The 57,671-nt window shown below is 69.7% G+C and carries 50 protein-coding genes and 2 pseudogenes (1 of these 52 running past the window's edge); 34 read left to right on the forward strand and 18 right to left on the reverse strand.

The window, feature by feature from the left end:
• The first annotated feature begins 633 nt into the window (after positions 1-633).
• Complete coding sequence (locus ACWD35_RS12190; RefSeq protein ID WP_451351107.1) at positions 634-1,434, forward strand: GntR family transcriptional regulator; 801 nt, start codon at positions 634-636, stop codon at positions 1,432-1,434.
• On the forward strand, positions 1,431-2,102 hold the full coding sequence (locus ACWD35_RS12195; RefSeq protein ID WP_451351108.1) for a YdcF family protein: 672 nt from the start codon (positions 1,431-1,433) through the stop codon (positions 2,100-2,102). Before ACWD35_RS12190 ends, ACWD35_RS12195 begins: the two co-directional genes overlap by 4 nt.
• A gap of 75 nt (positions 2,103-2,177) precedes the next feature.
• On the opposite strand, the gene ACWD35_RS12200 is transcribed toward ACWD35_RS12195, so the two are convergent.
• Positions 2,178-3,404, reverse strand: coding sequence for an ISAs1 family transposase (locus ACWD35_RS12200; protein WP_451351109.1), 1,227 nt, complete (start codon positions 3,402-3,404; stop codon positions 2,178-2,180).
• 153 nt (positions 3,405-3,557) lie between these two features.
• Positions 3,558-4,439, reverse strand: coding sequence for an NmrA/HSCARG family protein (locus ACWD35_RS12205; RefSeq protein ID WP_451351110.1), 882 nt, complete (start codon positions 4,437-4,439; stop codon positions 3,558-3,560).
• A gap of 405 nt (positions 4,440-4,844) precedes the next feature.
• Between ACWD35_RS12205 and ACWD35_RS12210 the strand changes: the two genes are divergently transcribed.
• Positions 4,845-5,090, forward strand: a complete 246-nt coding sequence (locus ACWD35_RS12210) for a hypothetical protein (protein WP_451351111.1) — start codon at positions 4,845-4,847, stop codon at positions 5,088-5,090.
• Between the two features lie 209 nt (positions 5,091-5,299).
• Here the strand turns inward: ACWD35_RS12210 and mauJ are convergent, their stop codons facing one another.
• Together mauJ and ACWD35_RS12220 are read right to left on the reverse strand one after the other, a co-directional pair.
• On the reverse strand, positions 5,300-6,178 hold the full coding sequence (mauJ, locus tag ACWD35_RS12215; protein ID WP_451351112.1) for a methylamine utilization protein MauJ: 879 nt from the start codon (positions 6,176-6,178) through the stop codon (positions 5,300-5,302).
• Between the two features lie 519 nt (positions 6,179-6,697).
• Positions 6,698-6,988 carry a hypothetical protein gene (locus ACWD35_RS12220; RefSeq protein ID WP_451351113.1) on the reverse strand — a complete coding sequence of 97 codons (291 nt, stop codon included), beginning with the start codon at positions 6,986-6,988 and terminating at the stop codon, positions 6,698-6,700.
• A gap of 242 nt (positions 6,989-7,230) precedes the next feature.
• Between ACWD35_RS12220 and ACWD35_RS12225 the strand changes: the two genes are divergently transcribed.
• The 7 genes from ACWD35_RS12225 (at position 7,231) to ACWD35_RS12255 (ending at position 14,595) form a co-directional block, all read left to right on the forward strand.
• On the forward strand, positions 7,231-7,485 hold the full coding sequence (locus ACWD35_RS12225) for an SCO2583/SCO2584 N-terminal domain-containing protein (RefSeq protein ID WP_451351114.1): 255 nt from the start codon (positions 7,231-7,233) through the stop codon (positions 7,483-7,485).
• A 17-nt stretch (positions 7,486-7,502) separates the two neighbouring features.
• Positions 7,503-8,831 carry a hypothetical protein gene (locus ACWD35_RS12230; RefSeq protein ID WP_451351115.1) on the forward strand — a complete coding sequence of 443 codons (1,329 nt, stop codon included), beginning with the start codon at positions 7,503-7,505 and terminating at the stop codon, positions 8,829-8,831.
• Positions 8,832-8,957: 126 nt separating this feature from the next.
• Entirely contained in the window at positions 8,958-9,875 is a 918-nt protein-coding gene (gene htpX, locus ACWD35_RS12235) for a zinc metalloprotease HtpX (protein WP_451351116.1), read from the forward strand.
• Positions 9,876-9,877: 2 nt separating this feature from the next.
• A complete protein-coding gene (gene pspAB, locus ACWD35_RS12240) occupies positions 9,878-10,468 on the forward strand; it encodes a PspA-associated protein PspAB (protein WP_451351117.1) in 591 nt (196 codons plus the stop codon).
• A gap of 72 nt (positions 10,469-10,540) precedes the next feature.
• Positions 10,541-12,121 (forward strand): recombinase family protein, encoded by a 1,581-nt coding sequence (locus ACWD35_RS12245; RefSeq protein WP_451351118.1) that lies wholly within the window; start codon positions 10,541-10,543, stop codon positions 12,119-12,121.
• Between the two features lie 454 nt (positions 12,122-12,575).
• Entirely contained in the window at positions 12,576-13,328 is a 753-nt protein-coding gene (locus tag ACWD35_RS12250; protein ID WP_451351119.1) for an alpha/beta hydrolase, read from the forward strand.
• Positions 13,329-13,410: 82 nt separating this feature from the next.
• Complete coding sequence (locus ACWD35_RS12255) at positions 13,411-14,595, forward strand: winged helix DNA-binding domain-containing protein (RefSeq protein ID WP_451351120.1); 1,185 nt, start codon at positions 13,411-13,413, stop codon at positions 14,593-14,595.
• A gap of 121 nt (positions 14,596-14,716) precedes the next feature.
• Here the strand turns inward: ACWD35_RS12255 and ACWD35_RS12260 are convergent, their stop codons facing one another.
• Positions 14,717-15,031, reverse strand: coding sequence for a hypothetical protein (locus ACWD35_RS12260; RefSeq protein WP_451351121.1), 315 nt, complete (start codon positions 15,029-15,031; stop codon positions 14,717-14,719).
• Between the two features lie 232 nt (positions 15,032-15,263).
• Between ACWD35_RS12260 and ACWD35_RS12265 the strand changes: the two genes are divergently transcribed.
• From ACWD35_RS12265 to glnII, 3 genes are all read left to right on the forward strand, one after another.
• Positions 15,264-15,632: an arsenate reductase family protein gene (locus ACWD35_RS12265; protein WP_451351122.1), complete on the forward strand. Its 369-nt coding sequence runs from the start codon at positions 15,264-15,266 to the stop codon at positions 15,630-15,632.
• 97 nt (positions 15,633-15,729) lie between these two features.
• On the forward strand, positions 15,730-16,440 hold the full coding sequence (locus tag ACWD35_RS12270; protein WP_451351123.1) for a hypothetical protein: 711 nt from the start codon (positions 15,730-15,732) through the stop codon (positions 16,438-16,440).
• Positions 16,441-16,755: 315 nt separating this feature from the next.
• The gene (glnII, locus tag ACWD35_RS12275) at positions 16,756-17,787 is read left to right on the forward strand and encodes a glutamine synthetase (protein ID WP_451351124.1); all 1,032 of its coding nucleotides are present in this window, start codon (positions 16,756-16,758) and stop codon (positions 17,785-17,787) included.
• Between the two features lie 79 nt (positions 17,788-17,866).
• Here glnII and ACWD35_RS12280 read toward each other — a convergent pair whose 3' ends face one another.
• The 6 genes and pseudogenes from ACWD35_RS12280 to ACWD35_RS12305 form a co-directional block, all read right to left on the reverse strand.
• Positions 17,867-18,970: a methyltransferase domain-containing protein gene (locus ACWD35_RS12280; RefSeq protein WP_451351125.1), complete on the reverse strand. Its 1,104-nt coding sequence runs from the start codon at positions 18,968-18,970 to the stop codon at positions 17,867-17,869.
• 235 nt (positions 18,971-19,205) lie between these two features.
• Entirely contained in the window at positions 19,206-19,400 is a 195-nt protein-coding gene (locus ACWD35_RS12285; RefSeq protein WP_451351126.1) for a hypothetical protein, read from the reverse strand.
• Between the two features lie 5 nt (positions 19,401-19,405).
• Complete coding sequence (locus ACWD35_RS12290; protein WP_451351127.1) at positions 19,406-19,645, reverse strand: hypothetical protein; 240 nt, start codon at positions 19,643-19,645, stop codon at positions 19,406-19,408.
• On the reverse strand, positions 19,642-19,872 hold the full coding sequence (locus ACWD35_RS12295) for a hypothetical protein (RefSeq protein ID WP_451351128.1): 231 nt from the start codon (positions 19,870-19,872) through the stop codon (positions 19,642-19,644). Before ACWD35_RS12295 ends, ACWD35_RS12290 begins: the two co-directional genes overlap by 4 nt.
• A 406-nt stretch (positions 19,873-20,278) precedes the next feature.
• A pseudogene (locus ACWD35_RS12300) lies at positions 20,279-20,547 on the reverse strand (PIN domain-containing protein); the annotation flags it as partial.
• A gap of 95 nt (positions 20,548-20,642) precedes the next feature.
• Positions 20,643-22,565: a PA14 domain-containing protein gene (locus ACWD35_RS12305; RefSeq protein ID WP_451351129.1), complete on the reverse strand. Its 1,923-nt coding sequence runs from the start codon at positions 22,563-22,565 to the stop codon at positions 20,643-20,645.
• 694 nt (positions 22,566-23,259) lie between these two features.
• On the opposite strand from ACWD35_RS12305, the gene ACWD35_RS12310 reads away from it, so the two are divergent.
• From ACWD35_RS12310 to ACWD35_RS12345, 8 genes and pseudogenes are all read left to right on the forward strand, one after another.
• On the forward strand, positions 23,260-23,463 hold the full coding sequence (locus ACWD35_RS12310) for a hypothetical protein (RefSeq protein ID WP_451351130.1): 204 nt from the start codon (positions 23,260-23,262) through the stop codon (positions 23,461-23,463).
• A gap of 132 nt (positions 23,464-23,595) precedes the next feature.
• On the forward strand, positions 23,596-23,838 hold the full coding sequence (locus tag ACWD35_RS12315; RefSeq protein WP_451351131.1) for a hypothetical protein: 243 nt from the start codon (positions 23,596-23,598) through the stop codon (positions 23,836-23,838).
• Between the two features lie 10 nt (positions 23,839-23,848).
• Positions 23,849-24,320: pseudogene (locus ACWD35_RS12320) on the forward strand (hypothetical protein).
• A 329-nt stretch (positions 24,321-24,649) separates the two neighbouring features.
• Entirely contained in the window at positions 24,650-25,231 is a 582-nt protein-coding gene (locus ACWD35_RS12325; protein WP_451351132.1) for a winged helix-turn-helix domain-containing protein, read from the forward strand.
• An 88-nt stretch (positions 25,232-25,319) separates the two neighbouring features.
• Positions 25,320-26,357, forward strand: a complete 1,038-nt coding sequence (locus ACWD35_RS12330) for an NAD-dependent epimerase/dehydratase family protein (RefSeq protein ID WP_451351133.1) — start codon at positions 25,320-25,322, stop codon at positions 26,355-26,357.
• Between the two features lie 51 nt (positions 26,358-26,408).
• Positions 26,409-27,680, forward strand: a complete 1,272-nt coding sequence (locus ACWD35_RS12335; protein WP_451351134.1) for a histidine kinase — start codon at positions 26,409-26,411, stop codon at positions 27,678-27,680.
• Entirely contained in the window at positions 27,665-28,318 is a 654-nt protein-coding gene (locus tag ACWD35_RS12340; protein ID WP_451351135.1) for a LuxR C-terminal-related transcriptional regulator, read from the forward strand. The genes ACWD35_RS12335 and ACWD35_RS12340 overlap by 16 nt, the downstream gene beginning before the upstream one ends.
• A gap of 136 nt (positions 28,319-28,454) precedes the next feature.
• The gene (locus ACWD35_RS12345) at positions 28,455-30,014 is read left to right on the forward strand and encodes a DUF1996 domain-containing protein (RefSeq protein WP_451351136.1); all 1,560 of its coding nucleotides are present in this window, start codon (positions 28,455-28,457) and stop codon (positions 30,012-30,014) included.
• Positions 30,015-30,077: 63 nt separating this feature from the next.
• Here ACWD35_RS12345 and ACWD35_RS12350 read toward each other — a convergent pair whose 3' ends face one another.
• Positions 30,078-30,470 carry a hypothetical protein gene (locus ACWD35_RS12350; protein WP_451351137.1) on the reverse strand — a complete coding sequence of 131 codons (393 nt, stop codon included), beginning with the start codon at positions 30,468-30,470 and terminating at the stop codon, positions 30,078-30,080.
• A gap of 97 nt (positions 30,471-30,567) precedes the next feature.
• Between ACWD35_RS12350 and ACWD35_RS12355 the strand changes: the two genes are divergently transcribed.
• Positions 30,568-31,095: a tetratricopeptide repeat protein gene (locus ACWD35_RS12355; RefSeq protein ID WP_451351138.1), complete on the forward strand. Its 528-nt coding sequence runs from the start codon at positions 30,568-30,570 to the stop codon at positions 31,093-31,095.
• Between the two features lie 50 nt (positions 31,096-31,145).
• Positions 31,146-33,071 (forward strand): hypothetical protein, encoded by a 1,926-nt coding sequence (locus ACWD35_RS12360; RefSeq protein ID WP_451351139.1) that lies wholly within the window; start codon positions 31,146-31,148, stop codon positions 33,069-33,071.
• Positions 33,072-33,096: 25 nt separating this feature from the next.
• On the opposite strand, the gene ACWD35_RS12365 is transcribed toward ACWD35_RS12360, so the two are convergent.
• Positions 33,097-34,608: an FG-GAP-like repeat-containing protein gene (locus ACWD35_RS12365; RefSeq protein WP_451351140.1), complete on the reverse strand. Its 1,512-nt coding sequence runs from the start codon at positions 34,606-34,608 to the stop codon at positions 33,097-33,099.
• Positions 34,609-34,755: 147 nt separating this feature from the next.
• On the opposite strand from ACWD35_RS12365, the gene ACWD35_RS12370 reads away from it, so the two are divergent.
• The 3 genes from ACWD35_RS12370 to ACWD35_RS12380 all read left to right on the forward strand — a co-directional run bounded on the left by ACWD35_RS12370 (position 34,756) and on the right by ACWD35_RS12380 (position 37,488).
• Positions 34,756-35,682, forward strand: coding sequence for a metal-dependent hydrolase (locus ACWD35_RS12370; protein WP_451351141.1), 927 nt, complete (start codon positions 34,756-34,758; stop codon positions 35,680-35,682).
• A complete protein-coding gene (locus tag ACWD35_RS12375; RefSeq protein ID WP_451351142.1) occupies positions 35,682-36,731 on the forward strand; it encodes a PDR/VanB family oxidoreductase in 1,050 nt (349 codons plus the stop codon). Before ACWD35_RS12370 ends, ACWD35_RS12375 begins: the two co-directional genes overlap by 1 nt.
• 67 nt (positions 36,732-36,798) lie before the next feature.
• Positions 36,799-37,488, forward strand: a complete 690-nt coding sequence (locus ACWD35_RS12380; protein ID WP_451351143.1) for a TetR/AcrR family transcriptional regulator — start codon at positions 36,799-36,801, stop codon at positions 37,486-37,488.
• Between the two features lie 7 nt (positions 37,489-37,495).
• Here the strand turns inward: ACWD35_RS12380 and ACWD35_RS12385 are convergent, their stop codons facing one another.
• The 4 genes from ACWD35_RS12385 to ACWD35_RS12400 form a co-directional block, all read right to left on the reverse strand.
• Positions 37,496-37,861, reverse strand: a complete 366-nt coding sequence (locus tag ACWD35_RS12385; RefSeq protein WP_451351144.1) for a 5-carboxymethyl-2-hydroxymuconate Delta-isomerase — start codon at positions 37,859-37,861, stop codon at positions 37,496-37,498.
• Positions 37,862-37,893: 32 nt separating this feature from the next.
• Complete coding sequence (gene pulA / locus ACWD35_RS12390) at positions 37,894-43,329, reverse strand: pullulanase-type alpha-1,6-glucosidase (RefSeq protein WP_451351145.1); 5,436 nt, start codon at positions 43,327-43,329, stop codon at positions 37,894-37,896.
• Between the two features lie 220 nt (positions 43,330-43,549).
• A complete protein-coding gene (locus tag ACWD35_RS12395) occupies positions 43,550-44,932 on the reverse strand; it encodes an alpha-amylase (RefSeq protein ID WP_451351146.1) in 1,383 nt (460 codons plus the stop codon).
• Positions 44,933-45,067: 135 nt separating this feature from the next.
• On the reverse strand, positions 45,068-45,610 hold the full coding sequence (locus ACWD35_RS12400) for a HEAT repeat domain-containing protein (RefSeq protein ID WP_451351147.1): 543 nt from the start codon (positions 45,608-45,610) through the stop codon (positions 45,068-45,070).
• Between the two features lie 315 nt (positions 45,611-45,925).
• Here ACWD35_RS12400 and ACWD35_RS12405 point away from each other — a divergent pair, with 315 nt between their 5' ends.
• The 6 genes from ACWD35_RS12405 (at position 45,926) to ACWD35_RS12430 (ending at position 53,007) form a co-directional block, all read left to right on the forward strand.
• The gene (locus ACWD35_RS12405) at positions 45,926-47,215 is read left to right on the forward strand and encodes an extracellular solute-binding protein (RefSeq protein WP_451351148.1); all 1,290 of its coding nucleotides are present in this window, start codon (positions 45,926-45,928) and stop codon (positions 47,213-47,215) included.
• A 147-nt stretch (positions 47,216-47,362) separates the two neighbouring features.
• A complete protein-coding gene (locus tag ACWD35_RS12410) occupies positions 47,363-48,361 on the forward strand; it encodes a carbohydrate ABC transporter permease (RefSeq protein ID WP_451351149.1) in 999 nt (332 codons plus the stop codon).
• Between the two features lie 12 nt (positions 48,362-48,373).
• On the forward strand, positions 48,374-49,285 hold the full coding sequence (locus ACWD35_RS12415) for a sugar ABC transporter permease (RefSeq protein WP_451351150.1): 912 nt from the start codon (positions 48,374-48,376) through the stop codon (positions 49,283-49,285).
• A 65-nt stretch (positions 49,286-49,350) separates the two neighbouring features.
• Complete coding sequence (locus ACWD35_RS12420) at positions 49,351-51,000, forward strand: glycoside hydrolase family 13 protein (RefSeq protein WP_451351151.1); 1,650 nt, start codon at positions 49,351-49,353, stop codon at positions 50,998-51,000.
• Positions 51,001-51,025: 25 nt separating this feature from the next.
• Entirely contained in the window at positions 51,026-52,060 is a 1,035-nt protein-coding gene (locus ACWD35_RS12425) for a LacI family DNA-binding transcriptional regulator (RefSeq protein WP_451351152.1), read from the forward strand.
• Between the two features lie 68 nt (positions 52,061-52,128).
• Positions 52,129-53,007: a phosphatase PAP2 family protein gene (locus tag ACWD35_RS12430; RefSeq protein WP_451351153.1), complete on the forward strand. Its 879-nt coding sequence runs from the start codon at positions 52,129-52,131 to the stop codon at positions 53,005-53,007.
• Here the strand turns inward: ACWD35_RS12430 and ACWD35_RS12435 are convergent.
• Complete coding sequence (locus ACWD35_RS12435; protein WP_451351154.1) at positions 52,989-56,003, reverse strand: bifunctional [glutamine synthetase] adenylyltransferase/[glutamine synthetase]-adenylyl-L-tyrosine phosphorylase; 3,015 nt, start codon at positions 56,001-56,003, stop codon at positions 52,989-52,991. The genes ACWD35_RS12430 and ACWD35_RS12435 overlap by 19 nt on opposite strands.
• Positions 56,004-56,166: 163 nt before the next feature.
• On the opposite strand from ACWD35_RS12435, the gene ACWD35_RS12440 reads away from it, so the two are divergent.
• On the forward strand, positions 56,167-57,054 hold the full coding sequence (locus ACWD35_RS12440) for an alkaline phosphatase family protein (protein ID WP_451351155.1): 888 nt from the start codon (positions 56,167-56,169) through the stop codon (positions 57,052-57,054).
• A gap of 1 nt (position 57,055) precedes the next feature.
• Positions 57,056-57,671, forward strand: partial view of an MFS transporter gene (locus tag ACWD35_RS12445; protein WP_451351156.1) — the 5' end (the start) only. 662 nt of this gene lie beyond the right edge of the window; only the first 616 of its 1,278 coding nucleotides appear in the window; it begins with the start codon at positions 57,056-57,058; its stop codon lies beyond the right edge, outside the window.

The raw sequence follows: 57,671 nt of genomic DNA on the forward strand, positions 1-57,671 counted from the left end.
TGACCTTGATCACCAAGGCCAGGATCAGATGAAGATCACCAAGTGGGTCAGATTTGATACGCCGTCAGTGAGCCCATTTTGGGCCGTCGCCGAGAGCTGTGCTTGTTGCCGAACATGCGGTGTCCTCTCCAGGTGAAGCGCTGGTGGAGTCGGTAGATCCGCGGCTCCCCGCACTCCCGCCCATCCAGCGCCACCGCAGCGGGCCGTGCGGGCGGGAGAGGCAGCCGGCCGCAGCGTGAGGCGCTGCGAAGCCAGGAAGCGGACCAGAGGACTGCATCGGCGCCGCCGGCCGGTCCATCACGGCGACACCCAAGTTCTTCGTTGGCTGTGGACGGTGCCCCCTACATGGAAGTAGGGGTGGACAGGTCTCCTTCGGGAGCGCGCTCCCGTTTCAGGCGTATGGAGACGTGACCTTTCGGTCTAAGCCCTCGGGTTAATGACCAGGACCCCGGTGCCCTCGGCCCGCTCTGTCCCGGGCCCCTAGCCGCAGCGTGGAAGGCAACCCAAAGAAGGCCCTTCCAACCCGCTGTCCTAGGACTGCGAGCGGCCTGAGATGAAGATGGCACGCAGTCCCAGGACTGTCAACAGTCCTGGGACTGTGCTTCACTGGGACGCATCGAAAGGAGTTCGGCTGTGGCACCCAAGTGGCGCGAGCTGGCGGATCGACTCGCTGAACAGATCAGAAACGGCGAGTACGCACCCGGGGCCCAGTTGCCCCAGATCAGAGACCTTGTCGAGGCTGGGGAAGGCTCCAAGTCCACGGTCCATCAGGCGTACAAAGCGCTTGAGTCTGAGGGGCTGGTGACGTCGTCACGCGGGCACGGCACCGTCGTGCGCCCGCGCGCCCCACTCAAGAGGCTCGGCATTGCTCGGTATGACAAGGCCAAGTGGCGTGACGGTGATGAGGTCGCGTTCATCGCTGACCGTGTGGCGTCGGGGCGCGCGTACAAGCGCAACGAGCAGACGCAGACCGTGAGCAGTGTCGAAGCGAGCGGTCTCGTCGCCGAGGGGCTTGGTGTCCCAGTTGGCTCCGAGGTGTACGCGCGCGCCCGCCTCGTGAAGGAAGGCACCCAGCCAACCCACACCCTGACCAGCTACTACCGGCCCGAACACGTCGAGGGGACACGCATCGTCGACCCCACCCCGGGCCCGGCCGGCCGTGGCGGCGGATACCGCGTGCTGTACGACGCGGGGTACGAGATCGACCACATGAAAGAGGGGCTGTTCGCCCGCGTCCCCACAGCCGACGAAGTGAAGCTCCTACAGCTCCCTGTCGGTGAACCCGTGGTAGAGCTTCACCGAACCACCTACACGGCAGACGGCACGGTGGTTGAGTTCGCAGTCGGCATCCACGCAGCCTCCCGGTTCGCCTGGGAGTACGAGTTCAAGGTCCCCGATTCCTCCCGCGACCAGGACAAGGAAGGTTCACCGTGATCTCCGTACAGGACTGGGAGGACACTCAGCTTCTGTGGGACTACCAGCAGATGCACCACGAACCGCGCCCCTGCTCGGTCGGCATCGGTCTGGGCAGTCACGATCTCGGAGTGGCCGACACCACAGTCGACCTGTACCGGCGCGGCATGATGCCGCTGATCGTCTTCACGGGGGCGACCAGCCGGACGACCCAGGACCGCATGCCGCGCGGTGAAGCCGAGCACTACCGGGACCGTGCCCTTGAGCTGGGCGTGCCGACGGACGCCATCCTTGTCGAGCCGCACGCCCGGAACACCGGGCAGAACATCACCCTGTCCCGCGCCCTTCTCGAAGACCGCGGGGTCGACGTGTTCTCCGTGCTTCTCGTCAGCAAGCCGTACGAGGAACGTCGGGCCTACGCCACAGCCCGGAAGCTGTGGCCGGAGGTCACATTCGTCAGCACGTCGACACCCATGACGCTCCCCGAATACGTCGACTCGATCCGGGATGCACGCCTGGTCATCGACATGCTTGTCGGATCGCTGCAACGCTTGCTGATCTATCCATCTCAGGGCTTTATGATCTCGCAGGACGTACCCGCCGAGGTGATCCGAGCGTACGAGCGGCTCGCATCGCGAGGGTTCACAAGCCGACTTGTCCTTGAAAGTGCGGCGGGCCCCCACGCGTGAGTGGGCCACCGTGCCTGTAGATAGTTCATCGCTGCATGATCCCGTGCCTGCCCTTGGGGCAGGCGTGAAGCGTGCTCACGATGTGAGACCCAGTTCGCGTAGGGCGTCGGCGGGGTGGTTGCGGTAGTGGTCGTGGGCGGCGGCGTTGTTTTTCCAGCCGGCAAGGTGGGCGAGGCTGATGGCCAGGCTGCGGAGGGTCGCCAGGGCTCGTGGCAGGCTGCCGGTGCGGGCCCGGCTGGCGTCCTCTCCGAAGGTCACGTCTCTGATGAAGTGCTGGGCCTCGATGGCCCACTGGCCGCGAACGCAGCGGGCCAGGACGGTGGCGTCGGCGATCCGTGCGGGTGCGGTGGTGATGCCGAGTTCGGCGACGGCGTGGGTCTTTCCGTCGCCGCGTCCGGTGGTGATCCGCTCGACGAGCAGGGCCTGAGCGGCATGAGGGAAGGCGACCTGCCCAGAAGCCAGTGGCTGGACGCGCACGGTGCGGATCTCCTTGCGGCCGCTGTTGGTCTCTTCGGTGCGGACCACGCTGAGGTGTTCGTTGGTGGTCTCGTCCCAGTCGAGGGCGTCGAGCTGCGCGAACAGGACGGCACGGTTCTCCTTGACCGGGAAGAGGCCAAAGGCGCCACGAGAGTGCAGATAGGCCGCGTGGCCGGCGACGGTATGCAGGGCATCGGCGGTGACGATCCTGCCGGTGATGTCGGCGATTGCGTCCAGGGCGGCGGTGAAGTGCAGGGTCTCGTGCGGCTTGTGGCGCATCTCGCGCTGGGCGAGCATCACTCCGGGGTCCACCTGGTAGACGCCCAGCAGATGCACCTGCAGGCCGTCGGCGTCGGTGGCGCCGCGCACCGTCTTGCCGTCCGCGGCCAGCTGCAGCACCGGCACCTCGCCGGCGAGACCGGCCAGCTCATCGGCCGTGTGCGCCTGCACGAAAGCGCCGATGGCGACATCCAGCGCATCTCCGTCGACCCGGGCAAGCGCCCGCGTCAGAGTGGTGGCCACCGGCAGCCGGCCCGCGTCGCCGTCGGGCACTTCGAGGGCGGCCAGAAGACCAGCGCCCTGCCCGCGCGCCCAGCGGATCACCCCGCGTACCGAGCGCACCCCGCATAGCATGGCGCAGGCCACCAGACCCAGCAGCATCGGCCAGGCGTGCGTGACCAGCTGCGACGCCCGCGGATCGGGCACCGCCCGAACCGCGTCCAGCAGCGACGGCAGCCGCTCCGGCGTACACAACTCCTCACCCGAACAGGGAAGTTCCACCCCATCGAGGTGGCCGGGCAGCAGGCAGGTGGGGCACGATGACATCAGGGCACGGCTCCTTGCCGATCGACAGGCTCACTCAACCTGCGACCAACGACGGCCGCGCCCTTCCCCATACCCCGCTTTGACTGGGCGCTTTCAGTTGGCCCGATCGGCCAACTGAAGCGCCCAGTCCGTACAACCTCGGTTACACGGGCATCAGGCCACGAAGGCCGGTGCTGTAGGCGTAGACCAGTGCTCGCTCACCCACGCTTCCAGGGACGTCAGGCCGGGGTGCTGCGCGCGCAGCGTCGCCAGGTCAGCCTTGAAGCCGACCGTGTTGAACCAGTCGAACATGGCGGCCAGTTCTTCGCTGTAGGCGCGTACCTGCTCGATCGGCTGGGAGGTGAAACGCACCGGACGGGCCGCGGCTCGAGCGAAGGTGTCGGCCAGCTGCGGGCCGGTCAGCTCGTCCGCAGCGATCTCGACGGTGCGCCCCAAGGAGCCGGCCGGGTCGTTGAAGGCGGCGGAGGCGATGCCTCCGATGTCGTCCGGGGTGATCATCTGCAGCTTCGTGTCCGGGGCCAGCGCCATCGTCAGCGTGAGCTCGCCGTCCACCCACTGAGGGCCCAGATGCTCGAAGTTGGTGATGAAGAAGGTAGGCCGCAGGATCGTCGCGGGCAGACCGAGCGCCGTGATGTGCCGCTCCACTTCGCCCTTGCTGGCGAAGTGCTGCACCTGGCCGGGGCGGTCGGCGCCGTCGACGGAGCTGTAGACAAAGTGCGCGACGCCCGCGCGGGCGGCGGCCTCCGCGACGGCCTTGCCCTGGCGGATCTCGCCGGCGAAGCCGTCCGGGCCGGTGAAGGTCTGCACGCTGAACACGCCGTAAGCGTCGAGCAGAGCCGCATCCAGCGATGCCGCATCGTCCAGGTCGCCGCGGACCAGGGCGGCGCCAGCCTCCTTCAGCGCCTGCGCCTCGGGCTTGTCCGGGTCACGGACCAGTGCGCGCACCGTCCAGCCGTGAGACAGCAGGGCGCGGGCGGTGGCGCCGCCCTGCCGTCCGGTTGCACCAGTCACCACAATGACGCGGTTGTCAGACATCTAAGGCCCCTCGATAGCACAGGTCCCGGGCGCCGTAAGCGGCTTCCCCTCAGTACCTAGAACCCTGATACCTCAATCAAAGTTGAGGTCAAGTGCATGTGATCCACATCATGGCCACCAGGCCGCCCATTGTCTGCCCCGCCCCACCGGCCAACCATCACGCTCGGCGGGCCAACTCGGGCGCTAGAGGCCAACTGAAGCGCTCAGCCACAACCCGCCCCAGCCCTCCAGCCATCTCACGATGCGAGCACGCATCACGCCTGGCCCTTGGGGACCTGGTCTCCAACTGGATTAACCTGGGGCACGCATCGCAGCGTAGATGCGTGTCGTCTACTTCTAAGCGATCTTCTGTCCACGATTATTGACTCCCGCATCGAGTCCGCCGACCGGGAGGCAGGGGCGATCGTGAACGGTTCCAGTTCAAGCAGTTTCAAAACCTACGTTCTCACACACGCCAAGGCTGTGGTTTCAGCACTCGTGAGCGGCTTCATCGCCTTTCTTTCATCACTGATCACCGCACTGCAGGGCGGAAGCACGGGAATCGAAACGATCACTGACGGGCAATGGCTCACCGCCTGTCTGGCCTTCTTCGTCGGGCTGGGGTTGACGCACGGGGTGACCGCCGCGACCCCAAATAAACCCAGCACGTGATCAGCATGGCGTACGCCAACAGCGGCGCACAACCACGCCCCACCGAGATATCGACCTACCTCGTTTCTACCTCCACTACCCGCGACTCCGCGGATGAGCAAAGAAAGCCCTGCCTCTACGCTCCCAAGTCACACCTCTGCTATCCCCTGATTCGAGGCGTCTCCGCTCAATTACTCCGCCCCCTCTTCTGAGCTGGAAACAAGCGGAATTCACCCTGTCTCAACGGCGATGCGTGCAAGTAGCTTAAGGAGAGGGAAGTCGGCCTCGACGGTTGCTGCCTGAGTGGCATAGTCCTGTATGACGATGGTCGAGCGTCCTGGGTGCCCATGGGCAAGCCCGTTGCGGTGCTTGTACAAATGTTCAGCGATATCTGTGTCGCTCATGGCGGCGCGCAGGTGAGATAGGCGCTGTAGCGACTGGAGTCGGTAAGCCTCAAATACATCAAAGTCGGATGTCGGCTGCCCCGGGAGAGCCATGCCCTTTGTCTTGAGTGCTCCAAAGTCGTAGGTAGCGATGTCGTCGAGATGACTCTCGATGAACGTCTTGCCGTTCCTTCCATCGGCACATTCCAGGACGCGATAGATGCACAAGTATGCACCTAGGGTGTCGATCTGGCGGAGGGCCATTACATAGAGGGCCAGCAGTTGCCGCCGCCCTCCTAGGAATCGTGTATGGAACTGAGTCAGGGGATCAGTTTTGTCGGCATATCGCAGTTGGAGAGAGTCTGTAAAGCGTAGGTTAACGAGGTTCTCGAAGAACGAGTGAAGTGCCTCTTCGTAATCTCGGTCTCGGTCTACCCATTGCCGATGCATCCCGATCTGTCCGCCTGGGGCTGTCACATGGCCACGGCTGGGCGTGACCAGGGTGGGGACGTCGTGATCGAAGGCTATGCAGTCGGCAAAGAAGACAGTGTCATCAAGCGACGCGCCAGCCGTGGCGATTCCGTCTACCAGGCAGTACGGAATCAGGTGGCCGTAGCCGTCATCATGCAGACCCCAGCCTCCAGCATCAGCCTCGAACTCCCAGTTGGCCGCAGAGTTGAGGACATTGAAGGTCTTGATGAGGTATTCAACGTCAGGAAGGCTCACCACGCCAGGCTAGGGCACACGCCAGTAGACGCCGAGCGGCTCAGCTGATCCCAGGTACAGCCCACTTCTGCTGTGCTTGCCCGCTGTGGTGGGCTCCGCTGCAGTCAGCGTCGATGCCGGATGCGGTTCCACACCGGAGAGTCGCCACCATTCGCCACGGTCGACGCCCATGTGTTCCGCCCGCGGCGCTTGCGTGGCTTGCGGAAAGCGAGCAGCATCCTCACGACCAGGTGACCTAGGAAACGCCATATCGGGATCGGTGCCGCGCTGGCTACTGGAGCGGGGCCGTCTGTGGGCCGTCCCAGGGAGGCCGACAACGACCAATGACGACAGACAACGACGACGTCCTTGCTGGTCGAAGCGCCAGAGCTGTCGGTCCGCCGAGGTGGCCGAGGTAGATCATCACTTCTTCGACGTGTGACAGGTCCGCCCCGCGCGGTCCGACGCCACTGAGGGCCGCCACCCGGAATTCGCTCCGGGTGGCGGCCCTCGGCCGTGCTCCCGCACGTGGCCGTCAGGTCACCTCACCACGACCACGACCACGGCACCGTTGCTGTAGCCGTAGTTGTAGCCGTTGTAGAAGCCGGTGTTGAAGCCGCCTCGGCCGAAACCGTTGTTGTAGCCGTTGTTGAAGCAGCCGTTCCGGCCGAAGCCGTTGCCGAAGCGGTTGAAGCCGCAGCCGTAGTTGGTGGTGACGTGGGTCGGGGTGGCTGCCGATGCGGTACCTGCGGCGCCGATCGCGGCTCCGCCGGCCATCAGCACGCCGACGGCGGACATTGCGGCGAGACGCCTCGCGCGATGTGCGTTCATGGATCCACCTTCCTTCCCCCCTGGCGGCTTTCCAGGCACGAAACGCGGTCGTAGGGGGTGCCGCACGTGGACCAGAAAGCAGGGCGGACGACGTCTGACACCCCGCGGTGCGGCTCTTCAGATCGATGCTAGCCGCCCTGCAACCAGGCAGCATCCTGGGCAACCTTTCTCGCTTCCCAGGCTTCCTACTGTCGAGGGATCATCGTTCCGGACTCTGCCGAACGTGGAAGGTTTGCACGGGGATGACTGAACAGGACGACTGGGAGCGGGAGTTCGACCACAAGTGGGCGAACTCGGCCGAGCACAAGGAGCCCTCGGCGCGCGCCCGGATGCTCGCCGCCCGCTGGAAGGAGAACCCGCCGGACGCGGCACCGTTCCGCCCCGATCCGGAACCGGTCAGGCGGCACCGGTCCCCGTGGTGGTCCACAGCCCTCGTGTTCGGCTGTGTCGCCGCGGTGATCGTCCTGCTCGGATACGCGCAACTGCGCTCCACCTGAGAGGAGTTGTCAGGAGAGTGGGAACGCCGGAGGGGATCAGCGCGCCACGGTGGCTCGCGGAGGGCGGCGCGCTGGAGGACGTCGTCGGCACCGGTGATCCGGACGCCTGGCTGAGGCTCGACGAGGAGGCGCGGGAGGACCAGTGGTACCTCCCGCCGGACGTCGTCCCGGTCTGGGAGGCGACCGACGGTGGCCGCGCGCTGCTCGCCGCCGTGCGCGACGGCGGCCCGCTCACCGACGCCCGGCTCGCCCTCGCCCTGTGCCATCGCGACGGCCGGATCCGGCGCCGGGCGCTGGGACGGGCCGCCGGGCGCCCGGAGCTGCTGCCGCTGGTCGTGATCCGCTGCGCGGACTGGGCCCCGCCCGTACGGGAGCGGGCCCGCGAGCTGCTGGCGAAGGAGCTGGACGAGGAGAGGGCCGTACGGCTGGCCCCGCTGGTGCTGCGGATCGGGCGGCGGGGGCGCGGGGACCACGCGGCCGGGCTGGTGGGGGAGCTGCTGGCACGGGCGGGCAAGGAGCGGTTCGCACCGCTGCTGAGCTGTGCCGACCGGGCCGTACGACGGTTCGCGTACGGACTAGCCGTCGAGCGGGGGCTCCTCTCCCCCGCCGAGCTGGCCCGTGCCGCCGCCCGGGACGAGGACACCGTCGTCAAGAGCCTGTGTGCGGAGGCCGCGCTGGCCGGTGTCGGTGCGGAGGACGCCGAGGAGGTCCTCGGCACGCTGCTCGCTGCCCGCAGTCCGCAGGCCCGGTCCGCCGGGGTCACCGCGCTGCGGCGGCTGGGCCGGCACGAACGGGCGACGGGGTTCCTGGCGGACCGCTCGGCGCTGGTGCGGGCCTGCGCGCGGTATGTCGTACGGCAGCAGGGGACCGACCCGCTGCCCTGGTACCGGGAGCGGTGCTCCGGCCCGGCCGGCCCGGAGCTGCCGCCCGGCGCCGTCATCGGGCTCGCGGAGTGCGGGCAACGCGCGGACGCCGGGCTGCTGTGGCCGCTCCTGGACCATCCGGCGCCGGGCGTGCGGGCCAGGGCGGTGGCCGGGCTGCGCACGCTCGACGTGACGGACGTACCGCGGCTGCGGCGCATGCTGGACGATCCCGCGCCCGGGGTGGTCCGTGAGGCGACCCTCGCGCTGCTGCCCTCGGCCGGGCTGCTGCCGGAGGAGTGGCTGGCCGAGCGGCTCGCCCCCGGGCGGCCGAGGTGGGTGCGGGTGTCGGCGCAGCGGCTACTGGACGCCCACGGCGGAGCCGTACGGCTGCGGGCGGCCGTCGCGCTGCTCGGCGATCCGGACGAGCGGCTGCGGGCACGGGCGGAGCAGACCGTGCGGCGCGTACGGGGACACCTCGGCTGACCGACCAGAACGCCGACGGGCCTTTGCTGGTGCTGGGGGCGAAAGCGACTCCGCCATGGGCTCGGTAACGGGCCCGCAGGTGCACACTGGACAGCGGGACGAGTGCCTGACTGCGGGGTGATGCAGATGCAGAGCCGCTTCCGGAGCGATCGGCGGTTGACCGCACGCATGGGGGTCACACTGTTCCTGCTCGGGTTGCTGTACGTGGGATTCGTCGCCGCGCTGATCGTGCTGCTGAAGTCCTGGGTGCTGGTCGTCGTGGTCGCGGCGGCGCTGCTCGGCGCCCAGTACTGGTTCTCCGACCGGGTCGCGCTGTACGCGATGCACGGCCGGGTCGTGGAGCGGGAGGAGTATCCCGGGCTGCACGGGGTGATCGACCGGCTGTGCGCCCAGGCGGACATGCCCAAGCCGGTCGTCGCCGTGTCGGACATGGATATGCCGAACGCGTTCGCCACCGGCCGCAACCCCGATCACGCGGTGGTCTGCGTGACCACCGGGCTGCTGCGCCGGCTGGAGCCCGCCGAGCTGGAGGGCGTGCTCGCGCACGAGCTGTCGCACGTGGCGCACAAGGACGTCGCCGTCATCACGGTCGCGTCCTTCCTCGGGGTGATCGCGGGCCTGATGGTGCGGTTCGCCTTCTACTCGCAGCTCTTCCGGGGCCGCAAGGACCAGAACACGCTGGCGGTGTTCGCCGCCGTGATGGGTGTCTCGGCCGCCGTGTACGCGATCAGCTTCCTGCTGATCCGGGCGCTGTCCCGGTACAGGGAGCTGGCCGCCGACCGGGCCGCCGCCCATCTGACCGGCCGGCCCTCGGCGCTCGCGTCGGCGCTCACCAAGGTCTCCGGGGACATCGCGCGGATCCCGATGAAGGACCTGCGCACGGCGCAGGCGTTCAACGCCTTCTACTTCACCCCGGCCCTGGGCTCCGGGGCCGAGTTCTCCCGGCTGTTCTCCACCCACCCGAGCCTGGAGCAGCGGCTCGACCAGCTGGGCCGCATCTCCGCCGAGCTGGGCGAGGCGGCGGCTCCGGGGAAGGCGGGCTGAGCATGGGGCTGCTGGACATCCTGTTGGGCCGTACGAAACCCGTCGCCCCCGACCTCGACCAGCTGTTCGCGCTGCCGTCCGCGGCCTTGACCCTTGAGGCGGCGGCCGGGTTCACCCCGACCGGCGGCGGGGCGGTGTGCTTCGCGACGGTCGAGGGCGCGGCCTTCGAGCAGACCCACCGGGAGGTCGAGGCCCTCCTCGACGCGGACGCCGAGCGCACGGGGCCCCCGGTGGAGCTCCGGCAGGACGAGTACGGCTACTCCTGGCTGGTCTCCCAGCGAGGCCCCGACCAGCTGCCCCAGCTGGTCAACGATCTGCACGCGGTGAACAGTTCCCTGGAGGCCAACGGCTTCGGCCCACAGCTGCTGTGCTCGCTGGCGGTGTTCACGGACGACGAGGGCCGCCGGAAGCTGGCCCTGGTCTACCTCTACAAGCGGGGTACCTTCTATCCGCTTTGTATACTTCCTGGTCAACACAAACGCGATAGTGCGCTCGAGCTACAGGTCGCCGCGGCGCTGGAGAACGACCTGCGAATCGAGAAGGACTTGAACCGTTGGTTCCCAGTGTGGGACGCCCCCGGCATGGCAGGGTGAGCAGTCACCCGAAGGTGTCTAGAAATACAAACAATCTTCGTAACTGCAAGGTAGACACATACGGTCTCCCCCGTGACAGCTTCCACGCCGGCCGCCGACACGGCCACAGACATCGTCGGGCGGCAGAAGCCCGTCAGAGTCCTCATAGCTCTGCGCATCAGCTACCTGACCGACGAATCCACCAGCCTCGAACGGCAGCTCACGGACGCACGCGAACACATTGCCGAGAAGGCCGCCCGGGGTCATGACTGGGTCGAGATCGGTGTAGCCCGAGACGCACACGTATCCGCGACGAAGCAGCATCCGCTTGACCGTGCCAATCTCGGGCACTGGCTCAAGGAGCGTGCTCCGGAATTCGATCTCATCCTGTTCTGGAAGCTCGACCGGTTCATCCGCAAAGTGACGGACATGCAAGACATGCTCCGCTGGGCGGACGAACACGGGAAGAAATCCTTCGCCTCGGTCACTGAGCCGATCTTCGACATGACCGGCCCCTTCCAGCACGTGATCATCTCCCTCTTCTCCGCCCTGGCGGAGATGGAGGCCGAAAACACGTCCATGCGCGTCAAGAGCTTCCGGGAGAGCATCCGCGAGCAGCAGCGTTGGCCGGGAGGCATGCCAGCCTACGGCTTCGAGGTCTACAAGGGAGAAGACGGGGCCGCGTACCTCTGCCAGAACCCACACCAGGTGAACGTCATTCAGGAAATCGCCAGACGACTCCTCACCACCGATGACACTCCAGCGATCATCGCTGACGACCTCAACGCCCGGAAGGAGCCGACTCCGCGGGGCACACGTCCGTCCAAGCGCATCGCCGAATCGGGTCGCACGTACAAGTGGACGGCGGCCGGACTCCGGAAGATGCTCAAGAACGAAGCCCTCATGGGCTCGAAGATGGAGAGCCGACAGGTCCCCGGCAAGAAGTACTACGAGACCACCCCTGTCATCGACTCCACCGGCAACAAGGTCCGCATGGCCGATCCGATCTTCACCGAGGAGAAGTGGAAGAAGCTTCAGGACCACCTCGGCGAGCGCTCCTTCTCGGTGTCCTCGCCCACGAACGTCACACCGTTCCTGGACGTAATCCTCTGCGGGTACTGCAAAAGCAAAATGCGCCTGCACGTGTCCCGTAGGGAGACGAAGACCGGCCGGAGGGAGTACCCGAAGTTCCGATGCGTCAGCCCGCGCACAGTGGGTGAGAGGACTCGGTACGGGTGCAAGGAGCAGGTGTCCTGGGACCCTGGCAGGCTGGTCGCCACCTTCGAGCATCACTTGCTCGAGCAGTTCGGCGACACCGAGGTGGAAGAGCGCATCTACGTCACGGGCGAGGACAGCGGGACTCGCGTGCGGGAGATCGAGGAACTCGTGCCTGTCATCATGGCGGACATGGGGCCGGGGCGCCGGTATGGGTCAGCTCTCATGCGGCCCCAGGCGGAGAAGATGCTCGACCGGTTGAACGCCGAGTACGAGGACCTGAGCAAGACGCCGATCGGTGACCGGTGGGAATACCGCAGCCTCGGCAAGACGTGGCGAGAGTTGTGGGATACGACCGAGGTGCCCGAACTGGAGAAGCTGATGCGCAAGAACGGCGTCCGGTTCCTCTGCTACACAGACTCCTTCGAGCTGTTCATCCCCGAACGCCTCAAGGTTTGACGCGCAGCCCCTCCTCTGCGTGCATAGCCTCAAATCGAGATCACCGAGTGGCCGTCGATACACCACTCCAGCGGACATGACCAAGAGAAGGTAGAAAGGTGGTGCGTCTTTGCTGCCAGATCCTCAGAGCCTTCCTGACGCGCTCATAAAGGCCGTCATTCAGTCGGGCTTTACGCCCGAGCAGCTACAAGAGGCGACGTCACTACTGACTGTGCGCCACAAATCGCAGGTTCCGGAGCAGCCGGAACCAGGTCCTCGCAGACTACCGACGTGGCGCTCTGCGGCCCCCTACGAGACAACGACCACCATGAGGGTGGTCACACAGAGCCTGCGGCGCTCCCGAACGACTTGGGGATCGGACCGGACCTGAGGCGCTGGTTCCCGGCGCGAGGCGCCCCCGGCACGGCCGTACCCCGTTTTCCGGGGGTCGACCTGCCGTGAGTGAATGGCCCTCATGGGCGAACTCACCGGTCTCTCAAGCGAACTCACCGACCCCTCAAGCGAACTCACCGGTTTCTCGTACGCGTACGACGGCGAACGGCTCAGCGGAGTGGCCGCCGGGCCGCACGGCAGGGCCACGGCGATCCTCCTGCACGGCGCCGGCAACGGCAGCAAGGAGCGGCTCCTGCCGCTGCTTTCGGAGTTCGCCGCGCAGGGCTGCCACGCCCTGGCGTTCGACTTCTCCGGGCACGGCGAAAGCACCGGCGCACTCGCGGAGCTGAGCCTGCGGCGCAGGTTCGAGCAGGCGGTGGCGGTGCTCGACGCGCACGCCCCGGCGGACCACCCGCTGGTGCTGGTCGGCTTCAGCATGAGCGGCCAGACGGTCGCGGACCTCATGCGGCACTACGGCCGCCGGGTCGCGGCGGTGGGCCTGTGCGCCCCCGCCGTCTACGCGCCCGAGGCCTGGGAGGTCCCGTTCGGGAACGGCGAGGGCCGGTTCAGCGAGATCATCCGCACCCCGGACGGCTGGCGCACCTCCCCCGCCCTGGAGACCCTGCGGGCCTACGAGGGCCGGGCGGTGCTGGCGGTGCCGGGCACCGACGAGATCATCCCGCCGGAGGTGACGGAGGCCGTACAGGACGCGCTGTCGACGCGGGCGAGCTTCACCCGGCTCGAACTGCCCGACGCCGAGCACATATTGGGGCTGTGGTACCGCGATCATGCCGAGGACCGAACGGAGCTGGTGAGCCTTCTGCTGGGCGGCTGATCGCAGCGGAGGGGCGATTGTCAGTGGCATCGGCGACCATGCGGGCAGGAGGTTGTCACCCATGGTCCACGGGGAGGCCGGTATGACTGAGGCACGGCGGCGGCACATCGGCACGGCCGAGCGGCGGGCCAGACTCGCCCTGCGGCACCGGCTGGCGGGTACGGCGCGGGCGGCGAGCCCCGAGGAGGTCGCCGCCTCCCTGGTGGCCCTGCACGGCACGGACCCGGCGACGGTGTACCTGGCGGTGGCCGTACGCCTCGCCGACCCGGCGAAGGCGGTGCCGGAGACGGAACGCGCGCTGTACGAGGACCGCACGCTGGTCCGCATGCACGGCATGCGGCACACGGTGTTCGTGTTCCCGACCGCCCTGACGGCCGTCGTCCACGCCTCGACGGGCCTGACGGTGGCCGCCCGCGAACGCGCGAGCCTCCTCAAGGACATGGCGAAGGCGGGCGCCCCGGACGGGGCCTGGCTGGCGGAGGTGGAGGGGTCCGCGCTGGCCGCGCTGGCCCGGCGCGGCCAGGCCACGGCGGCGGAGCTGAACGCGGACGAGCCGCGCCTGCGCGAGCAGTTCGTGTACGCCGCCGGGAAGAGCTACGAGGGCGTCCACACCGTCTCCTCCCGCCTGCTGCGGGTGCTCGGCGTCGAGGGCAAGGTGGTCCGCGGCCGGCCGCTCGGCTCCTGGACGTCCAGCCAGTTCCGGTGGGCGGTCGCACCGGAGCACCCGGAACTGGATCCGGCGCGGGCGCAGGCGGCCCTGATGGAGCGCTGGCTGCGGGCCTGCGGCCCGGCGACGGAGGCGGACCTGAAGTGGTGGACGGGCTGGCGGGTCACGGAGGTCCGCCGCGCCCTGTCCGCGATCGGCGCGCAGGAGGTGTCCCTGGACGAGGGCAGGGGTTACGTCGCGGCCGACGACACGGACCCGGTTGAGGTCCCTGAGGAACCCTGGGCGGCGCTCCTCCCGAGCCTCGACCCGACGGCCATGGCCTGGCAGCAGCGCGACTGGTACCTGGGGCCGGCCCTGCGCCCCCTGCTCTTCGACGGCAGCGGCAACGTGGGCCCGACGGTGTGGTGGAACGGCCGGGTGGTGGGCGGCTGGGCGCAGCGCCCGGACGGCCGGATCGCCTGGCGGATCCCCGACGAGGGCGTCCGCCGGGAGGCCGAGGCGGCGGTGGCGGCCGAGGCGGAGAGACTGCGGGGGTGGATCGGCACGACGAAGGTCACCCCACGCTTCCGGACGCCGCTGGAGCGGGAGTTGTCGGAGTGACGGACCCAGTCTGACCCGGTCGGACCGAGACGGAGCGGGTTACGGACCGGGTCGGAGCGGGTTAGGGAGCGGGTTACGGACCGGGTGCCCCGCACGGCGGCAGGGCACCCGGCGACGCGGCTCAGCGCGAGTAACGCATGAACGCCCGCACCATGTGGCACGTCGTGTCGGACGGCGGGTGGATCCCGATCCGCTCCGCCGTGCTGCGTATCGTCTCGTTGCGGGCCCGGTCCGGCAGGTAGACCCCGGAGTCGAGCAGCGCGATGGCCAGGCGCATGGCCTTGAGCCGGCGGTTGTGGGTGACGTACCACTCGCGCGGTCGCCCGGCCGGCAGGGGCGGCTTCGTCACGGGCTGGTAGGGCGAGTCGAACAGCACCGGATGCTGGGCGGTCGACTGGGTCGGCAACGGCTTCGGCTTCAGTGCGGCAGCGGGCACGGGCATCCTCCTGTCGCGGTCAGGGCACTCCCCCGGGGGTTCCGGCGGCTCCCTCGAACACTGCTTCCAGTTTACTGGCCACCACTGACAATCGGAGGTCCGCGAGGGAGGGTAAATGCCCAGGTGAACAAGGAACTTGTCGTCCTGTCACGGCAGGTTGAGGAGTTGCGGCTGAGGCGGCAGAAATTCGAACAAAGCCGGGGCGACAGCGGACGGGCGTACCGTGATCCCCATGGAAATCTGGATCAACCCGGCCTGCTCCAAGTGCCGTAGCGCCATCAGCCTGCTCGACGCCGAGGGGGCCGAGTACACCGTCCGCCGGTACCTGGAGGACGTGCCCAGCGAGGACGAGATCAGGGCCGTACTGGAGCGGCTGGGGCTCGAACCGTGGGACATCACGCGCACCCAGGAGGCGGACGCCAAGGAGCTGGGGCTGAAGGAGTGGGCGCGGGACGCGGCGTCCAGGGACCGGTGGATCCGTGCTCTCGCCGAGCACCCCAAGCTGATCCAGCGCCCGATCATCACCGCCGAGGACGGAACCGCCCTGGTCGCCCGCAGCGAGGAGGCCGTGCAGGAGGCGCTGTCCCGCGGCAAGTTGTGACGCAGGTTACTTCGACGGCTCCTGTAACCGCTGAGTAACCCCGTTCGGCATCTCGTACATAGCGGCGTACGCTCCCCTACCTCTTCAGGAGGCGCGCATGTCGCGCAGGAGAACTGCCAGTACGAAGAAGAAGCTCGCGCTGCTCGTCAGCGCCGCGGCGGTGGCGGGCGGCGGGGCCTTTGCGCTGGCGTCCACGTCGAATGCCGCACAGAGCCCGCACAACGCAAAGACGCTGTCCGCCTCGGACTCGACCGTCTGCCAGGGGCTGGCCACGGCCCACGGCAACAACGACAAGTTCATCGCGGACCAGAAGGCCAAGCCGGACGCCCAGTCGGCGGCTCGGATCGCCAACCGGCAGGCGGTCATCCGGCTGATCGAGGTCCAACAGAAGGCGGCCGGGTGCACCGTTGGGGAGTCGGCTCAGGGCTCCCAGACGGCGCAGGGCGGCAATGCCTGGCAAGGCGGCAATGCCCAGCAGGGCGCCAGCGGACAGCAAGGCGGAAACACCCAGAAGACCGGCAACGGCCAACAGGGCGACACCGGACAAAACGCCGCCAGTGGGCAGCAGGTCTGCCAGGGCTCCACCGTCACGCTCTCCGGCGAGAGCGGCGCCCCGGCCGCGTCCAGCGACCGGTTCCCGGCCGGCACGACCCTGAAGGTCACCAACCTGGACAACAAGAAGTCCACGACGGTGAAGGTCACCTCCACCTCCGGCAGCTGCGTGCTGCTCAACAACGCGGCCTTCGAACAGGTCCGGGAGCCCGGCAAGTTCCTGATCCGCCACGCGGTGATCGAGAAGGTGGGGTGACGGCGGCGGGGTGAGACGTGAAGGCCGGCGACCGTTACGGGGGTGGCGGTCGCCGGCCGTCACATCCACATCCACCGGCATCCCGTCGTACGCAACCCGGGGCACGTACGGACCCGCCGTCGCCCCTTGCCTCCCGGCGCCTCGCCTCACCGTGTGAGTCGCGGCACAGAACCACCACGTAACACGGGGTTCACATTCGAGCAATGGACGGGAAATCGCCTGTTGACACGCTGCCGAGCAGTTCGAGCGGCGCCTGAGTGCCGCAGCGCCGCGGCGACCGAGTGCGCCCGACCCACCCCCGAAGGATGTGTCCCCGTGACCTTCAAGGCTGAGTACATCTGGATCGACGGCACCCAGCCGACGGCCAAGCTCCGTTCCAAGACGAAGATCATCACGGGTGCATTCGCCGGTCTCGAGTCCCTCCCGATCTGGGGCTTCGACGGCTCCTCCACCAACCAGGCCGAGGGCCACTCCTCGGACCGTGTGCTCAAGCCGGTCTTCACCTGCCCGGACCCGATCCGCGGCGGCGACGACATCCTGGTGCTGTGCGAGGTCCTCGACATCGACATGACCCCGCACCACTCCAACACGCGTGCCGCGCTGGCCGAGGTCGCCGAGCGGTTCGCCGCGCAGGAGTCGATCTTCGGCATCGAGCAGGAGTACACCTTCTTCGACGGCGCCCGTCCGCTCGGCTTCCCCGAGAACGGCTTCCCGGCCCCGCAGGGCGGCTACTACTGCGGTGTCGGCGCCGACGAGATCTTCGGCCGTGACATCGTCGAGGCCCACCTGGACAACTGCCTGAAGGCGGGTCTCGCGATCTCCGGCATCAACGCCGAGGTCATGCCCGGCCAGTGGGAGTTCCAGGTCGGCCCGGTCTCCCCGCTGGAGGTCTCCGACCAGCTGTGGGTGGCCCGCTGGCTGCTCTACCGCACCGCCGAGGACTTCGGCGTCTCCGCGACCCTCGACCCCAAGCCGGTCAAGGGTGACTGGAACGGCGCGGGCGCGCACACCAACTTCTCCACCAAGGCGATGCGCGAGGGCTACGACGCCATCATCACCGCCTGCGAGTCCCTCGGTGAGGGCTCCAAGCCGCTGGACCACGTCAAGAACTACGGCGCCGGCATCGACGACCGCCTGACCGGTCTGCACGAGACCGCCCCGTGGGACCAGTACTCCTACGGCGTCTCCAACCGCGGCGCCTCGGTCCGTATCCCGTGGCAGGTCGAGAAGGACGGCAAGGGCTACATCGAGGACCGCCGCCCCAACGCCAACGTGGACCCGTACGTGGTGACCCGCCTGCTGGTGGACACCTGCTGCTCCGCCCTGGAGAAGGCCGGCCAGGTCTGATCCGTCCCGCTTCCGACAGGGGCGCCCACCGTCGCGGTGGGCGCCCCTGCGTCGTATCGTGCGTCGGCGTGATGAATGATCAGCCGACAATGGGCGCCAGACGGTCAGGCTCATCGAGCCACACCCGCTGGCCGCTGCGGTCGACGGTCAGCCCGAACCGCTCCCGGCCGGGCCTGCCTCGGTCCTCCCACCAGCGGTAAGCGGCCTCCGCCTCGTCCCACAGCCGCCGCGGCCCGCACTGCTCGACCTCGAACTCCTTCCGGCCGGGTACGTACTCCACCGTCGCCCATGACTTCCGGTCATCGGCGAGAACCCAGTAGGTGGCCTCGTCGGAACCGTCGTCGGCGTGGTGAAGCTGCGGATAGGCGTCAGTGAGCTGGGCGCCGATGGCGAACATGGCGTCGGCGTCGCGGTCGATGTCGCGGGGGTCGACGTCGGTGCTGGACCTCTCGTCTTCCTCCTGGTGGTAGACCTCCGAGATGCTCCATCGGCGGCCCCGCTGGTTGCGGGCCCACATGAAGGCCGGGTTCCCGGAGAACCGACCCTGTGCCACGCCGTCCGCCACATCCAGCGTGGCGAACGAGTACGAGTGGAACGAGCCGCCCCACGGCGTGACGATCCTGCCGCCCGGAGTCTGCTCGATCCACGCGTACGGGATGGTGCGCACCGTGCACGTACAGATGAGCCGGTCCAGCGGAGCGTACGCCGGAATGCCGGTCATGCCGTCCCCGGTGAGGACGGTCACCGGCAGCCCGGCTGCGGTCAGGTTCCTGCGGGCCTGCTCGGCGATCTTCGGGTCGTATTCGACGGTGACGACGCGATCAGCGCCCGCCCTCCTGGCCAGCCATGCGGCATTCAGGCCCGTGCCGGCGCCGATCTCCCCGACCTTGTGGCCCGGGTGTATGTCGAGCAGGGTGAGCATTTCGAGCATGATCGACGGCATGGAGCTGGACGACGTGGGCACCCCGGGGCCGTCGTCCTCGCCGTCATCGACCTGCGTAACCACGGGAACATCCCCGTAGGCGAGGAGCGCCCACCGCTCGGGGTCCGCTTCCTTGTTGCCGCCCTCGAAACGGTCGGGGATGAACAGGCCACGATCGACGGCCGCAACGGCCTCCAGCCACTCAGCTGTTAGCGCGCCCTTGTTGGTCAGGATCTCGACCAGCCGCTCTTGTGAGGTCACCAGGGCCTCACTTCTTCTTCGGCGGGTCGCTGACTGGCTTGGTCCACTGACCGTCAGACTCCTTCGGCGACTGCTTCTTGTCGCCGTCGCTGCCGCCTTTTCCGTCTCCGTGCTTGCCCATCGCGGGTTCCTCCTTTGGATGGTGCTGTCTTGGGTGTAACGGCCCGCGAGCCGCGTGTTCAGCCGTAAGCAGCCCCGGCCGGGGGCTCTTGTGTGGCCATCCAGTGCCGCCCGCTCACCGGTTGTCCCAGGTGCCACGCCGGGCGACCAACTCGACGGCCGCCCACTGCGCGCGCCACTCCGCCCCGAGCCCACCGCCGTACCGGGGACGCAGGACCGGCACACCGCCCTGCACGTCCGTCAGAACGGCCTCGCGGCTGCGCACGGTGTCGCGCACGAGGTCACCCACCTGAGCACGAGCCTTCTCCACGCCGGTCACCGCTTTGGCTCCGGGTGCGTGTACGGGGTGATACGGCCGACCGCTTCGAGCGCGCGCCGGTCCGTCGTCCACTCCATCCCCCCACGCTTGGGCCGAAGCCACGCAACCAGACGGGTGCCGTTCGGCTCGGGAGCGATGGCCCGCAGGATGCCCGTACAACCGGTCGCGGTGTCCCGCACCTCGCGCCCGAGCCACTGGTGCGAACGGTGCATGAGTCCCAGGTCTCCCGCGCTCACTGGGACACCTCCGGCACGCCGTACATGCCCGCGCACGGCGCGCACGCATACAGGTCCACGCCGACGCTGCGCAGTATCGGGACCGGGAACCGCCGGTCGGGGGTGCCGCTGCACCAGCAGCAGGAGCGGCCCGAGCGCTGCTGGATACTCAGCTGCTCGAAGTGGAGCACGGGGGCATCCACTAGTTCGCCGATGGCAGGCTGGGGGGTTGTGCTGCGCGTCGTCATGTCGTCGCCTCGCGCTTGCGGTCAGGTTCGGAGCCCCGCCCGTGCCCCTCGGGGGGACGGAGGCGCGGGCGGGGCCGTCAGCAGTCGCCGCATGGGTGTGCGGCGACTGGCAACCAGATAACTGCGCTGCGGCACATGGCGGTTAGGGCGAAGCGGCACCATCCGACCACGCCCCCTAGGGCGTTTTGGTCACCTATTTACCTGACGGCCAGTGATCGCGCGACTACGGTGCAGGCATGGACACCACCCGGAATGAGCTACTCGCGGCGTGGATGCACGAGCACGGACATAGCTCCAACCGGTTCGGAGACGCTTCGCGAATGCGGAGTCTTCCGGTGAAGTGCGCCCCGGTCCGGAGACCGACTCCCCGGGAACAGAAGGGCGCTCGTCCTGGCTCACTTGCCGGCTTCGGGCCGTACCACTGGAGTGCCTGCCCGGTGACGGCGGCGATGCACTCGAAGTCGCGGTCGCGGTGCAGCAGGGTCAGTCCCTGCAGTTCGGCCGTGGCGGCGACCACGAGGTCGACGGCCCCGGCGCTGCGGTGCTGTCCGCGTTGGGTGAGGACCTCCTGGACCTGCCAGGCGCGGTCGTCGACCGGCACCCAGCCGAAGAGCAGCGCACGTTCTCGATGCCTTGTGCGCGGTCGGTCGCGGAACGTGTCACGCTGCAAGTCGCTCAGGCAGGACGATGCGGGCATCGCGGCGGCCGGTAACCCTTCGGCGTCCGAGGCGCGGAGGGGACGGGTCAGGCGACCTTGAAGTCGAGACGGGTCAGGCGACCTTGAAGTCGATCTGTGTGGAAGGGCCGACCCGTCCGTATACGTCCATAGTCGCCACCTCGGCCACGTAAAGGCCCGGTCCGGTCGGAGTCCAGCTCAGAGTGGTGTCCGAGGTCTGGTGGTACCCCGTGTCGGTGCTTCCGCCGAAGATGCGCCACCGGTAGCCGCCGATGACGCGGCTGTCGTCGGCCGGGCGGCTCATCGTGATCGTGACGGGTTGGTCGATGCCACCGTGACCGACGCAGTCGTTCGCCGTGCACTCGGTGTACGGGGCCTTGAGGGAGAGGACCGGAATCTGCGGCGCCGTGGCGGTCGCCGGGGTGAGCCGGTCCACCGTGACCGTGGGTGAAGGCGCGGAGTCCGCGCCGGCCGAGTCGACCGAGGCGACGTAGTAGTACGCGACCCCCTCGGGGGCGGTGGCGTCCTGGAACTCGTTCGCCCCGATGGCGACGTCGTTGAGGAGTGTCCAGGCGCCGTTCGGGTCGGTACGCCGGTACACGTGGAAGTGCCATGCGTCGGTGTCGGGGAACGCCCACCCGAGGAAGGTGGCGCTGTCCCGCGGTGTGACGGTCACGGGCTGGGGCGCCGAAACCGGGGCCGGGGCCGGGCGGACGGCCTCCGCGGACGCAGAGACGGGGGAGAGGTTGCCGGCCGCGTCCACGGCGTTCACCCGGTATTCGACGGTGCCGCCCACCGGGGCGGTGGTGTCCAGCCACGAGGAGCCGAAGACGATCTGCGGGCCCGTGAACTCCTGCTCGCCGGTCGGCCGCGCCCACACTTCGTAGTGCGCGGTGTCGTCCGCGTTCGCCGTCCAGCGCACGTTGTTGCCCGCCGTGCTGCCGACGGCCTGGACCCCGACGACCTGGGCGGGCGGGGTGACGTCGGGGACGCCCGTGTCGGCGATCGCGGACGGCACGGACGTGTTGCCCGCTGCGTCACCTGCGACGACCCGGTAGTACCAGCGCTTGGTGACGTCGAAGGAGGGCGTGTCCCGGTACGAGTTGTCCGTGAGCTCGGCGGAGACCGCCTCGAAGGGCCCCGCGGCGGAGGGCGCCCGGTAGACGCGGTACCAGGCTGCTCCGCTGGCCGGCTGCCACTGCGTCAGCACGGCTCCGTCGGTCCTGGTGGCGCTCAGCCCGGCGGGTGCCGCGGGTGGCGTCCGGTCGAGGGTGGTGGCGGCCTTGTCGGCGGTGCCGGTGGACACGTTGCCGGCCCTGTCGTAAGCGCGCACCTCGTAGTAGTAGACGTCCCCGGTGCGCGGCAGGGAGTTGTCGGTGTACGAGGTGGACGTCGTTGTCGCCAGCGGCTTGCTGCCGAAGCCGGTCCCCTTGAGCCGCCGGTAGACCCGGTAGCCCGCGAGGTCCATCTCCTTGTTCTTGGACCAGGTCAGCTTCGCCCAGCCGTCGGCGTACGAGAGGGAGGCGCTGCCCGGGGTGAGCGGGGCGACCTTGTCGACGGTTGCCGAAGTGCGCGGCGTGTAGGCGAAGGAGACGAGGGCCGGCCCGGTCCAGTTGACGAAGTCCACGCGCAGCGTGTGCTTGCCGGCCGGGACGGTGACGTCGGCGGTCTTCTTCTGCGTGCTGGAGACGTTCTTCCACAGGTCGACCTTGCGGGCGCCGTCGAGGTAGACGCGGATGCCGTCCTGGACGGCGACGGGCAGCGCGAAGGGCCCGCCGGAGCCGAAGTCGCGGGTGACGGTCCAGCGGACGCCGAAGTTGTCCTTCGGGAGCCCTGAGGCCGGTGCCCCGGCGCCCCAGTTCTGGTCGATCTGCGCGTCGCAGTCGGTCTTCCGGGGAGTGCCGGAGAACGTGGTGTTCGCGAAGAACTGCCGCTTGTAGACGGGTGAAGCGCAGCTCACGGTGGCGGCGGAGGCGGGCACGGCGCCCGCGGTCAGCAGCCCGCTCGCGGTGGCCATCAGTATCGTCGCCGTGAGCACCGGTCTGCCGCGCTTTCGCGCACCGCGTGTCATGTGTTTCGCCGGTCCCGTCGCCATGCCTTGCCCCATGCGTACTCCCTACCGGTCGTCGGCGCCGCGGTCAGGTTCAGGGCACCGGCAATCAAGACCTTCGAGGTGGGCGGTTGGTTGTACGCCAGAGCCCGGAAGCACGTCCCGGCCACGGCGACCGATCCCCGAATTCCGCCGTCTACGCGTGGCTTTCCAGCTCGACGGCTGGTTGTACCGCGCAGCGGTGACCGCGCCGTGAACACCCCGACGGCCGGTGACCGTGCACCTGCTGCTGTGGCCCGCTCTGCCGGACGGCCGCCGACGGGGGTGGTTCTGGTGGGGCCGGTCGTCTTCGAGGTCCGGGAATCGGTCACCGCTGTCGGCTCCGCCAGTACTACTGGCGAAGCCTGGGTCCACCCCGTCTCCGTAGACCTACTCCTGGTCTGTCCCTGGTGCCGCATGCGCGCCCTTCGCGCCGCCGACCGCCCGGACACGTGCCGCGTGGACCTGTTCGTGATCGCTCTGTCGCATCGCCGACACCGCCTGGTCGCAGCCCGCTTCGAGTTGCCGCTGCCAGCAGCCAGCCCACCCACCTGATCCTTCGCTGTTCTCCCTGCTCTGGCTTCGCAGGTTGGCACAGCGAAGCCATGAGAGGCCGGCCGACGTGCAACAAATCCTGGAAGTGGTCAGCCCCAAGTATCTGCTTGGGGCTCTGCGCATCCTCCCTTTGATCATCGTCGTTCTCCTTCTGGCACCTGCTTGGCTCTCATGGGTCTTCCTACCCGAGAACCGCCAGAGGAGGGTGATCGACCTCGTCAAGCAATTGATCGAGTGGACGAAGGCCACGCGGGACGAGCGTGCGAACTGAACTTCCCTACAGAGCGCTTGTAGAGCGCGTGACACGACGTCCCGTGGCGGCAGCCGGAGACCGGAGCGGAGCCGATCGGGCGCTGTGCGCATCGGGCTGCCGGAATGGGTGCTCGCTGAGGACGTAGAGGCCTTGGCAACCGGCCACGCGAAACAGCGAGCGCTGATCGTGCTGGACATCGCCGCCGGTCATCTCGCCGGCGGCCGGGTGGAAGCAGCATTCGCTCTCGCATCGCGCGCCCTCGACACGGGCCTGGCGTACCGGTCGGGGCGGATCGTGGAGCGGGCCCGTGCGGTGCGCCGTACCCTCACCACCACCACGCCGCCCAAGGTGGTGCGGGACTTCGACGAACGCCTACACGGCGTCTACCTGTAGGAGGACAGGCATGCGAGTGGGGATCACCGGTCACAGGGGGCTCAGCGCGAAGGTCGAGGAGCGCGTACGGGCCATGCTGGACGAGGTCGTGAGCGGCTACGCAGCGGCCGAATTGGTCGGCGTCTCTTGCATCGCGGAGCCCCGACTCCTGGTTCGCCGAAGCCGTGTTGAAGCACAGCGGCCGTCTTGAGGTGATCGTTCCGGCCTCGGAGTACCGCGAGGGCCTGCCGGAGTGGCATCACCCGACGTACGACGCGTTGCTGTCCCGCGCGGCCGACGTTCACGAGACCGGCATGACCGAGTCGACCTCTGAGGCCCACCAGGCAGGCAGTGAAATCCTCGTCGGCCTGGTGAATGAGCTGATCGCGGTGTGGGACGGGAAGCCGGCGCGGGGGTTCGGCGGCACCGCGGACGTCGTGGCGTACGCGGAACGGACGGGCGTTCCGGTGCGGGTGCTGTGGCCGGAGGGCGCCTCCCGATAACACATGCCAACTCAACTTCAGTCCATGGAAGCGTCCAAGCAGTGAGAGGAGACTCCTGCCCGGCGACCTCGTCTGGTTCAATGGGCCCATGGCCAGCTACCAGAAGTGCACCGCGACGGGTCGTCATGACCTCGAGCCCTTCTGGCCGTCCCGTCAGCACCACGACTTCGACCGGGTGTGTTGCCGCGCGGTGAACGCGCGGGCCCTCTAAAGCCGTACACCCCGGCCTTCGGCCAGCGCGAACGACGTACGTCCTCCGGCGCGCCCGACCACGAATCGCGGCCGTCGTCCCCCCGACGAACTCCTCGCGCGAAAAGAGCTGACCTCTCATGGCGACCACTGGTTCTCTCTCCACCGTCACCCGCACCGCCACGCCCTCTCAGAACGGCCCCCGGCACCGACTGCGCGCCGTCGACCCCGACGAGGTGGTGCGCGTCGCGAACTTCCTGCCGCCGGGCGCCACTTGGCTCCCCGCGCCGCAGCATGCCCTGCCCACCCTGCCCGGCCGACCGCCGATGGTCGGCTACCTGGTGCTGGTCCCCGCGGACCAGGAACCGCCGTTCCTGCCGGTCGCGGTGCCCGACCAGGCGGACGAGCAGGAGGCCACGGCCGGTGCCGAGCCGCTGGTGCGCATCGACTCCGCACAGCGCACCGCCAGCGTCGACGGCCGCGAACTCGACCTCACCTACCTGGAGTTCGAGCTGCTCGCGCATCTCGTGGCGCATCCGCACCGGGTGCACACCCGCGACCAGTTGGTCACCACGGTGTGGGGGTACGGCCACGTCGGCGACGGCCGCACCGTGGACGTGCACATCGCCCGGCTGCGCCGCAAGCTGGGCGCACCGCACCGGGACACGATCCAGACGGTGCGGCGCGTCGGCTACAAGTACGCGCCCCCGACCGGACGTTGATTCAATCGGCCCAGCCCAGTTGGTTCATCCGCTCTGCCCTCGGCAGACGCCTGTTCCTCCCGGCGCCCCCTGTGGGCATGATCCCGGCATGAGACTTCTTGTGCTGGGTGGTACGGAGTTCGTGGGACGGGCCGTGACGACGGCGGCACTCGGGCGCGGCTGGGAGGTCACCGTCTTCCACCGCGGACGCAGCGAAACTCCGGCCGGGGTACGGGCGTTGCACGGCGACCGTACCGCCCCGGACGGACTCGCCGCCCTCGCCGCGGACGGCGGCGGCTGGGACGCCGTGGTCGACACCTGGTCGGCCGAGCCGCGCGCGGTCCTGAGCGCGGCCCGGCTGCTGCGGGGCCGGGTCGGCCAGTACGTGTACGTCTCCAGCCGGTCCGTGTACGCCTGGCCCTGGCCCTCGGTGGGAAGGGACACCGAGAACGGGCCGCTGGTCGAGGGCGCCGCCGCCGACGCGGAGCAGACCGAGTACGCGCAGGACAAGCGGGGCGGCGAGCTGGCCGCGGTCGAGACCTTCGGCGCGGACGGCTCGCTGCTGGTGCGGGCCGGGCTGATCCTCGGCCCGCACGAGAACGTCGGCCGGCTGCCCTGGTGGCTGACCCGGATCGCCCGCGGCGGCCCGGTCCTGGCCCCCGGGCCGCGTGACCTGCCCCTCCAGTACATCGACGCGCGCGACCTCGCCGAGTGGATCCTCGGTGCCGTGGAGCAGCGGCTGAGCGGGCCGTACGACCTGATCAGCCCGTCCGGGCACACCACCATGGGCGAGTTGCTCGACGAGTGCGTCCGGGCCACCGGCGCCAACGCCGAACTGCGCTGGACCGACCCGCAGGTGATCCTGGACGCCGGGATCGAGCCCTGGACCCAGCTGCCGGTGTGGACACCGCCGGGCACCGACCTGCACGAGGGGGCACACCGCTCGGACGTGTCCCGGGCGCTGGCCGCGGGCCTGAGATGCCGGCCGGTCCGGGAGACCGTCGCGGACACCTGGCGCTGGCTGACCGGCATCGGGGGCATCGCGCCCCAGCGGCCGGACCGGCCCCCGGTGGGGCTCGACCCGGAGGCGGAGGCGAAGGTCCTGGGGGTTCCCGGACCCGATGGTGTACCTGGCAACACCCCCTGACGTGGGCCTTCGCCCAGTGACCGGCGCCGCCGCGTCGGCCAGACTTGCAGCATGAACACGATCACGAAGAACGGCCCGGCCCGTGCGGGGGCCCGGGAGGTACTGCTGGCCGCCGTACAGGGACTCGCACTGGCGGTGGCCGTACTGCCCCTCTCGGTGCTGTTCCTCGTCCTGACCCTCGTCTCCGTCGCGCTCATCCCGATCGGCGTCGGCCTGGTCACGACCCCGGCGATCCTGACCGGGGTGCGGGCCCTCGCAGACAAGCGCCGGGAACTCGCGGCGGAGTGGTGCGAGGTGCGGATCCCGACGGCCTACCTGCCCATCCCCGCGGGCGCCAACCCCTGGACGCGCACCTTCACCCTGCTGCGCGACCCGCAGGTCCGGCGGGACGTACGGTGGCTGCCGGTGGACATGACGGCGGGGTTTCTCACGGCTCTGCTGCCTGCCGCGCTGGTGTTCAAAGCCTTCGAGGGGTTCGCGGTGGCGGCCGGACTGTGGCGGGTCCTCGCGGACGGCGGGACCTACTGGTACGTCTTCGTGCCGGTCTCCGGCTGGGCGACGGCCGTCGGCGCTGCGGTGCTGGCCGCCGCGCTGCTCGTCGTGGCCTGGAGGTTCGCCCCGCGCCTGCTGACCGCCCATTTCCAGCTCGCCCGGTCGGTCCTCGGCGCCGACCATGGTGAACTCGCCGAGCGCGTACGCGTGTTGACCGAGACCCGGCGGGACGCCGTCGACACCTCCGCCGCCGAGCTGCGCCGCATCGAGCGCGATCTGCACGACGGCGCGCAGGCCCGGCTCGTCGCCATGGGCATGGACCTCGGCACCATAGAGTTGCTGCTCGACAAGGACCCGGCCCAGGCGAAGCGGCTGCTCACGCAGGCCCGGCAGCACTCCGCCGAGGCCCTGGAGGAACTCCGCGACCTGGTCCGCGGCATCCACCCGCCGGTCCTGGCCGAACGCGGACTGGGCGATGCCGTACGGGCGTTGGCGCTGCGGCTGCCGCTGCCCGTCGAGGTGAGCGTGGAGCTGCCCGGCCGGGCGGACGCGCCGGTGGAGTCGGCGGCGTACTTCGCGGTCAGCGAGGTGCTCACCAACGCCGTCAAGCACGCCGGCGCCGACCGGGTCTGGGTGGACCTGCACCACAGTGACAGCAGGCTGCGGATCACCGTCACCGACGACGGCCGCGGCGGCGCCGTGATCGGAGCCGGTTCGGGGCTCGCCGGGGTCGAGCGGCGACTGGGTACATTCGACGGCGTCCTGGCCGTCAGCAGTCCCGCGGGCGGCCCCACCATGGTCACCATGGAGATTCCGTGCGCGTTGTCCTAGCCGAAGACCTCTTCCTGCTGCGCGACGGGCTGGTCCGGCTGCTGGAGGCCTACGGCTTCGAGATAGCCGCCGCCGTCGAGTCCGGGCCCGAACTCACCCGCGCGTTCGCCGAGTCCGCGCCCGATGTGGCCGTGGTCGACGTACGGCTGCCGCCCACGCACACCGACGAGGGCCTGCAGTGCGCGCTCCAGGCCCGGCGGGAGCGGCCCGGCCTGCCGGTGCTGGTTCTGTCCCAGCACGTGGAGCAGCTGTACGCGCGCGAGTTGCTCGCCGACGGCAACGGCGGGGTCGGCTATCTCCTCAAGGACCGGGTGTTCGACGCGGAGCAGTTCGTGGACGCCGTACGCCGGGTCGCCGCGGGCGGTACGGCGATGGACCCGCAGGTGATCCAGCAGCTGCTGTCCCGGCGGTCCGCCGAGGACCGCCCGCTCGGCAAGCTCACCCCGCGCGAGCGGGAGGTGCTGGAGCTGATGGCGCAGGGCCGCTCGAACGCCGGCATCGCCGCGCACCTCGTCGTCACGGAACGGGCCGTCGCCAAGCACACCTCCAACATCTTCGGCAAGCTCGGACTCGAGGTCTCCGACGACGACAACCGGCGTGTACTGGCGGTCCTCGCCTATCTGGACCAGGATCGCTGACCTGCCAACTCACCTGTTTCCGCAAGGAATTTGCGGGATCCGTGAACACCTCTGGGGCGGCGCCCGTATGGATGGGCGCCGCTTCACCCCTGTCGGGCGCCCCGATGCTGCCCCGCAAGGAAGTCAGAGGAGTTCCATGGGACGCAACACACGAAAACGCCGTACGCCACTGGCCACCAAGGCCATAGCCGCAGCGGCGGCCCTTGCGCTCGGCGGGGGCGGGCTGATCTGGGCGAACTTCTACGCCTCCGCGCACGAGTCCAACAACCAGGCGTGGGGAGGGGATCAGACGAAGGCCGCGAGCGCACAGGTCGCGACCATCTCCTGTCCGGACGTCGGGCAGAAGCTCACCAACGTGCCGTGGCGGGCCCGGACCGAGGTCAACGGTGAACTGGCCAACCTGGACCAGCAGATCACCGACGCCTACCAGCGCCTGGCGACCACGCGGGACGCGCAGGTGCAGGACGCGAGCTTCGTGCAGAACTCCATCCTCCAGCCGCTCCAGGACCGGCGGAAGGTGATCATCGACCGGATCAAGCTGGAGATCAGCCGCGTCGGCGGCACCGCACCCGACAGCCTCGACGCCCTCGCCACCTGCACCGGCACGCCCGCCAACCAGACGACGGCCGGCGGGTGGGGGAACACTTCCGGCCAGAACACCGGCGGGCAGCAGAACGGCAACGGTGGCACCGCCAGTCCGAGCGCCGACCCCGGCGGGCAGCAGCAGGGCGGCCAGCCGGGCGGGAACGGACAGCAGCAGGGCAGCGGCGGGCAGGCCGGGAACGGTCCGGCCGCGGCCGACTTCGTCGACATCACCACGGTCCAGCCGAACGTCCAGGCCAAGCCGAGCCGCACCGGCAACGCCTCCACCGGCATGTTCATCACCCGCTGCGGGGTGAACGCCAACAAGAACCACAACACCGACAACGTGATCGTCGCGCCCGGCGTGACCAACGGTGCGCACCACCTGCACGACTACGTCGGCAACCAGAAGGTCAACGCCTTCGCCAGCAACCAGACGTTCCTGCAGGGCGGCACCAGCTGCCAGAACCGCAGCGACCTGTCGGCGTACTACTGGCCGGTGGTCCGGGTCCAGGACGGCACCCAGGACTTCGACCAGAACGCCGACGGCGGTGGCAAGGAAGGCAATGTCGGCAAGATCCTGACGCCGGTCTCGGCGCAGATCAGGTACGTGGGCAGCCCGACCAGCAAGGTCGTCGCGATGCCGCAGTTCCTGCGGATCATCACCGGTGACGCCAAGACCACCACCAACGGCCTGGCCAACGCCAACGCGCACTGGAGCTGCACCGGCTTCGAGAACAAGGTCCAGCTGACCACGCAGTACCCGATCTGCCCGCAGGGCAGCAACGTGGTCCGCACCTTCGCCTTCCAGAGCTGCTGGGACGGGCAGAACATCGACAGCGCCAACCACCGCACCCATGTGGCCTTCGCCGACGCCAATGGCAACTGCCAGAACGGCTTCAAGGCGATCCCGCAGCTGAAGATGCGGCTGGTGTACCAGATCACGCCGCCGACCCTCGAGAACGGCGTGGTGAAGAACGCCTACGCGGTGGACGGCTTCCCGGAGCAGCTGCACAAACCGGCCACCGACCACGACGACTTCATCAGCGTCACGACGAACGGCCTGGCCAACAGGATCGTCAACTGCATCAACAACGGTCAGCGCTGCGCGTGACCCACTACCGGAAACGGGCGGCGGCTCCCCTCCCGCCGCCCGTTTTCCTGTCCAGGGCTGCTGTCAGCCGCTGTGGGCGTGGTGGTCGGTGCCCATCTCCACGTCGCCGCCGAGCGTGCCGCGCAGCGCCTTGACCACCCCGTCGTCGCCGACGGCGACCCACTTGCGGCCGACGAGGTAGTAACCGCCGTAGTCCTTGGCGTCGTTGATCCACTCGCGCTGCCCGCGATCGGTGGCGAAGGTGGCGAGGACGAACCTGCCGGCGGAGTTGCGGCAGATGGCCTGGCGGAGCTCGTCGGCGTCGGTCTGGATGTCCGGCGTGCACTTCACTTCGGCGGCCAGGCTCTCCAGACTGCCGGTGGCGGTGGCCGGTACGGCCTTCGTGTCCCCGCCCGAGCCGCAGCCCGCCAGCGCCAGCACCGCCGCGGTGCCGATCATCAGTCGCGTCAACCTCATCCGAACCTCCGGTCCCGGTGGGCCAGGCAGGCCCCAGTCCTCTCGGATACGGCTCCCGCGGGCGCCTCGCTCAAATCCGGTGCCGCGATGGGCACGGATGTGCGAGGGTGCCCCGGTGAACCAAGACTGGGAAGACCGTGTGGCCGCCGCCTGGGCCACCTTCGACGACTATCCGGAAGAGCGGGCGGACGAGTTCCGCGCGGTGATCGACAAGCTCGTCGCCGAGCTGCCCGGCGACAGCCCGCTCGGCCCCTTCGAGCAGGCCTGCGCCTGGGACTCCACGGGGCACTCGGACAAGGCGGAGCCGCTGTACCGGCAGGCGCTGGCGGGCGGGCTCACGGGCTACAAGGGGCGGCGGGCCAAGATCCAGCTGTCCAGTTCGCTGCGGAACCTCGGGCGGGCGGAGGAGGGCGTCCAGCTGCTCACGCCCGAACTGGACGCTCCCTCCGACGAGTTGGACGACGCGGTGCGGGCCTGCCTGGCCCTGTGTCTGTCCAGCCTCGGCCGCGACCGCGAGGGCCTGTCCCTCGTACTCGGCGCCCTCGCCCCTCATCTGCCGCGCTACCAGCGGTCGATGGCCAACTACGCGCGTCTGCTGGTCGAACCGGCAGAACCGCAAGGCTGAAGTCACTCGTCCGGCGGTGACCAACCAATGGCTCGCTCGTTCTTCATGACGTGCAGTCACAGGATGTAGCCCAACGTCACGCGCCCGCCTCCGCCGCCGGCGCGGTCGACGTCGAGCAGGCCGAGGCCTCGCTCGTCGAGCACTACCCACGGCTGGTCCGGCTCGCCTACCTGGTACTGCCACCGGCTCTCGGCCGGGGCCGCCGGGTGCTGACCGCGCACGCGCTGGCCCAGCGGGCCCTGCCCCGCGGCCGTAAGCAGACGTCCCTGATCCCGGCCCAGCTCTCCGGCCGGGACGGCGACCCCCGGTACGCGTACCTGCGCGGCCGGGTGCTGCGGGCGGCCCTGGACGTCTCGCGCCCGCGCAAGGGCCTGCCCCGGCTGTCCCAGCTTCCGCCGCTGCGGCTGCCCCAGGTGTGGGGCCTGCGCCTGTTCCCGCGCTCCGGCGGCGCCGACGAACTCGCCCTGGACCAGCGGCTGTCCGCGCTGTCGGCCACGGCCCGGGCCGCGTACGCGCTGCGCGGCCTGGACAACCTGCCCGACCCGGAGGTCCGCAGCGCCCTGAAGGCCGCCGGGGTCACGCACCCCGAACCGGCGCTCGCGGAGGCGAACGGCGTACCCGCGGAGTACCACCTGCTCTCCTCCCCCGAGTTCGACGCCTGCACGCTCCAGGCCCGGCCCACCGACCTGATGCGGCGCCGCCAGCACACCAAGGCCGGGCTCGCCGCGGCGGCGGCGCTCGCGGTGTGCGGCGCACTGGCCGCGATGCCGGGCGGCGGCTGGGGCCCCGACGGCGCCGCGGCGCCCGTCTACGCGGCGAACCCGGCCGCCGAGGCAGCCCTCGACCCCGGCAGGCTGACCCTCGTCTCCCCCACCAGGTGGGAGTCCGCGAGCCGCACCGGCTTCTCGCTGTGGCCGGCCCGCGGCCCGCTCACCGGCGACACCGGCCTGCTGCGCCGCGCCCTCGCCGTCTGGGCCCGCCCCGGGGCGACGGTCCGCGTCTCGGCGACTCCCGGCACCCAGACCGGCGGCCCGGCCGGCCCGCCCCAGCTGCTGTACGCGGGCCTGGTGGACAACGCGCGCGTGGTGCTCCTCTACGACGGCCTGCGCATCGCCCGCTACGCCGAGCCGAAGGACAGCACCGCGGGTGCCGCCCTCGACCTCGGCCGCGCCGACGGCGCCTCCGGGGCCGAGGCGAGCGCGCTCGTGCTGGGCCGCTCCGACGGCAACGTCCGCTATCTGACGGCGCCTTGGGTGCGCAAGGCGGCCGTACGGGACCTGATGAAACCGGATACGGCGCCCACGGACCTCTCCGTCACCGACGGCGTCACCGCGCCGGTCGCCAGCCCCGTCCTGCGGCCCGGCAGCTGCACCTCCTGGGAGGTCCTCCAGCTCGCCGACGCCTCCGGCACCCACCTTTCGACCGACCTCGGCGAACTGGTCCCGACCCACCTGACCGCCGGGCGCCCCGGCGAAACCGGCGAGACCGGCGAAGCGACCGATGCCGAGGGGCTGCGTGCCTGGGCGCCGTTCGCCTGCTCGCTGGCCGCGGAGCGCTCCGCGGGGGTCCGCAGCGTCAACGCGTGGGGCTTCGCCGACCAGCCGCTGCCCGACGGGAGCGGGGCGGGTCAATGGGTGTGCACCCGGGCCGAGACCTGGCGCGGCGACGGGACGACGACGCTGGCCCAGTTCCGGACACCGGGCAGTGCGGTCGGAGCGGCGGTGGCCAAGGGCGCCGACGTGCCGGCCTGCGGGCCGCGCGATCCCCATGTGCTGGCCGGGGTGCTGTGGAAGTCCAAGGCGGGGAACTGGTTCCTGCTGGCCGCGGGCAGCAAGGACACCGAGTCGATCCAGACCAGCGGCGGGATCACCGCGGCGGGACAGGGGCCGCTGCTGACCGTACGGGCCAAGCAGGGAACACAGGCGAGCCTGAAGGGGACCCTGCAGGACGGCACGTCGATCGACAGGCTGCACTGAGGTCCCCTCCGGGCACCACCCGCGGTCAGCGGTTGAAGGACTGGCCTATGTTGAGGAAGCCGTCGGCCGGGAGACCGAGGCTGGTCGGGGTGAACTCCTTGGAGCCGGTGGCCGTGATGCCCGAGGCGCTGCCCGGGAGCGTGTAGAGGCCGCCGGTGTGACCGTTCACCCCCGCCGCGTCGACGGCGAAGACGCCGATCATCGCGTCGGAGCGGCCGTCGCCGTTGACGTCGGTGGTCTTGAGGCCATGGCCGAAGCCGCCGTACTGGATCGGGGCGCCCGGCACGCCCGCCGTGTTCTGGGTGAACGCGACGGAGCCCTTGCCGGTGACCCCGTGGGGGCCGCCGGGCAGGACGGTGACCTTGCCGGGGTCGGTCAGGTTGCTGTGGTTCTCGGCCGGGCTGGAGGCGATCACGTCGAGGTAGCCGTCGCCGTTGACGTCGCCCACCGCGACCTGCTGACCGAAGTGGTCGGAGCCGACGTCGGAGTTGGAGTCGGGCACGCCGGGCGTGTCCTGGTTGAAGTGCACCGGCTTGCGGGTGCTGTCCTGGCCGTTGGCGCCGCCGTACACGACGAGGAACTCGCCCTTGTGGTTCAGCGCGAACGGCTGCGGGACGATCACGTCGTCGTGCCCGTCGTGGTCGAGGTCGCCGGTGACCAGGCGCTCGCCCTCCCGGTGGTACAGGTTGTTGCCGACCTCGTTCTTCAGGTAGCCGACGTCCGTGAACCCGTCGGTGCCCCCGCGCAGGACGTGGATCTTCTCCGTCTGGCCCAAGGCCATGGTGTCCCAGGACACCAGCAGGTCGGTGCGGCCGTCGCCGGTCAGGTCGCCGGTGGCCAGCATGACGTCGGCGTAGTAGGGGTGACCGGTGTCGAGGCCCAGCGGCTTGCTCGACGCGGCGACACCGCCGCGGCCGATCGGGCCGAAGAGCACGGTTCCGGCCTCGCCGCCCCCGCCGTTGGCGACGGCCAGGTCCCGCTTGCCGTCACCGTTGAAGTCGCCGGACGCGAGGTCCTCGCCGGCCAGCAGGCCCTGGACGGCGGGGGTGCCCAGGTTGACGGTCGTGCTGCCGTACTTCGTCAGTCCGTTCGGACCACCCCAGATGATCTTGACCTGGCCGGCCTCCTTCCAGGAGGTGGCGCCGGAGGTGTAGTTCTCGCCGGGGGCGGAGACGACGAGGTCGGCGTAGCCGTCGCCGTCGAAGTCGCCGGTGGTGGTGGCCTGGCCGAACCAGTCGCCGGACTCGGCGGTGCCGGTCACCCCGGTGGTGCTCTCGGTGATCAGCTTGCGGTGGCTGCCGCTCAGGCCGCTCGCCGAGCCGTACATCACCATCACCGCGCCGCTCTTGTTGAGCGTCGAGGTGGAGTGGAACGGCAGGTTGAGGACGACGTCGCTGTAGCCGTCGCCGTTGAAGTCGTCCGCGATCCGCTTGGCCGGGGCCGCGGTGGCGGCCGGCGCCGAGGCCAGGGTGAGGCCACCGGCGGCCAGCGCGGCCGTGGCGGCGCAGGCGAGGACACGTCTGAGGGGCAGGTGCACTGAGGGTCTCCTGTGAGAGCAACATGCGGTTGGCGCGTAAGTGACTTCCGCACATGGCGCTTGGTTGCACGGAATCGGCGACTCCGCCTACGAAGACGTCGCCGCACGAGGGTTCCCCTCGGACTTACTCCTCAGTACATTGACGGCATGTCTAACAAGCAGGCCCGGCCGGTGGAGTCCGAGCACATCGCACTCAAGGCCCGCAACGTGTCCTTCTCGTGGAAGGACACGCCGCTGCACTGGGTCCCCGGCGACCCCTTCACCACGCACACGATCAACGTGCTGCATCTGCTGCTGCCCGCGGGCGAGCGGTGGTTCGTGCACGTGTACAAGCAGGTGCTGCCGCTCATCCGGGACGAGCAGCTCCGCGAGGACGTCGTCGGGTTCATCGGGCAGGAGGCCATGCACTCCCAGGCCCATGACGAGGTGCTGCCGCACCTGCGGGAGCAGGGGCTCGACCCGACGCCGTACACCGCGCAGGTCGACTGGTTCTTCGAGAAGCTGCTCGGCGACCGCACCCTGCCGCCCGGCAGGGCGCGCCGCTGGTGGCTGCTGGAGCGGGTCGCGCTGATCGCGGCGATCGAGCACTACACCGCCTTCCTCGGCGACTGGGTGCTCAACGCGGCCGAGCTGGACCGGCGCGGCGCCGACCCGACCATGCTGGACCTGCTGCGCTGGCACGGCGCCGAGGAGGTCGAGCACCGCTCGGTCGCCTTCGACCTGTTCATGCACGTCGACGGCAGCTACCGGCGCCGGGCGCGCACCTGGGCGACGGCGTTCAGCGCGCTGATGTTCCTGTGGCAGCGCGGGACCCGTTTCTTCATGGAGAACGACCCGACACTGGTGGACGGCAAGGCCAGCTTCAAGGAGTTCTACCTGAGCGGCCGGGCCGGGACCCTGCCCAGCACCGGCGCCATGCTGAAGTCGATCCCGCGCTACCTCAGCCGGGCCTACCACCCCTCCCAGGAGGGCTCCACCGCGCAGGCCGTCGCCTACCTGGCCTCTTCCCCCGCCGCGCTCGCCGCGGAGTGGGGGTCCCCCCACGCCCTCAAGGCAGTGGGGGAAGTCTCGTGATGCCGAAGCTGCGTACCGTCGCGCTCGTCGCGGGCGCCGCCCTGCTGACCCGGCGGGCCCTGCGCCGCCGCGTCCAGGCCTCGCCGCTGTGGCCGCTGCCCGCCCTGGACCCGCCGATCTCCGGCCGGCCGCGCTCGCGCGCCATGCGGCTGCTGCTCACCGCGCACGAGACGATCGCCGACGGGGTCGTGCAACTGCGCCTGGAGGGCACCGAGTTGCCGCGCTGGGAGCCCGGCGCGCATCTCGACGTGGTGCTGCCGTCGGGGCTGGTACGGCAGTACTCGCTGTGCGGCGACCCGGAGGACCCCTCGTCGTACACGGTCGCCACGCGGCTCGTCGAGGACGGGCGCGGCGGCTCCCGCGAGGTGCACGAGCAGCTCGCCGAGGGCATGGAGCTGGAGGTGCGCGGCCCCCGGAACCGCTTCCCGCTGGTCGAGGCGGAGTCGTACGTCTTCGTCGCCGGCGGTATCGGCATCACCCCGATCCTGGCGATGCTGCGTTCCCTGCCGGACGGCACCGACTGGCGGATGCTGTACTGCGGGCGGACGCGGGCCTCGATGCCCTTCCTGGAAGAGGTGGGCAAGCTCGCCGGGGACCGGCTGACGGTCGCCGCCGAGGACGAGGTCGGGCGGCCCGACCTGGACGCGCTGCTCGCGGAGGTGCCCGCCGGGACGGCCGTGTACTGCTGCGGCCCGGAGGGCCTGATGGAGGCGGTCGGGGCCCGGCTGCCCGAAGGCGCCACGCTGCACCTGGAGCGGTTCGCGCCGCGCCTGTCCACCGAGGGCAACCAGGCGTTCGAGGTCGAACTCCGGCGCAGCGGGCGGACATTGACGGTCGAGGCCGACACCACCGTGCTGGCCGCCGTACGCCGGGAACTGCCCGACACCGCCTACTCCTGCCGGCAGGGCTTCTGCGGCACCTGCCAGCAGCGGGTCCTGGCGGGCGAGGTGGAGCACCGGGACGAGCTGCTCACGGATGCGGAGCGTGCCGACTCGATGCTGATCTGTGTATCGAGAGCCAGAAGTGAGCGTCTTGTGCTCGACATGTGACGCTTCGCTGTGAACGCCGAGGTCGGTCCGGCCCATTGGGGGCCGGACCGATCGGTAAGGTGTTCGCATGAGTACCGGGGTTCGCCGCAGGATGGGCGTCGAGGAGCGGCGTCAGCAGCTGATCGGTGTCGCCCTCGACCTGTTCAGCCGACGCTCGCCCGACGAGGTCTCCATCGACGAGATCGCGACCGCGGCGGGTATCTCGCGACCCCTCGTGTACCACTACTTCCCCGGCAAACACAGCCTGTACGAGGCCGCGTTGAAGCGTGCCGCGGACGATCTGGCGGGCCGGTTCGAGGAGCCGCGCGAGGGCTCGCTCGGGGCCCGGCTGCTGCGTGTGATGCGCCGCTTCTTCGACTTCGTGGACGAGCACGGCCCCGGCTTCTCCGCCCTGATGCGCGGCGGCCCGGCTGTCGGCTCGTCGGCGACCAACGCGCTCATCGACTCCGTACGGCAGGCCGCGTACGTCCAGATCCTCGCGCACCTGGACGTGACGGACCCCTCCCCGCGCCTGGAACTGGTCGTCCGCTCGTGGATCTCGCTCGCCGAGTCGACGGCGCTGCTCTGGCTGGACGGCCGGCGCATCCCGCGCGCCGAGCTGGAGCTCCAGCTCGTGCACGACTTCGCCGCGCTGGCGGCGGTGAGCGCGGCCCACGACGAGGACATGGCCACGCTGCTGAAGCGGATGGTGGAGAACGAGCCGGCCGACGGCCCCTTCGCGGAGCTCGTCGGCCGGCTGATGTCCCTGGCGCCCTGAGGGCCCGCTACCGGTCGAACTTCCGGTACGACGGGTCCAGGTCGCGGACCTCAGCGGAGGCGTGCAGGGTGACGCCGTCCTCCGGCTCCACGTGCTTGCGGAGCAGCTCCAGCACGGTCTCTGCCAGCCTCGCCCTGGTCTCTTCGCTGCGGCCGGCGAGGAGACCGATGGTCACGTGCACGATGCCATGCTGATGGTCCATGTCCTCGTATCCGTACGCGGCGAGCCCGTCCCGGAACAGCGTCTTGCATGCCTCCGGCTTGGCCGCCGCGATCTCGACGACCGCTTCGTGCAGCGCCCGCGCGAAGCCGTCCATGTCGAAGGCACCCGAGTCCTCCAGCACGGCGGTGTAGTCGACAGTGATCTGCGGCATGGGCACTCCTGTTCTACGGCGACGGTCCGACCCTACTGCCCGGCCCGGGTGAACACCGCCACGCTCCGTGCCGGGACGGTGAACGTCCCCGAGTCGGCCGCGTAGGAGGAGGTCTTCACCACCTCGTCCGCGCCGGCCGCCTGCACCGGGTGCAGCCGGTACGGCGTCCCGGCGATGGCGCCGACCCGCTGCTCCTGCGCCTGCGGGGTGGCGTTGAAGACGACGACCAGGTCACCGAGCTGCATGGTGATGACGCCCGGCGTCTCCTCCTTGCCCGACAGCGGGAAGGACAGCTGGTCCTGCACCTGCCCGGCCGTGCCGAGGGAGAAGGCCTGCTCCGTGGTACGGATCTTCAGCAGGTCCTGGTAGGCGGCCGAGGCGCCGTCGATCTGCGGGCAGCCCACCTTGACCGTGCCGAGCAGCGGCCTGGCGTAGTCCCACTTGGACTGGTTGTCGGCCGCCATCGGCAGCCCCCGCCCGAAGCCGTTGCCGTCGGCGCAGTTCCAGTGGATGGCGTTGAACCAGTCCCCGCTGTCGAAGGAGTTGCGGTCCAGGGACTTCGAGCGCAGCAGGTCGCTGCCCGCCTGGGAGAGGGCCGGGCCCTGCGAGAGGGCGGCGGTGGCCATCGCCAGGACCTGCATGCGGGCCCGGTCGGACGCGGAGGTGTCCTTCGGGAGCTTGTAGGTCAGCGCGTCGAACAGGGAGTCGTTGTCGTGCGCGTCCACGTAGGCGAGGGCGTCGCCGGGCGCGTCCGCGTAACCGGCGGGAGCGCCGTTGTAGTCGACCTCGGCGCCGGTGACCTCCTTGCCGTCGTCGTCGGTGAAGTGGTACTTCGCGAGGTTGCCGGTGAGCCCGATCTTGATCAGGTCCTGGTAGTGCAGCAGCCGGGCCTTCTGCTCGGCCGGAGTGCCGTTCGCCGTCGAGGAGTTGGGGTCGGTGTACAGCCCGGACGCGAAGCCCTGGATACCGGGGTCCGAGTCGAAGGGGCCGCCGCCGCGCACCGCGTCACGGGCGCGGTCGGAGAAGGTGGCGATGCCGGTGCCGGCCATGTTCTGCTGCGTGGCCTGCACGAACCGGGCGTCGTTCGCGACCTCCCCGAAGTTCCAGCCCTCGCCGTACAGGATGATCTTCTTCCCGTCGACGCCGTCCTTGTCCAGGGTCAGCGCGTCCAGGGCCTTCCTGACCGCCAGGATGTTGGCCTTCGGGTGGTGGCCCATGAGGTCGAAGCGGAACCCGTCGACCTTGTACTCCTTGGCCCAGGTCACGATCGAGTCCACGACCAGCTTGCCCATCATCGCGTTCTCGGGCGCGGTGTTGGCACAGCAGGTGCTGTTGGCCACGCTGCCGTCGGCGAGGAGCCGCTGGTAGTAGCCGGGCACGATCTTGTCGAGGACGGAGGTGTCGGCCTGGCCGGCCGCCGCCGTGTGGTTGTAGACGACGTCCATGACGACCCTGAGGCCGTCCTGGTTGAGCGACTGCACCATCTGCCGGAACTGGACCGTACGGGCGGTGCCGTCGGGGTCGGTGGCGTACGAGCCCTCGGGGACCGTGTAGTGGTACGGGTCGTAGCCCCAGTTGTAGGCGTCCTTGGCGGCGGTCTTCGCCACGCACTCCTGCTGCTTCTCGGAGTCGGCGGCGTAGGAGGCGAGGTCGCAGTCGGGGGTGACCTGGTCGGCCTTCTTCTCCGGGATGGTGGCGATGTCGAAGGCGGGCAGGAGGTGGACGTACGACGTACCGGCCTCGGCGAGCCGCCGCAGGTGCTTGGAGCCGTCGCTGTCCTTGTCCGTGAAGGCCAAGTAGGTGCCCTGGTCCTTCGCCGGGACGGAGTTGTCCGCGACCGAGAAGTCCCGGATGTGCAGCTCCTGGATCTGCGCGTCCTTCAGCGGTACGGCCTTGGGCTTGCGCAGGGTCGACCAGCCGTGCGGCGCAAGGGACTTGTCGTTGAGGTCCACGACGAGGCTGCGCTCGGAGTTCGCGGTCAGCGCGACCGAGTAGGGGTCGGTGACCGTGTTGGTGACGAGCTTCCGGACGCTGGGCGCCCAGACCTTCACGACGTATCGGTACGGCTTGCCCTTCCAGTCCGCCGGACCGGTCACGGACCAGACGCCGGTGGCCGCGTCCCGGTGCATCGGCACCGTACGGCCGTCCAGCTCCAGCTGCACGGACTGCGCCGTCGGCGCCCACACGGACAGGGTCGGCTTCCCGTCGTGGAACACCGGACCGAGCTGGGCCTCGGTCGCGCCCGGGTACAGGTCGTCCAGCACCCCGGCGATCTGCACGCCGGTCGCGGCCAGCACGGCCCCTCCCCCAGAGCCGAATGCCTGGGAGGTGCCCCCAGCGGACAGCTGGGAGGCCACGAGCTGGCCCTTGACCGCCTCGCGTACCCGGTCCCGGTCGCGCGGGTCCACCGACCAGGCGGTGTAGTCCTTCAGGTGCGGGAACTTCGCCTTCTGGGCGTCGGTGAGCGTGGTCTTCGTCAGCCGCAGCCAGCGCTCGTCGTCGCTGGTCAGCGCCCCGTCCTTGACGGCGATCGAGCCGTCGTGGGAGTAGCGCAGCTGGGTGGAGGCGGCGCCGTCGACGCCGTTCCAGGCGAGGGTGTTCCGGTCGATCCAGATCGCCTTGGAGGTGGTCAGGTCGAGCGCGGCCGAGCTGCCCGAGGGCTGCGGCAGCAGGTACTTCTCCTGCCCGTTCAACAGCCACACCTCGTGGCCGTTGCTCTTGAGGTCGAGCGACTGGTCGGCGGCGAGATCCTTCTCGTCGCCCTTGTGGATGATGTAGCTGAGGCTGGTGGCACCCTCGGTGAGCGGTACCTCGAAGACCGCGCCATAGGCATCAGTCTTCACCGGCTGCAGCGGGTTCGACCAGTCGGTGGGGTGCGCGGCACCCGTCCAGACGTGCAGACCCCAGCCGTCGTAGTTGCCGTCGGCGCGGTGGTAGTGGAGGACGGCCTTGGACGTGTCCTGCGCGGGATAGTCCGGCCGCTGGGTGAGCACGTCCGCCTTGCCCTGCTCGACCCAGACCTCACCGGTCTTGGTGACGTCGATGCTGCGGTCGGCGGAGACGTCCTTGGTGCCGTTCTTGTCGATGACGAGGAAGCCGACGTTGGAGGCGCCGGGCTTCAGCTTGACGTAGGCGAAGGCGCCGTACGCGTCGCGGCCGGTGAAGGGGTGGCTGGCGGGCCAGTTCGTGGCCTCGCCGTCGGCGATGTCACCCCAGGCGTACAGGCCCCAGTCGGCGTAGTCGCCGTCGGTGCGCTTGTAGTGGACGATCGCGTAGTCCCGCGAGGAGGCCGTGGGGACCTGGGGCGCGGGCGGGGTGCCGGTGGTGCTGTCCGCCATCGCGCCGGCGGTGTGCCCGGCGGAGTCGATCACGACCGCCTTGTAGCGCAGGGCGGTGCCGGCCGGTACGTCCTTGCCGATGACCTGGGTGACCTTGTAAGGGGCGTGGTCGGCGGAGCCGAGCGTCCGCCACTGGCCGCCTCCGACCTGGGCGGCGAAGACGACCCGGTTGAGCTGACCGCCGTCGACATCGGCGGTGACGTCCACGGTGCCGGTGGCTCCGGCGGCCGGGGCCTTCAGGGTGAGGGTCGGCTCGGCGGTGGGCTGGTCGAGGGTGCCGGTGGCCTTGTAGACGACGGCGGAACCGGCCGGAACGGTGACGGTGAGCTTGCGGTCGGCGTCGGACTTCAGCACATCGTCGGTCCCGTAGATGCCCTGGTACGACATGCCGGCCGAGCCGGTCGCGAAGGTGGCGGACCTCTCGTCGTCGGCGTTGTTGAGGGCGACGACGTACTCGGCGCCGGTCGTGGCGTCCGTACGGGTGAAGGCGTAGATCCCGGCGCCGTCGGCCGCGTACCGCTCGGTCTGGACGCCGTCCGTCAGGGCCGGGTTGTCCTTGCGGAGCGTGGCGAGGTCGGCGATCTCCTTGTACAGCGGTGCGCTCGTGTCGTAGGAGTCGCTCGCGTGGGTGCGGTCGGTGCCGATCTCGTCGTCGTCGAGGTAGTCGGCGACCTTGGAGGCGAACATCGTCTGGCGGGCGTCCTTGTCGCCGCCGGAGCCGGTGAAGCCCTGCTCGTCGCCGTAGTAGACGACGGGGTTGCCGCGGCTGAGGAACATCAGCTCGTTGGCGAGCTTGTCCTTGCGCAGGATCTCGGCGTCCGTGGCCTTCGGGTTGTCCTGCTTGAGGAAGTACCCGATGCGGCCCATGTCGTGGTTGCCGAGGAAGGTGACCTGCTCGTACGCGTTGGCCCTGTCGGTCGTGTACTTGTAGTCGTCGCCGAAGACGGAGGTGAGCTTCCGCGCGCTGCCGCCCTGGGAGGCGTAGCCGCGGGCCGCGTCCTGGAAGGGGAAGTCGAGGGTGGCGTCGAGGCGGCCCTGGGTGACGTACGGGGAGGTGACGGACGCGTCTGCGGAGTACACCTCGCCGAACATGAAGAAGTTCTTCCGTCCGTGCGCGGCGGCGTACTTGTCCAGCGCCGTGGCCCACTGGGTCCAGAAGTCCATGTTCACGTGCTTGACGGTGTCGATCCGGAACCCGTCGACGCCGAAGTCGCGGACCCACCGCTCGTAGATCTTCTCCATGCCCCGGACGACCTCGGGACGCTCGGTCCACAGGTCGTCCAGGCCGGCGAAGTCGCCGTAGGTGGCGGACTCGCCGGCGTACGTCGAGTCGCCCCGGTTGTGGTACATCGTCGGGTCGTTGAGCCAGGCCGGGACCTTGCTCTCGCTGGTGACCTTCGGCGTGCGCGGGAAGGAGTCGGCGTCGACGGCAGGGAACTTCCGCGTGCCGTCGGCGTAGTCGGAGTCGTCGAAGGGCCGCCCGTCCTTGGTCAGATAGGGGAAAGCACCCTTGGACAGGTAGTCGTAGGACTTCTCCTCGTAGTCGACGACGTCGGCGGTGTGGTTGGTGATGACGTCGAAGAAGACCTTCATGCCCTTGGCGTGGGCCTTGGAGATGAGGGTCCGGAGGTCCCTGTTCGTCCCGAAGTGCGGGTCGACCTGGGTGAAGTCGGTGATCCAGTAACCGTGGTAGCCGGCTGACGCGTTGCTGCCCGTGCCCTGCACCGGGCGGTTCTTGAAGATCGGGGCCATCCAGATGGCAGTGGTGCCGAGGCCCTTGATGTAGTCGAGCCGCCTGGTCAGGCCCTTGAGGTCGCCGCCCTGGTAGAAGCCCTTGTCGGTGGGGTCGTACCCGGTGCTCGTCCGCGAACCGGTCAGGCCGCCCTTGTCGTTGGCGGTGTCCCCGTTGGCGAAACGGTCCGGCATGACGAAGTAGAACTGCTCGCGCGTGTCGTCGTGCCGGGCGGGCTGGGCGGCGAGCGTGGCGTCCGAGGGGGGCGCGGGCGGGGTGGCCGCGTGCGCGGCGAGCGGGGGGACGAGCGCTGCGGCGAGGGCGACCGCTGTGGCTGCCGCTGCCCGTCTGACGTGTGGGGTTCGGCGCGTGCGGGGCGCCGGCCATCTCGGTATCACAGGCGAGAACTCCTAGCGATTACGGCTCTGTTGGGTCCGACCCAAGGCCGCGGCACGGCTTCGATGCCGGACGCCGGCGCGACCGTATCGCCAACGAAAGGTTTACAGCAAGAGGCTTGAAACCCACAGCAAGAACTTTCAACCAGCTCGTTGACGCCTCTTTCTCAACTGCCGTGCAGCGCCGGGAGGTGACGCCCGGCGCTGCACGCCTGGAGGCGGGTCAGCAGCTCGACTTGCCGGCGTAGATCGCCAGCGCCGTGTTGCTGCCCAAGGTGGCGGTGAACTGCCCGGTGGAGTTCACCGCCACCGTCGTGTTGTTCTGGACATTGCAGTAAGTGCCCGCGGGCAGTGACGTCTGGTAGGTGCGGGTCAGGGACGAGGACTCGTGGTTGATCGCCACGTACCCCTTGCTCCCCCGCCCGAAGGCGATGGCGTTGTTGCCGTTGTCCCACCAGTTGGCCACCGGCTCGCCGTGGGTGGCGTTGCGGAAGGCGACCATGCGGATGATCTCCGGCCAGGCGTGCTGGCACTTCCAGCCGTCCTGCCAGCAGGCGTTGACCGTGCCGCCGTTGGGCGGGCCCGCGTCCACGTCCGTCCATTCGTAGCCGGAGTTGATGTCGGGGGCGCCGTAGGGGTAGGCGAGCATGAAGACGTTGGCCAGGGTGTAGTTGGCGCCGTCCTTGTAGTTCAGGGTGCTGCCGTTGCGTTCCGTGTCGTGGTTGTCGACGAAGACGCCCGCGACCGAGCTGCTCAGGTAGCCCCAGCCCTCACCGAAGTTCGTCAGGTAGGCGAGCTTCTCGTTGTTGAAGACCCGCTTGAGGTCGTAGGCGTAGCGGAACTCCTGGACGTCGCCGTTGCCGGTGTACTCCGACGGCTGGACGGCCTCGCCCGCACCATAGATGACCTCCTGCTTCCAGTAGACGGAAGGATTCGTCAGGCGGCTCTTGATGTTGGCGAGGTCGGCTGCGGGGATGTGCTTCGCCGCGTCGATGCGGAAGCCGTCGACGCCCAGAGTCAGCAGGTCGTTCATGTAGCCCGCGATCGTCTTGCGGACGTACTCCTCGCCGGTGTCCAGGTCGGCGAGGCCCACCAGTTCGCAGTGCTGGACGTTCCAGCGGTCGGCGTAGTTGGTGACCTGGGACATGCAGTCGTCGAAGTCGTAGACCGAGTACAGGCCGGGGTAGTCGTACTTCGTGTACGACGAGCCTCCCGTGCCGGTGCCGGAGCCTGCCGACATGTGGTTGACCACCGTGTCGACGACGACCTTCAGGCCCGCCGCGTGGCAGGTGTTCACCATGTTCTGGAAGGAGGTGCGGTCGCCGAGGCGGCCCGCGATCTTGTACGACACCGGCTGGTACGAGGTCCACCACTGCGAGCCCTGTATGTGCTCAGCGGGTGGGGAGACTTGGACGTAGCCGTAGCCGGCGGGCCCGAGAGTGTTGGTGCATTCCCTGGCGACCGAGTCGTATTTCCACTCGAAGAGGACGGCGGTGACGTCCTTGGTGCCGGGCGGGGCCGCCTCGGCGATGCCCGCGGGGAGGGTCAGTGAGACCGCCATGACGGCCGCGAGTGCGGTCGTGGCGGCCAGAGTTCTCCTGGCCATGTGCGCTCCTGCACGTCTTCGTGCGCATGGGGATGTGGGGTGTGGGGGTGAGGCGTGGGGTGGGGTGGGGCGGACCGTATCCCTTGCCGTCAGGTTTCAGCAAGATGTGGAAAGGATTGCGAACAGCCGGCCAAGTCACCTGGATGCGCGCGGGGCCGTCCGCTCGTAGATCGCGCCACCCGGCGCGTACCAGCCCGCCTTCTTGCGGACCGTCGGGCTCGGGTCCTGGGCGCGGGACGTCTCCAGGGCGGTGACGGCGCGGGGTTCGGTGTGCGCGAACTTGCCGACGAGCTCGGCGGCCCTCGCCCGGACGTGCGGGTCGGGGTCGCCGGCCAGGTGCCGCAGCGCGGGTTCGAGGACCTGGCCCGCGCCGGGTGCGCAGGTGTCGCCCTTGCAGCGGTCGCAGGCGAGAGCGTGGAACGCGGCAATCCTGACCCGGGCGTCGGGGTCGTCGGCCATCGTGATGAGCAGGCTCATGGACTCGGTGTCGACCAGGTGGTCGAGGAGGCGGCAGCAGCCCTCGCGGACGGCCGGGTCCGGGTGGCGCAGGCCGGCGCGGATGGCGGCCAGGGCGTCGGCGCCGCGGCCCAGCAGTGCGCGGTAGGCCGCGGTGGCGCGCTGCGGGTCGCCCAGGCAGGAGACGAGGGCTTCGTTGTCGGTGCTGACGAATCCGAGCACGCCGTCAGTGTCGGGGCGGGCGGTGGAGCGCGGCAACGGGATTTCGGGCTGCGGTGCCCCTGGGTGACCGGTTGCGTACCCGTGGAAAACCGGGGTGGGCGTCGGCCCGCGCGCGCATCGCCGCAGCCCAGGCGACACATGCCGGTAACGGAAGCGTCACGCTTGCGGGATCTGCCAGAAAGTTTCTTGCAATGTCTTTCGCAAGGACTTGCAGGCCTGTTAATTTCCATCCGCGCCCGGCGGCCGTCGATGGGACAGACGGCACCCGCGGTCTTCCCAAGGGATGATCCGGGCACCTCTCTTCTAGGAGCTCATATGCGACGTGGCATATCGATCGCCGCCGCGGTCAGTGTGATCGCCCTCGCCGCCACCGCCTGCGGCAGCTCGGACGACAACTCGTCCAGCACCCCGAAGGACCCCAAGGCCGTCTCCGGCACGATCACGTACTGGGACACTTCGGACGCGGCGACCGAGGCCCCGGCGTACAAGGCCCTGATCAAGCAGTTCGAGGCCAAGTACCCGAAGATCCACGTGAACTACCAGAGCGTCCCGTTCACCGACGTGGAGCAGAAGTTCAAGTCGGCCGCGAAGAGCGGGAAGGGTGCCCCGGACGTCGTCCGCACCGACGTCGGCCTCATGGCGGAGTACGCCTCGCTCGGCTACATCGCCCCGCTGGACGGCACACCCGCGCTGAAGAACACCTCGGACTTCAACGACGGCCCGATGAACACCGCCAAGTACAACGGCAAGACCTACGGCGTCCCGTCGGTCACCGACACCCTGGGCCTGCTGTACAACAAGGCCCTGTTCAAGAAGGCCGGCATCGCGAAGGCGCCGACCACCTGGGACGAGTTCATCGCCGACTCGAAGACCATCAAGAAGAAGACCGGGGCCTACGGCACCTACGTCAACCCGGACTCGTACTTCCTGCTCCCGCTGCTCTACAGCAACGGCGCGGACATGGCCGACCCGGCCGCGAAGAAGATCACGATCAGTGACGCCAACGCCGTCACCGCGCTGACCACCGCGAAGAAGATCTACGACGAGGCCTCGATGAAGGTCGACTTCGCGAACGCCTACCAGAACATGCAGACGGCGTTCAAGACCGGCAAGATCGCCATGCTGATCCAGGGCCCGTGGTCCGTCAGCGACGACCTGAGCGGCTCGGCGTTCAAGGGCAAGGAGTCGGACCTCGGCTACGCGCCCGTCCCGGCCGGTGCCGGCGGCAAGGCGCAGGCCCCGACCGGCGGCCACAACCTCGCGGTCTACCAGGGTTCGAGCAACCTGGCGGCGAGCTACCTGTTCACCGAGTTCATGACCTCGACGCAGAGCCAGGTCACGATCGCGGAGAAGACCGGCACGCTGCCCACGCGCAAGTCGGCCTACACCTCCGAGGTCACCGCCAACGGCAAGATCGCCGGCTTCAAGCCGATCCTGGAGCAGACCGCCCGCCCGCGGGTCGCGCTGCCGCAGGTCGGTTCGCTCTTCACGCCGCTCCAGCAGAACTACGCGAAGATCCTGCAGGGCGACGCGTCGGTGAAGTCCGGCCTGGACGCCACCGCCAAGGAGTTCAAGGCGCTTCTGCCCGGCTACTCGATCGGCTGACCCCACCGGCCGTAGACCGTAGGCCGTAGCCGAACGGCAACCGAAGACCACGCAGCCCCGGGGACACCTTTCCCCGCTGCCGCCCCGAACGGGGCTCCCCGGGGCTGCGGGTATCCCCAGACTTCCGCCGCGAAAGAGCCGATGAGGATGACGACCGCAGCGAGCACCGGACAGACCGAGAAGACAGCGCGAGACGACACGTCCTCGCGCCCCGCGCGCGTTTCGGCGCTCAGGCGGTCCTGGGAGAAGTACTGGTACGCCTGGGCGATGGTGACTCCGGTCGCCATCGTGATCGGCGTACTGGTGCTGTATCCCCTCGGGTACGGCTTCTACCAGTCGCTGACCGACGCGAACGAGGCGAACGTCGCCACCACGATCGGCGCCTTCCACCGCCCGGCGACGTACAAGTTCGTCGGCTTCGACAACTACTGGCACATCCTGTCGGGCGCGGACGGCGACTTCTATCCGCGGCTGGTGTGGACAGTCGTGTGGACGGTGTCCTGCGTCGCCCTCCAGGTCGGCCTCGGCATGGGGCTCGCGGTGCTCCTCAACCGCAAGATGCGGCTGCGCGGCTTCTACCGCGCGATGCTGATCCTGCCCTGGGCGGTGCCGTCGTTCATCGGCGTCTTCGCCTGGCGGCTCATGCTCAACTCCCAGTACGGCGTCTTCAACGACATCCTCACCTCCGTCGGCCTGCCGGCCCAGGACTGGCTGGGCACCTCGCTCGCCCAGAAGGTCGCCGTCATCATGGTGAACGTCTGGATCGGCATCCCGTTCAACATGGTCGCCGTGCTCGGCGGCCTGCAGTCGATCCCCAAGGAGCTGTACGAGGCCGCCGAGATGGACGGCGCCTCGCCCTGGCAGCGGTTCGTCAACGTCACGCTGCCCGGACTGCGTCCCGTGACGAACACGGTGATCCTGCTGGGCTGCATCTGGACGTTCAACATGTTCAACGTCATCTATCTGCTGCTGGGCAACAACACCACCGGCGACACCGACATCCTCGTCACCTTCGCCTTCCGCAAGGCCTTCACCGGGATCTCGGACTACGCGGGAGCGGCCACGTACGGGATCATCATCCTCGCGCTGCTGATGGCCTTCTCGACCTTCTACCGCCGCAACACCCTGAAGTCCGAGCAGGCGTAAGGAGCCATCGTCATGACCGCAGCAACGCACGAGTCCGCCGCGCCGGCTCCCTCCGCCACGCAGTCCGCCTCCGCCGCCCGCCCGCGCAAGGTGCGCGGCCGTGAGGAGCGCGGCCTCGGGGCGTCGATCGCCCTGCACGGCACGCTGGTCCTGGCCACGGTGATCGCGGCCTTCCCCGTGGTGTGGATCCTGTTCATCTCGCTCGGCCCGAAGAACGCCTGGCAGCAGCCGAGCGAGGTGCTGAAGCACCTCAGCTTCCACAACTACAGCGACGTACTGAACCATTCGGACCTGCCGAAGTGGTTCCTGAACACGGTCATCGTCGCGGGCGGCACCACGCTGCTCGGCGTGTTCCTCGCGGCGACCGCCGGATACGCGGTGTCCCGGATGAAGTTCCCGGGCAGCCGACAGCTGATGTGGACCTTCCTGGTCACCCAGATGTTTCCCAGTATCGTGCTGATCGTGCCGCTGTACCTGCTGATGTCCGAGTTGAACCTGCTGGACAACTACCTCGGGCTGATCCTGGCGTACGCGACGACGGCGGTGCCGTTCTGCGCCTGGATGATGAAGGGCTACTTCGACACCATCCCGAAGGAGATAGACGAGGCGGGCCGGGTGGACGGTCTGACCCCGTTCGGCACGTTCTGGCGGCTGATCGTGCCGCTGGCCCGGCCGGGTCTCGCGGTGACCGCGTTCTACAGCTTCCTCACCGCCTGGGGCGAGGTCGCGTACGCCACGCAGTTCATGCAGTCCGACCACTACACGCTCGCCGTCGGCATCCGCACCTTCGCCCAGGACCAGCGTCCCGACTGGGCGTGGACCTCGGCCACCGCGATCATCATCACCGTTCCGGCCGCCATCGTGTTCCTGCTGGTGCAGCGCAGCCTGGTCTCCGGTCTGACCGCCGGCGGCACGAAGTCCTGACCGCCCGGCCCGGCCCCCCTTCGCAAGCTTCTCTGTCGTTCCCCTCGTACACCTAAGGGAATCCCATGACCCAGCACGTCACCGACACAGTCCCCACCGACGCCTCCTCCGACGCCTCCGGGCACCGGGAGTGGTGGCGCGACGCGGTCATCTACCAGGTCTACCCGCGCAGCTTCGCCGACGCCGACGGCGACGGCATGGGCGACCTGCCCGGCATCCGTTCCCGGCTGCCGTACCTGAAGAAGCTCGGGGTGGACGCGGTGTGGCTGTCGCCGTTCTACGCCTCCCCGCAGGCGGACGCGGGCTACGACGTCGCCGACTACCGGGCCGTCGACCCGATGTTCGGCACGCTCACCGACGCCGACGACCTGGTGCGCGACGCGCACGCGCTGGGTCTGAAGGTCATCGTGGACGTCGTACCCAACCACTGCTCCGACCAGCACGAGTGGTTCAAGCAGGCGCTGCGCGAGGGCCCCGGCTCGCCGCTCAGGGACCGCTTCCACTTCCGGCCCGGCAAGGGCGCGGCCGGTGAACTGCCGCCCAACGACTGGGAGTCCATCTTCGGCGGCCCGGCCTGGACGCGGGTCGCGGACGGCGAGTGGTACCTGCACCTGTTCGCGCCGGAGCAGCCCGACTTCAACTGGGAACACCCGGCGGTGCACGACGAGTTCCGCTCCATCCTGCGGTTCTGGCTCGACCTGGGCATCGACGGCTTCCGCATCGACGTGGCCCACGGTCTGGTGAAGGCGGCCGGGCTGCCGGACATCGGCCACGACGAGCAGGTCAAGCTGCTCGGCACCGAGGCCGTGCCGTACTTCGACCAGGACGGGGTGCACGAGATCTACCGCGGCTGGCGGCGGATCCTCGACGAGTACCAGGGTGAGCGGATCGCGGTGGCCGAGGCGTGGACGCCGACCGTGGAGCGCAGCGCGCTGTACATCCGCCCGGACGAGCTGCACCAGGCCTTCAACTTCACCTATCTGACCACCGGTTGGGACGCGGCCGAGCTGCGTGACGTCGTCGACCGCTCGCTCGGTGCGATGAACGCCGTGCACGCGCCCGCGACCTGGGTGCTGTCCAACCACGACGTGGTCCGGCACGCCACGCGCCTCGCGGAAGGGGACGAGGCGCGCGGTCTGCGCCGGGCCCGGGCGGCGACCCTGCTGATGCTGGCGCTGCCCGGCTCGGCGTACCTCTACCAGGGCGAGGAGCTGGGCCTGCCGGAGGTCGTGGACCTGCCCGACGAGGTGCGCCAGGATCCGGCGTTCTTCCGCAGCTCGGGCCAGGACGGCACCCGGGACGGCTGCCGGGTGCCGCTGCCATGGTCGGGCACGAAGGCGCCGTTCGGCTTCGGTCCCGTCGAGGGCGGGCCGAGCTGGCTGCCGCAGCCGGCGGACTGGAAGCACCTGACGGTGGAGGCGCAGGAGGGCGACCCGACCTCGACGCTGGAGTTCTACCGCAGCGCCCTCGCGGTGCGCCGCGAGCACCCGGCGCTCGGCGCGGGCCGCCAGGTGACCTGGCTGGACAGCCCGGAGGGCGTGCTGGTCTTCCGCCGTGACACGGCCGAGGGCTCCTTCGTGTGCACCGTGAACCTCACCGCCGGCCCGGTCTCCGTGCCGACCCCGGGCACCGTGCTGCTGGCGAGCGCCGACGTGTCCGCGGGGGCCGAAATCACCGAGCTGCCCGCTGATTCCACCACGTGGTGGGCAGTCTGAGATGCGACCGGTACAGTCCAATCCTGTGACCACACGGCTAGCCGACATCGCAGCGCAGGCGGGGGTCAGCGAGGCGACCGTCAGCCGCGTCCTGAACGGCAAGGCGGGCGTCGCCGCGACCACCCGTCAGTCCGTGCTGGCCGCGCTTGACGTCCTGGGCTACGAGCGGCCCGTCCGGCTGCGGCAGCGCAGCGAGGGCCTGGTCGGCCTGATCACCCCGGAGCTGGAGAACCCGATCTTCCCGGCGCTGGCCCAGGTCATCGGGCAGGCGCTGACCCGGCAGGGCTACACCCCGGTGCTCGCCACCCAGACCCCCGGCGGGTCGACGGAGGACGAGCTGACCGAGATGCTGGTGGACCGCGGGGTCGCGGGGATCATCTACGTCTCCGGGCTGCACGCGGACACCACCGCCGACATGCAGCGCTACGAGCGGCTGCGCGCGCAGGGCGTGCCGTTCGTGCTGGTGGACGGGTTCTCTCCGAAGGTGCAGGCGCCGTTCATCTCCCCCGACGACCGGGCCGCGATGACGCTGGCGGTGACGCATCTGGTGTCGCTGGGCCACACCCGGATCGGGCTGGCGCTCGGGCCGAAGCGGTTCGTGCCGGTGCAGCGCAAGATAGAGGGCTTCGTCCGCGCGATGCAGGACCAGTTGGGGCTGGACGCTCACACCGTCGAGACGGAGCTGGTGCAGCACTCGCTGTACACCCTTGAGGGTGGTCAGGCGGCGGCGACCGCGCTGATCAACCGGGACTGCACGGCGGTGGTGTGCGCCAGCGACATGATGGCGCTCGGCGCCATACGCGCGGCCCGGCAGCGGGGTCTGGAGGTGCCCCGGGACGTGTCCGTGGTGGGCTTCGACGACTCCCCGCTCATAGCGTTCACCGACCCGCCGCTGACCACGGTCCGCAAGCCGGTCCCGGCGATGGGGCAGGCGGCGGTGCGCACGTTGCTGGAGGAGATCGGCGGGACGCCCGCGCCGCACAGTGAATTCGTGTTCATGCCGGAGCTGGTGGTGCGTGGTTCGACCGCTTCGGCGCCGAATGTCCTCCGTACGTCGTAGGAGTCGCGGCACGTACCCAACCTTGGGATGATCGGCCGGAGAAGTCTTTTCTGGCAGACTCTGTGCCTATGAGTGACCCCACGGTGACAGATCCGGACGGTCGCGAGGATGTGGCCGCTTCGCGGTCCGTCACGGATGAGTACGGGCATGGGCTCGGGCAGAGGTTGCGGGGCCGGCTGCGCACGCCGCGGCGGCCCCGGCTGTGGTTCGAGGTCCTGCTGATCGCGGTGAGTTACTGGACGTACTCACTGATCCGCAACGCGGTCCCGGAACAGCGGGGCGAGGCGCTACGCAACGCCGACTGGATCTGGCGCCAGGAGCACCATCTGGGCATCGCCGTCGAGGAGTCGGTCAATCACGCCGTGAACTCGGCGACTTGGCTGATCATCGGCATGAACTACTACTACGCCACCCTGCACTTCGTGATCACGCTGGGTGTGCTGGTGTGGCTGTACCGGTGGCATCCCGGCCGGTACGCGGCGGCCCGGCTGGTGCTGTTCGCGACCACAGGTGTGGCCCTGGTCGGTTACTACCTGTTCCCGCTCGCTCCCCCGCGGTTGATGCACGGCGGCGACTTCGTCGACACGGTCATGGCGCACCACACCTGGGGCTCGATGGCCTCCGGCGATCTGAAGGACATGTCGAACCAGTACGCGGCGATGCCGTCGATGCACATCGGCTGGTCGCTGTGGTGCGGGCTGACGATCTTCGCGCTGGCCTCGGTGCCGTGGGTGCGGCTGCTGGGGCTGCTGTATCCGCTGACCACCCTGACGGTGATCGTCGCCACGGCCAACCACTTCTGGCTGGACGCGGTGGGGGGTGTGCTGTGCCTGGGCTTCGGGTTCTCGGTGGCGCGGGTGTGGTTCGGCGGGCTGCCTCATACCCTGCCCCGGCTGGTACCGGTGCCCGCAGCCGAGCCCGAGCCTGCTCAGGCCGTGTCGCCGTAGAACAGTTCCGCCACCACCGCGCGCGCCCTGCGGGTCGTACGGCGGTACGCGTCCAGCATGTCCCCGGCGTGCCCGGCGCCGTAGCCCAGGTAGCGGCCGACGGCGGACAGCTCGCGGGGGGCGGTGGGGAAGGTGTCCCCGGCCCGGCCGCGGACCAGCATCACGGCGTTGCGCACCCGGCCGGCCAGCACCCAGGCCTCGTCCAGCACGGCCGCGTCCTCCGTGGAGATCAGCCCGGCCTCGTGGGCGGCGGCCAGGGCCTCGCGGGTGCGGGTGGTGCGCAGGCCCGGCTCGTGCCAGCCGTGCCGCAGCTGGAGCAGCTGGACGGTCCACTCGACGTCGGACAGGCCGCCGGGGCCGAGCTTGGTGTGCAGCTTGGGGTCGGTGCCGCGCGGCAGCCGCTCGGACTCCATGCGGGCCTTCAGCCGGCGGATCTCGCGGGCGGCGTCGTCGCCGAGCCCCTGGACCGGGTAGCGCAGCGGGTCGATCAGCTCGATGAACCGGCGGCCCAGGTCCTCGTCCCCGGCGACCGGCTCGGCGCGCAGCAGCGCCTGTGACTCCCAGACGAGGGACCAGCGGCGGTAGTACGCCTCGTACGACTTCAGGGTGCGCACCAGCGGGCCGGACTTGCCCTCCGGGCGCAGGTCGGCGTCGATGAGCAGCGGCGGGTCGGCGCTGGGCAGTTGCAGCAGGCGGCGCATCTCGGCGACGACCTTGTTGGCCGCGGCGGCGGCCTCCTGCTCGTCGACGCCCTCGCGCGGCTCGTGCACGAACAGCACGTCGGCGTCGGAGCCGTAGCCCAGCTCGTGTCCGCCGAAGCGGCCCATCCCTATGACCGCGAAACGGGTGGGCAGCGTGTCGCCCCAGCCGTCCCGGACCACCGCGCGCAGGGTGCCCGCGAGGGTGGCGGCGGTCAGGTCGGAGACGGCGGCGCCGACCCGGTCGATCAGGGCGCCCTGGTCGGCCTCGGCGGCGCTGTTCTCGGTGCCGTAGGAGCCGATGATGTCGGCGGCGGCCGTACGGAACAGCTCGCGGCGGCGCACGCCCCGGGCCGCGGTGACGCCCTGCTCGGCATTCTCGGCGCGGCCGACGGCGGCGAGGATCTCCTGCTCCAGCGGGGCGCGGTCGCGCGGCTCCAGACCGCCGCCGCCCGGGCCCGCGCCGTCGGACTCGCCGAGCAGGGCCACCGCCTCGGGGGCGCGCATGAGCAGGTCGGGGGCGAGGCGGCCGGCCGACAGGACGCGGGCGAGGTTCTCCGCCGCCGCGCCCTCGTCCCTGAGCAGACGCAGGTACCAGGGGGTCTTGCCGAGGGCGTCGGAGACCTTGCGGAAGTTGAGCAGGCCCGCGTCGGGGTCGGCGGAGTCGGCGAACCAGCCGAGCAGGACGGGCAGCAGGGTGCGCTGGATGGCCGCCTTGCGGGTCACGCCGGAGGCGAGCGCCTCAAGGTGGCGCAGGGCTGCGGCGGGGTCGTGGTACCCGAGGGCGACGAGGCGTTCGCGCGCCGCCTCGGCGCTCAGCCGGGCCTCGCCCGGGGCGAGTTGGGCGACCGCGTCGAGCAGCGGGCGGTAGAAGAGCTTCTCGTGCAGGCGGCGGACGACGGTCGTGTGCCGCCGCCACTCGCGGTTCAGCTCGGCCACCGGGTCGGCGCGCAGGCCCAGAGAGCGGCCGAGGCGGCGCAGGTCCGGCTCGGCCACCGGGACGAGGTGGGTGCGGCGCAGCCGGTAGAGCTGGATGTGGTGCTCCATGGAGCGCAGGAAGCGGTAGGCGTCGTCCAGCTGGAGGGCGTCGGCGCGGCCCACGTAGCCGCCGGCGGCGAGGGCCTGGAGGGCGTCGAGGGTGGTGCCGCTGCGCAGGGACTGGTCGGCGCGGCCGTGCACCAGCTGGAGGAGCTGCACGGCGAACTCGACGTCCCTGAGGCCGCCGGGGCCGAGCTTGAGCTCGCGCTCGATCTCCGCGGCGGGGATGTTCTCCACGACCCTGCGGCGCATCTTCTGGACGTCGGCGACGAAGTTCTCGCGCTCCGCCGCCTTCCAGACGAGGGGTTCGAGCGCGTCGATGTAGGCCCGGCCGAGGTCCGCGTCGCCGGCCACCGGGCGGGCCTTGAGCAGGGCCTGGAACTCCCAGGTCTTGGCCCAGCGCTGGTAGTAGGCGAGGTGGCTGCTGAGGGTGCGGACCAGGGGGCCGTTGCGGCCCTCGGGGCGGAGGTTGGCGTCGACCGGCCAGATCGAGCCCTCGACCGTCGTCTCGGAGCAGATCCGCATCATGTGCGAGGCCAGTCTGGTCGCGGAGCGCAGGGCTTTGGCCTCGTCGCCGCCCTCGGCCGCCTCTCCTACGAAGATCACGTCGACGTCGGAGACGTAGTTCAGCTCGTGGCCGCCGCACTTGCCCATCGCGATCACCGCGAGGCGGCAGGCGGCGGCGTCCTCGGGGGCGTCGGCCTCGGCGAGTGCCAGGGCCGCGCGGAGGGTGGCCGTGGCGAGGTCGGCGAGTTCCGCGGCCGTCTCGGCCACGTCCGTGGTGCCGCAGACGTCCCGGGCGGCTATGGAGAGCAGGCAGCGGCGGTAGGCCACGCGGAGGGAGACGGGGTCGGTGACCTCGGCCAGGCCGCGCTCGAACTCCTCCACGCCGGGGTGGAGGTCGCGGGGCTCGTACGTGACCAGGGCCGCCCAGTCGCGGGGGTGGCGGGCGAGGTGGTCGGCCAGGGCGGCGGAGGCGCCGAGGACGCCGAGGAGGCGGTCGCGCAGCGGCTTGGCCGCGATGAGGGTGTCCAGCAGTTCGCGGTGGGCCGTGGGGGTGGGCTGGGCCTCCAGGAGGCGGACCAGGCCGTGCAGGGCGAGGTCGGGGTCGGGGGTGGCGCCCAGGGCTTCCAGGAGGACCGGGTCGTTGCGGACGGGGGTCAGCTCGGGGCCGTCCAGGAGGCGCTCGGCGGCGGACGGGTCGGTGAAGCCGTGCCGCAGCAGACGCGTGAAGGTACTGCTCCTGCGCCCCGGCGTCATCCGCGGCCTCCCCTCGGATCAAGGTCGTCCTGCGCCGAGCCTAACCGGAGTTCATCTGCTCTTCATCCGTCCGGTTGGACCGCTTGACTCCCGGGCATGTTGGCGTGTGCATGCTCTGTCCGCACCGCCAGCCCCTGTCTCTCCCCCCCACCCGGAGGTTGATGTGTCCGGCAGTTCCGTGTACCGCCGCACCCGTACGGTCGTGGCCTCCGCAGCGGCCTTCGCCGCCGCCGCGGTCGGTCTGTGGACCGGGATCGGCAGCGAGTCCGCGCACGCCGCGGGCGCCGTGCCCAGCCCGGACCACGTCGTCGTCGTGGTCTTCGAGAACCACGCCTACAGCCAGATCATCGGCTCTTCCAGCGCCCCGTACATCAACTCGCTCAAGTCCGGCGGCGGTCTCCTCACACAGTCCTACGGCATCACCCACCCCAGCCAGCCCAACTACCTCCAGCTGTTCTCCGGCTCCAACCAGGGCGTCACGGACGACAGCTGCTACACCCCCGGCTTCTCCTCCGCCGCGAACCTGGCCTCCGAGCAGCTCGCCGCGGGCCGGACCTGGGCCAGCTACAACGAGACCCTGCCCAGCCAGGGCTCGACCGTGTGCAGCAGCGGCAACTACGCCCGCAAGCACAACCCGTGGTTCGCCTTCAGCAACGTGCCGACGTCGAGCGCCAAGACGTTCACCCAGTTCCCGACCGACTACACGACGCTGCCCCAGATGTCGTTCGTGGTCCCCAACCTGTGCAGCGACATGCACGACTGCTCGGTGTCCACCGGTGACACCTGGCTGAAGAACAACCTCGGCGCCTACGCCACGTGGGCCAAGACCCACAACAGCCTCCTGGTCGTCACCTTCGACGAGGACAACCGGCTGAGCGGCAACCGGATCGCGACCGTGCTCTACGGCCAGCCGGTGACCGCCGGGTCCAGCACCGCGACCACCTACAACCACTACGACGTGCTGCGCACCCTGGAGGACACCCAGGGTCTGACCACGCACGCGGGCAACGCGGCCTCCGCCAAGGACATCACCGGCATCTGGGCGCCGTGACGTGTACGTAGCGGACAGTCGCGCGAGTGCGCCGGCGTCCGCGGACGGCGCCGCCCGGCCCCTCGCCGGGCGGCGCCGTGCCGCGCTCGCCCCGACGGTGCTCGCCCTCGGAACGGTCAGCCTGGTCACCGACGTCTCGTCCGAGATGGTCACCGCGGTGCTGCCGCTGTACCTGGTCACCAGCCTCGGGTTGTCTCCGCTGGGCTTCGGTCTCCTGGACGGTGTCTACAACGGGTTCTCGGCGCTGGTCCGGCTGGTGGGCGGACATCTGGCGGACCGGGGCGGCGGGCGGCACAAGTGGGTGGCCGGGTTCGGCTACGGCATCTCGGCCGTGTGCAAGCCGTTGCTGCTCGTCGCGCACTCGCTCACGCCCATCGGCCTCATTCTGGCCGCCGACCGCACCGGGAAGGGGCTGCGTACCGCCCCGCGAGATGCCCTCATCTCGCTGTCCAGTGCGCCGGAGGAGCGTGGCCGCGCATTCGGGGTGCACCGGGCCATGGACACCGCCGGGGCGCTGCTCGGGCCGTTGGTGGCCTTCCTGATCCTGCGGGCCACCGTGGACGGCTACGACGCCGTCTTCACGGTCAGCTTCTGCGTCGCGGTGCTGGGAGTGCTGG

The sequence above is a fragment of the Streptomyces sp. NPDC002671 genome (assembly GCF_053592475.1).

What these genes read in the sequence shown, in the direction of transcription:
- ACWD35_RS12375 (WP_451351142.1), top strand. Translation starts at nt 35,682, where the DNA reads ATGCCGAAGCTGCGTACCGTCGCGCTCGTCGCGGGCGCCGCCCTGCTG.
- ACWD35_RS12220 (WP_451351113.1), bottom strand. Translation starts at nt 6,988, where the DNA reads ATGAACGCACATCGCGCGAGGCGTCTCGCCGCAATGTCCGCCGTCGGC.
- ACWD35_RS12330 (WP_451351133.1), top strand. Translation starts at nt 25,320, where the DNA reads ATGAGACTTCTTGTGCTGGGTGGTACGGAGTTCGTGGGACGGGCCGTG.
- ACWD35_RS12380 (WP_451351143.1), top strand. Translation starts at nt 36,799, where the DNA reads ATGAGTACCGGGGTTCGCCGCAGGATGGGCGTCGAGGAGCGGCGTCAG.
- ACWD35_RS12345 (WP_451351136.1), top strand. Translation starts at nt 28,455, where the DNA reads ATGGGACGCAACACACGAAAACGCCGTACGCCACTGGCCACCAAGGCC.
- ACWD35_RS12385 (WP_451351144.1), bottom strand. Translation starts at nt 37,861, where the DNA reads ATGCCGCAGATCACTGTCGACTACACCGCCGTGCTGGAGGACTCGGGT.
- ACWD35_RS12250 (WP_451351119.1), top strand. Translation starts at nt 12,576, where the DNA reads ATGGGCGAACTCACCGGTCTCTCAAGCGAACTCACCGACCCCTCAAGC.
- ACWD35_RS12305 (WP_451351129.1), bottom strand. Translation starts at nt 22,565, where the DNA reads ATGGCCACCGCGAGCGGGCTGCTGACCGCGGGCGCCGTGCCCGCCTCC.
- ACWD35_RS12325 (WP_451351132.1), top strand. Translation starts at nt 24,650, where the DNA reads ATGGCGACCACTGGTTCTCTCTCCACCGTCACCCGCACCGCCACGCCC.
- ACWD35_RS12405 (WP_451351148.1), top strand. Translation starts at nt 45,926, where the DNA reads ATGCGACGTGGCATATCGATCGCCGCCGCGGTCAGTGTGATCGCCCTC.
- ACWD35_RS12370 (WP_451351141.1), top strand. Translation starts at nt 34,756, where the DNA reads ATGTCTAACAAGCAGGCCCGGCCGGTGGAGTCCGAGCACATCGCACTC.
- ACWD35_RS12335 (WP_451351134.1), top strand. Translation starts at nt 26,409, where the DNA reads ATGAACACGATCACGAAGAACGGCCCGGCCCGTGCGGGGGCCCGGGAG.
- ACWD35_RS12350 (WP_451351137.1), bottom strand. Translation starts at nt 30,470, where the DNA reads ATGAGGTTGACGCGACTGATGATCGGCACCGCGGCGGTGCTGGCGCTG.
- ACWD35_RS12430 (WP_451351153.1), top strand. Translation starts at nt 52,129, where the DNA reads ATGAGTGACCCCACGGTGACAGATCCGGACGGTCGCGAGGATGTGGCC.
- ACWD35_RS12295 (WP_451351128.1), bottom strand. Translation starts at nt 19,872, where the DNA reads ATGACGACGCGCAGCACAACCCCCCAGCCTGCCATCGGCGAACTAGTG.
- ACWD35_RS12270 (WP_451351123.1), top strand. Translation starts at nt 15,730, where the DNA reads ATGTCGCGCAGGAGAACTGCCAGTACGAAGAAGAAGCTCGCGCTGCTC.
- ACWD35_RS12420 (WP_451351151.1), top strand. Translation starts at nt 49,351, where the DNA reads ATGACCCAGCACGTCACCGACACAGTCCCCACCGACGCCTCCTCCGAC.
- ACWD35_RS12435 (WP_451351154.1), bottom strand. Translation starts at nt 56,003, where the DNA reads ATGACGCCGGGGCGCAGGAGCAGTACCTTCACGCGTCTGCTGCGGCAC.
- ACWD35_RS12225 (WP_451351114.1), top strand. Translation starts at nt 7,231, where the DNA reads ATGACTGAACAGGACGACTGGGAGCGGGAGTTCGACCACAAGTGGGCG.
- ACWD35_RS12410 (WP_451351149.1), top strand. Translation starts at nt 47,363, where the DNA reads ATGACGACCGCAGCGAGCACCGGACAGACCGAGAAGACAGCGCGAGAC.
- ACWD35_RS12415 (WP_451351150.1), top strand. Translation starts at nt 48,374, where the DNA reads ATGACCGCAGCAACGCACGAGTCCGCCGCGCCGGCTCCCTCCGCCACG.
- ACWD35_RS12265 (WP_451351122.1), top strand. Translation starts at nt 15,264, where the DNA reads ATGGAAATCTGGATCAACCCGGCCTGCTCCAAGTGCCGTAGCGCCATC.
- ACWD35_RS12395 (WP_451351146.1), bottom strand. Translation starts at nt 44,932, where the DNA reads ATGGCCAGGAGAACTCTGGCCGCCACGACCGCACTCGCGGCCGTCATG.
- ACWD35_RS12205 (WP_451351110.1), bottom strand. Translation starts at nt 4,439, where the DNA reads ATGTCTGACAACCGCGTCATTGTGGTGACTGGTGCAACCGGACGGCAG.
- ACWD35_RS12355 (WP_451351138.1), top strand. Translation starts at nt 30,568, where the DNA reads ATGTGCGAGGGTGCCCCGGTGAACCAAGACTGGGAAGACCGTGTGGCC.
- ACWD35_RS12255 (WP_451351120.1), top strand. Translation starts at nt 13,411, where the DNA reads ATGACTGAGGCACGGCGGCGGCACATCGGCACGGCCGAGCGGCGGGCC.
- ACWD35_RS12200 (WP_451351109.1), bottom strand. Translation starts at nt 3,404, where the DNA reads ATGTCATCGTGCCCCACCTGCCTGCTGCCCGGCCACCTCGATGGGGTG.
- pspAB (WP_451351117.1), top strand. Translation starts at nt 9,878, where the DNA reads ATGGGGCTGCTGGACATCCTGTTGGGCCGTACGAAACCCGTCGCCCCC.
- htpX (WP_451351116.1), top strand. Translation starts at nt 8,958, where the DNA reads ATGCAGAGCCGCTTCCGGAGCGATCGGCGGTTGACCGCACGCATGGGG.